The 56,826-nt window shown below is 71.2% G+C and carries 50 protein-coding genes and 2 pseudogenes (1 of these 52 only partly in view); 32 read left to right on the top strand and 20 right to left on the bottom strand.

The window, feature by feature from the left end; all coding sequences use genetic code 11:
• The 6 genes and pseudogenes from AB0D53_RS35200 to AB0D53_RS35225 form a co-directional block, all read left to right on the top strand.
• Positions 1–95: pseudogene (locus tag AB0D53_RS35200) on the top strand (lytic transglycosylase); the annotation flags it as partial.
• A gap of 101 nt (positions 96–196) precedes the next feature.
• Positions 197–622, top strand: a complete 426-nt coding sequence (locus AB0D53_RS35205) for a GNAT family N-acetyltransferase (protein ID WP_362453367.1) — start codon at positions 197–199, stop codon at positions 620–622.
• Between the two features lie 172 nt (positions 623–794).
• A complete protein-coding gene (locus AB0D53_RS35210) occupies positions 795–2,132 on the top strand; it encodes a hemolysin family protein (RefSeq protein WP_362453368.1) in 1,338 nt (445 codons plus the stop codon).
• Positions 2,129–3,148 (top strand): hemolysin family protein, encoded by a 1,020-nt coding sequence (locus tag AB0D53_RS35215; RefSeq protein WP_362453369.1) that lies wholly within the window; start codon positions 2,129–2,131, stop codon positions 3,146–3,148. The genes AB0D53_RS35210 and AB0D53_RS35215 overlap by 4 nt, the downstream gene beginning before the upstream one ends.
• Positions 3,149–3,240: 92 nt before the next feature.
• Positions 3,241–4,089, top strand: a complete 849-nt coding sequence (locus tag AB0D53_RS35220; protein WP_362453370.1) for an SGNH/GDSL hydrolase family protein — start codon at positions 3,241–3,243, stop codon at positions 4,087–4,089.
• Between the two features lie 350 nt (positions 4,090–4,439).
• Positions 4,440–5,228 (top strand): IclR family transcriptional regulator, encoded by a 789-nt coding sequence (locus AB0D53_RS35225; protein ID WP_362453371.1) that lies wholly within the window; start codon positions 4,440–4,442, stop codon positions 5,226–5,228.
• A 54-nt stretch (positions 5,229–5,282) separates the two neighbouring features.
• Here the strand turns inward: AB0D53_RS35225 and AB0D53_RS35230 are convergent, their stop codons facing one another.
• On the bottom strand, positions 5,283–7,583 hold the full coding sequence (locus AB0D53_RS35230; protein WP_362453373.1) for an FAD-dependent oxidoreductase: 2,301 nt from the start codon (positions 7,581–7,583) through the stop codon (positions 5,283–5,285).
• A 436-nt stretch (positions 7,584–8,019) separates the two neighbouring features.
• Between AB0D53_RS35230 and AB0D53_RS35235 the strand changes: the two genes are divergently transcribed.
• The 6 genes from AB0D53_RS35235 to mug all read left to right on the top strand — a co-directional run bounded on the left by AB0D53_RS35235 (position 8,020) and on the right by mug (position 15,141).
• Positions 8,020–8,949, top strand: coding sequence for a sugar ABC transporter permease (locus AB0D53_RS35235; protein WP_362453375.1), 930 nt, complete (start codon positions 8,020–8,022; stop codon positions 8,947–8,949).
• Complete coding sequence (locus AB0D53_RS35240; protein WP_362453377.1) at positions 8,946–9,866, top strand: carbohydrate ABC transporter permease; 921 nt, start codon at positions 8,946–8,948, stop codon at positions 9,864–9,866. Before AB0D53_RS35235 ends, AB0D53_RS35240 begins: the two co-directional genes overlap by 4 nt.
• A gap of 65 nt (positions 9,867–9,931) precedes the next feature.
• Positions 9,932–11,233, top strand: coding sequence for an extracellular solute-binding protein (locus AB0D53_RS35245; RefSeq protein ID WP_362453378.1), 1,302 nt, complete (start codon positions 9,932–9,934; stop codon positions 11,231–11,233).
• Positions 11,234–11,452: 219 nt separating this feature from the next.
• Positions 11,453–12,757, top strand: coding sequence for a BNR-4 repeat-containing protein (locus AB0D53_RS35250; RefSeq protein WP_362453379.1), 1,305 nt, complete (start codon positions 11,453–11,455; stop codon positions 12,755–12,757).
• Positions 12,758–13,115: 358 nt separating this feature from the next.
• The gene (purB, locus tag AB0D53_RS35255) at positions 13,116–14,558 is read left to right on the top strand and encodes an adenylosuccinate lyase (protein WP_329814755.1); all 1,443 of its coding nucleotides are present in this window, start codon (positions 13,116–13,118) and stop codon (positions 14,556–14,558) included.
• A gap of 19 nt (positions 14,559–14,577) precedes the next feature.
• Positions 14,578–15,141: a G/U mismatch-specific DNA glycosylase gene (mug, locus tag AB0D53_RS35260; RefSeq protein WP_362453380.1), complete on the top strand. Its 564-nt coding sequence runs from the start codon at positions 14,578–14,580 to the stop codon at positions 15,139–15,141.
• Positions 15,142–15,235: 94 nt separating this feature from the next.
• Here mug and AB0D53_RS35265 read toward each other — a convergent pair whose 3' ends face one another.
• The 3 genes from AB0D53_RS35265 to AB0D53_RS35275 form a co-directional block, all read right to left on the bottom strand.
• Complete coding sequence (locus tag AB0D53_RS35265) at positions 15,236–15,673, bottom strand: hypothetical protein (RefSeq protein ID WP_362453381.1); 438 nt, start codon at positions 15,671–15,673, stop codon at positions 15,236–15,238.
• Positions 15,674–15,769: 96 nt separating this feature from the next.
• A complete protein-coding gene (locus tag AB0D53_RS35270) occupies positions 15,770–16,507 on the bottom strand; it encodes an ABC transporter permease (RefSeq protein WP_362453383.1) in 738 nt (245 codons plus the stop codon).
• 2 nt (positions 16,508–16,509) lie between these two features.
• Positions 16,510–17,448, bottom strand: a complete 939-nt coding sequence (locus AB0D53_RS35275) for an ATP-binding cassette domain-containing protein (RefSeq protein ID WP_362453384.1) — start codon at positions 17,446–17,448, stop codon at positions 16,510–16,512.
• Between the two features lie 107 nt (positions 17,449–17,555).
• Here AB0D53_RS35275 and AB0D53_RS35280 point away from each other — a divergent pair, with 107 nt between their 5' ends.
• The 3 genes from AB0D53_RS35280 (at position 17,556) to AB0D53_RS35290 (ending at position 20,824) form a co-directional block, all read left to right on the top strand.
• Positions 17,556–18,749, top strand: coding sequence for a sensor histidine kinase (locus AB0D53_RS35280; RefSeq protein WP_362453385.1), 1,194 nt, complete (start codon positions 17,556–17,558; stop codon positions 18,747–18,749).
• A gap of 166 nt (positions 18,750–18,915) precedes the next feature.
• Complete coding sequence (locus tag AB0D53_RS35285) at positions 18,916–19,566, top strand: response regulator transcription factor (protein ID WP_362453386.1); 651 nt, start codon at positions 18,916–18,918, stop codon at positions 19,564–19,566.
• 100 nt (positions 19,567–19,666) lie between these two features.
• Positions 19,667–20,824: an ROK family transcriptional regulator gene (locus tag AB0D53_RS35290; protein WP_362453387.1), complete on the top strand. Its 1,158-nt coding sequence runs from the start codon at positions 19,667–19,669 to the stop codon at positions 20,822–20,824.
• Between the two features lie 49 nt (positions 20,825–20,873).
• Here AB0D53_RS35290 and AB0D53_RS35295 read toward each other — a convergent pair whose 3' ends face one another.
• A complete protein-coding gene (locus AB0D53_RS35295; protein WP_362453389.1) occupies positions 20,874–21,641 on the bottom strand; it encodes a GntR family transcriptional regulator in 768 nt (255 codons plus the stop codon).
• A 307-nt stretch (positions 21,642–21,948) separates the two neighbouring features.
• Entirely contained in the window at positions 21,949–22,842 is an 894-nt protein-coding gene (gene sigJ, locus AB0D53_RS35300) for an RNA polymerase sigma factor SigJ (protein WP_362453391.1), read from the bottom strand.
• Positions 22,843–22,996: 154 nt separating this feature from the next.
• Between sigJ and AB0D53_RS35305 the strand changes: the two genes are divergently transcribed.
• Positions 22,997–23,827, top strand: coding sequence for an alpha/beta fold hydrolase (locus tag AB0D53_RS35305; protein ID WP_362453392.1), 831 nt, complete (start codon positions 22,997–22,999; stop codon positions 23,825–23,827).
• 75 nt (positions 23,828–23,902) lie between these two features.
• Here the strand turns inward: AB0D53_RS35305 and AB0D53_RS35310 are convergent.
• Positions 23,903–24,751, bottom strand: a pseudogene (locus AB0D53_RS35310) (DMT family transporter); the annotation flags it as partial.
• A gap of 47 nt (positions 24,752–24,798) precedes the next feature.
• On the opposite strand from AB0D53_RS35310, the gene AB0D53_RS35315 reads away from it, so the two are divergent.
• The 5 genes from AB0D53_RS35315 to AB0D53_RS35335 all read left to right on the top strand — a co-directional run bounded on the left by AB0D53_RS35315 (position 24,799) and on the right by AB0D53_RS35335 (position 33,632).
• Entirely contained in the window at positions 24,799–26,292 is a 1,494-nt protein-coding gene (locus AB0D53_RS35315; protein ID WP_362453393.1) for a PLP-dependent aminotransferase family protein, read from the top strand.
• 92 nt (positions 26,293–26,384) lie between these two features.
• On the top strand, positions 26,385–27,965 hold the full coding sequence (locus AB0D53_RS35320; protein WP_362453394.1) for an alkaline phosphatase D family protein: 1,581 nt from the start codon (positions 26,385–26,387) through the stop codon (positions 27,963–27,965).
• Positions 27,966–28,037: 72 nt separating this feature from the next.
• Positions 28,038–29,411, top strand: coding sequence for an SWIM zinc finger family protein (locus AB0D53_RS35325; RefSeq protein ID WP_362453395.1), 1,374 nt, complete (start codon positions 28,038–28,040; stop codon positions 29,409–29,411).
• Positions 29,408–32,089: a DUF6493 family protein gene (locus AB0D53_RS35330; protein ID WP_362453396.1), complete on the top strand. Its 2,682-nt coding sequence runs from the start codon at positions 29,408–29,410 to the stop codon at positions 32,087–32,089. The genes AB0D53_RS35325 and AB0D53_RS35330 overlap by 4 nt, the downstream gene beginning before the upstream one ends.
• A 133-nt stretch (positions 32,090–32,222) precedes the next feature.
• Positions 32,223–33,632 (top strand): GNAT family N-acetyltransferase, encoded by a 1,410-nt coding sequence (locus AB0D53_RS35335; RefSeq protein ID WP_362453397.1) that lies wholly within the window; start codon positions 32,223–32,225, stop codon positions 33,630–33,632.
• Here AB0D53_RS35335 and AB0D53_RS35340 read toward each other — a convergent pair.
• Positions 33,600–34,823 (bottom strand): PLP-dependent transferase, encoded by a 1,224-nt coding sequence (locus AB0D53_RS35340; RefSeq protein ID WP_362453398.1) that lies wholly within the window; start codon positions 34,821–34,823, stop codon positions 33,600–33,602. The genes AB0D53_RS35335 and AB0D53_RS35340 overlap by 33 nt on opposite strands.
• 59 nt (positions 34,824–34,882) lie before the next feature.
• Here AB0D53_RS35340 and AB0D53_RS35345 point away from each other — a divergent pair, with 59 nt between their 5' ends.
• Together AB0D53_RS35345 and AB0D53_RS35350 are read left to right on the top strand one after the other, a co-directional pair.
• Positions 34,883–35,380 carry an Lrp/AsnC family transcriptional regulator gene (locus AB0D53_RS35345; RefSeq protein ID WP_329814738.1) on the top strand — a complete coding sequence of 166 codons (498 nt, stop codon included), beginning with the start codon at positions 34,883–34,885 and terminating at the stop codon, positions 35,378–35,380.
• 48 nt (positions 35,381–35,428) lie between these two features.
• Positions 35,429–37,114, top strand: coding sequence for a DUF885 domain-containing protein (locus AB0D53_RS35350; RefSeq protein WP_362453400.1), 1,686 nt, complete (start codon positions 35,429–35,431; stop codon positions 37,112–37,114).
• A 59-nt stretch (positions 37,115–37,173) separates the two neighbouring features.
• Here the strand turns inward: AB0D53_RS35350 and AB0D53_RS35355 are convergent, their stop codons facing one another.
• Positions 37,174–37,668: a rhodanese-like domain-containing protein gene (locus AB0D53_RS35355; protein ID WP_362453401.1), complete on the bottom strand. Its 495-nt coding sequence runs from the start codon at positions 37,666–37,668 to the stop codon at positions 37,174–37,176.
• A gap of 94 nt (positions 37,669–37,762) precedes the next feature.
• Here AB0D53_RS35355 and AB0D53_RS35360 point away from each other — a divergent pair, with 94 nt between their 5' ends.
• Positions 37,763–38,209 carry an Lrp/AsnC family transcriptional regulator gene (locus tag AB0D53_RS35360; protein ID WP_329200940.1) on the top strand — a complete coding sequence of 149 codons (447 nt, stop codon included), beginning with the start codon at positions 37,763–37,765 and terminating at the stop codon, positions 38,207–38,209.
• Between the two features lie 30 nt (positions 38,210–38,239).
• On the opposite strand, the gene AB0D53_RS35365 is transcribed toward AB0D53_RS35360, so the two are convergent.
• The 3 genes from AB0D53_RS35365 to AB0D53_RS35375 form a co-directional block, all read right to left on the bottom strand.
• Positions 38,240–41,311 (bottom strand): SMC family ATPase, encoded by a 3,072-nt coding sequence (locus AB0D53_RS35365; RefSeq protein WP_362453402.1) that lies wholly within the window; start codon positions 41,309–41,311, stop codon positions 38,240–38,242.
• Complete coding sequence (locus tag AB0D53_RS35370) at positions 41,308–42,474, bottom strand: exonuclease SbcCD subunit D (protein WP_362453403.1); 1,167 nt, start codon at positions 42,472–42,474, stop codon at positions 41,308–41,310. Before AB0D53_RS35370 ends, AB0D53_RS35365 begins: the two co-directional genes overlap by 4 nt.
• Before the next feature lie 181 nt (positions 42,475–42,655).
• Positions 42,656–43,282, bottom strand: coding sequence for a YigZ family protein (locus tag AB0D53_RS35375; RefSeq protein WP_362453405.1), 627 nt, complete (start codon positions 43,280–43,282; stop codon positions 42,656–42,658).
• Between the two features lie 58 nt (positions 43,283–43,340).
• Here AB0D53_RS35375 and AB0D53_RS35380 point away from each other — a divergent pair, with 58 nt between their 5' ends.
• Both AB0D53_RS35380 and AB0D53_RS35385 read left to right on the top strand, forming a co-directional pair.
• The gene (locus AB0D53_RS35380; protein WP_362453406.1) at positions 43,341–43,751 is read left to right on the top strand and encodes a CoA-binding protein; all 411 of its coding nucleotides are present in this window, start codon (positions 43,341–43,343) and stop codon (positions 43,749–43,751) included.
• A gap of 82 nt (positions 43,752–43,833) precedes the next feature.
• Entirely contained in the window at positions 43,834–44,685 is an 852-nt protein-coding gene (locus tag AB0D53_RS35385; protein WP_362453408.1) for an AAC(3) family N-acetyltransferase, read from the top strand.
• Positions 44,686–44,712: 27 nt separating this feature from the next.
• Here AB0D53_RS35385 and AB0D53_RS35390 read toward each other — a convergent pair whose 3' ends face one another.
• Positions 44,713–45,273: a YbaK/EbsC family protein gene (locus AB0D53_RS35390; RefSeq protein WP_362453409.1), complete on the bottom strand. Its 561-nt coding sequence runs from the start codon at positions 45,271–45,273 to the stop codon at positions 44,713–44,715.
• 44 nt (positions 45,274–45,317) lie between these two features.
• Entirely contained in the window at positions 45,318–45,890 is a 573-nt protein-coding gene (locus AB0D53_RS35395) for an XRE family transcriptional regulator (protein WP_362453411.1), read from the bottom strand.
• 93 nt (positions 45,891–45,983) lie between these two features.
• On the opposite strand from AB0D53_RS35395, the gene AB0D53_RS35400 reads away from it, so the two are divergent.
• Entirely contained in the window at positions 45,984–46,850 is an 867-nt protein-coding gene (locus tag AB0D53_RS35400) for a DMT family transporter (protein WP_362453412.1), read from the top strand.
• A gap of 8 nt (positions 46,851–46,858) precedes the next feature.
• Here AB0D53_RS35400 and AB0D53_RS35405 read toward each other — a convergent pair whose 3' ends face one another.
• A complete protein-coding gene (locus tag AB0D53_RS35405; RefSeq protein ID WP_362453413.1) occupies positions 46,859–47,614 on the bottom strand; it encodes an acyltransferase in 756 nt (251 codons plus the stop codon).
• A 190-nt stretch (positions 47,615–47,804) separates the two neighbouring features.
• On the opposite strand from AB0D53_RS35405, the gene AB0D53_RS35410 reads away from it, so the two are divergent.
• Positions 47,805–48,335, top strand: a complete 531-nt coding sequence (locus tag AB0D53_RS35410) for a gamma carbonic anhydrase family protein (protein WP_362453415.1) — start codon at positions 47,805–47,807, stop codon at positions 48,333–48,335.
• Positions 48,336–48,411: 76 nt separating this feature from the next.
• Here the strand turns inward: AB0D53_RS35410 and AB0D53_RS35415 are convergent, their stop codons facing one another.
• On the bottom strand, positions 48,412–49,059 hold the full coding sequence (locus AB0D53_RS35415; protein ID WP_362453416.1) for a DedA family protein: 648 nt from the start codon (positions 49,057–49,059) through the stop codon (positions 48,412–48,414).
• A gap of 159 nt (positions 49,060–49,218) precedes the next feature.
• Positions 49,219–49,656, bottom strand: a complete 438-nt coding sequence (locus AB0D53_RS35420) for a DUF4442 domain-containing protein (protein WP_362453460.1) — start codon at positions 49,654–49,656, stop codon at positions 49,219–49,221.
• Between the two features lie 153 nt (positions 49,657–49,809).
• On the opposite strand from AB0D53_RS35420, the gene AB0D53_RS35425 reads away from it, so the two are divergent.
• Together AB0D53_RS35425 and AB0D53_RS35430 are read left to right on the top strand one after the other, a co-directional pair.
• Entirely contained in the window at positions 49,810–50,862 is a 1,053-nt protein-coding gene (locus tag AB0D53_RS35425) for a hypothetical protein (RefSeq protein WP_362453417.1), read from the top strand.
• A gap of 62 nt (positions 50,863–50,924) precedes the next feature.
• Positions 50,925–52,223: an MFS transporter gene (locus AB0D53_RS35430; RefSeq protein ID WP_362453418.1), complete on the top strand. Its 1,299-nt coding sequence runs from the start codon at positions 50,925–50,927 to the stop codon at positions 52,221–52,223.
• Here AB0D53_RS35430 and AB0D53_RS35435 read toward each other — a convergent pair.
• From AB0D53_RS35435 to tuf, 3 genes are all read right to left on the bottom strand, one after another.
• Complete coding sequence (locus AB0D53_RS35435) at positions 52,185–53,030, bottom strand: fused MFS/spermidine synthase (protein ID WP_362453419.1); 846 nt, start codon at positions 53,028–53,030, stop codon at positions 52,185–52,187. The two genes, AB0D53_RS35430 and AB0D53_RS35435, sit on opposite strands and share 39 nt — an antisense overlap.
• A gap of 22 nt (positions 53,031–53,052) precedes the next feature.
• On the bottom strand, positions 53,053–53,898 hold the full coding sequence (locus AB0D53_RS35440) for a patatin-like phospholipase family protein (RefSeq protein ID WP_362453420.1): 846 nt from the start codon (positions 53,896–53,898) through the stop codon (positions 53,053–53,055).
• A gap of 73 nt (positions 53,899–53,971) precedes the next feature.
• Complete coding sequence (tuf, locus tag AB0D53_RS35445; RefSeq protein WP_362453421.1) at positions 53,972–55,159, bottom strand: elongation factor Tu; 1,188 nt, start codon at positions 55,157–55,159, stop codon at positions 53,972–53,974.
• A gap of 410 nt (positions 55,160–55,569) precedes the next feature.
• Here tuf and AB0D53_RS35450 point away from each other — a divergent pair, with 410 nt between their 5' ends.
• Entirely contained in the window at positions 55,570–56,283 is a 714-nt protein-coding gene (locus AB0D53_RS35450) for a TVP38/TMEM64 family protein (protein ID WP_362453422.1), read from the top strand.
• A 211-nt stretch (positions 56,284–56,494) separates the two neighbouring features.
• A protein-coding gene (locus tag AB0D53_RS35455; RefSeq protein WP_362453423.1) for an undecaprenyl-diphosphate phosphatase crosses the window boundary here: on the top strand, positions 56,495–56,826 show its 5' portion. Its footprint extends 541 nt past the window's final position; 332 of the gene's 873 nt are visible here — the first part of the coding sequence; it begins with the start codon at positions 56,495–56,497; the stop codon falls past the right edge of the window.

The raw sequence follows: 56,826 nt of genomic DNA on the forward strand, positions 1-56,826 counted from the left end.
ACGACCTCACCAACCCCGTCGCCAACATCACCGCCGCCGCCAACTACGCCGCCGACCGCTACGGCTCCATCGACAACGTCAACTCCGCCTACTGAGCCGCGGAGTCACCGAGTCACCGAGTCACCGAGTAACCGAGCAACTGTCCGGTGCCTGAAATCGTTCGCCGGACGGATCGGCGCTCTGCTTGGCTCACCCCATGAGTGATCTCCACATCCGCCGCGCCGCCCTCACCGACATCGACGCCGTACTGCGGTTCTGGCGCGAGGCCGCCGAGGGAACGAGCATCAGCGACGACCACGACGGGGTTGCCCGGCTCATCTCCCGGGACCCCGAGGCCCTGCTGCTGGCGGACCGCGACGGCAGCCTCGTGGGAAGCGTCATAGCCGGATTCGACGGCTGGCGGTGCTCCGCCTACCGGCTGGCCGTGCACCCCGACTGCCGCCGGCAAGGTATCGCCACCGCCCTGATGGAGGCGGCGGAACAACGATTCCTCGCCCTGGGCGGGCGACGGGTCGACGCCATGGTCCTGGAGGCCAACGAACGGGCCCATCACACATGGACCTCGGGCGGCTACCACCGCGAGGATCGCTGGCGGCGCTGGGTGAAGCCGCTCACCGGCTGAGGAAACCATCGGAAGATCGAGCGACTTTGCCGATCCTTTACTATGGGTGTCTCCTGTCCGAACCTTCCGAAAGGTGTGAGCGTCCGTCCATGGGCGAACCTCCGAGTAGTCGACATCGCCGGCACCGAGCGATCCTCCTGCCCCTGCCCGATCATGGGACGGAGGTGAACCGATGACCGAAGTGCTTCTGCTGCTCGTGGCAGTGCTGCTCTCGCTGGCCTGCGGCGCCTTCGTCGCGGCCGAGTTCTCTCTGACGACCGTCGAGCGCGGCCAGCTCGAACGGGCCGTCGAGCAGGGCGAGCGGGGCGCGGCGAGCGCCATGAAGGCCGTACGCAGCCTCACCTTCCAGCTCTCCGGTGCCCAGCTCGGCATCACCGTCACCAACCTGGTGGTCGGCATGCTCTCCGAACCGTCCATCGCGAAGCTGATCCGCGGACCGGTGGAGGCGGTGGGCCTTCCCCCGGGCGTGGCGTCCTCGGTGGCCCTGGTGCTGGGAACGGCGCTGTCCACCGTGTTCCTGATGATCGTCGGTGAACTCGTCCCGAAGAACTGGGCGATCTCCTCCCCGCTCGCCGTGGCGAAGGCCGTGGCCACCCCGCAGCGTGCCTTCACCGCCGTGTTCCGGCCTTTCATCAGTCACCTCAACAACACCGCCAACCGGATGGTGCGGCGCCTCGGCCTGGAACCGGCCGAGGAGCTGGCCTCCGCGCGCAGCCCGCAGGAGCTGGCCGCGCTGGCCCGGCACAGCGCGAAGGAAGGTGCGCTGGAGGCGGACACGGCGGAGCTGTTCGTCCGTACGCTGAACCTGGCCGAACTGACGGCGGAGAACGTGATGACCCCTCGGGTCCAGGTCACCGCGCTGGAGGCGCAGGCGACGGCCGAGGACGTCGCGAACGCCACCCGGGCGACGGGCCTGTCCCGCTTCCCCGTCTATCTCGGCAGCCTGGACACTGTCATCGGTGTGGCGCACATCAAGGACGTGCTGGCCATCCCCGCCGAGCAGCGGTCCCGTACACGCGTCTCGGAGATGCTGCGCGAACCCCTGCTCGTGCCGGAGACCCTCACGGTGGACCGGCTCCTGGACCGGTTGTCCGGCCGGCTCGCGATGGCGGTCGTCATCGACGAGTACGGCGGCACGGCAGGCGTCGTGACGCTGGAGGACATCGTCGAGGAGGTGGTCGGTGAGGTGCGCGACGAGCACGACCCGCACGAGACCGCGGACCTCGCACCGGCCGGTGAGGACACCGACGGACGGATCCTTTGGTCGGCCGACGGGGCCGCGCGCCTCGACCAGCTGAAGACGATCGGACTGCGGGTGCCGGACGGACCGTACGAGACGCTCGCGGGGCTCGTCGCCACCGAGGTGGGCCGGATCCCCGCCGTGGGTGACACGGTCGAGCTGGCGGGCTGGCGGATCGATGTCGTCGACGCGTCCGGACGCCGTGCCGCGCGGGCCCTGCTGCACGCGCCGCTGCCCGGTGACGACGAGCGGACGGGGGACGCACGATGATCGCCGTCCAGCTCTTCATCGGACTGATGACCCTGGTCGTCAATGCCTTCTTCGTCGGGGCGGAGTTCGCGCTGATCTCCGTACGCCGCAGCCAGATCGAACCCGAGGCCGAGGCCGGGAACAAGCGGGCCCGAAGCGTCGTCTGGGGCCTCGAACACGTATCGGCGCTGCTCGCGGCGGCGCAGCTCGGCATCACCCTGTGCACCCTGGTGCTCGGTATCGTCGCCGAGCCGGCCATCGCGCATCTGCTGGAGCCCGTCTTCGACATGGTGGGCGTGCCGCAGGGACTGATCCACCCGATCTCGTTCGTGATCGCGCTGTCCGTGGCGACGTATCTGCACATGCTCCTCGGCGAAATGGTGCCGAAGAACATCGCGCTGGCCGAGCCGGTGCGGGCCGCGCTGCTGCTCGGTCCGCCGCTGGTGGCCCTCGCGCGGGCGCTGCGTCCGGTGATCTTCACGATCAACGCCTTCGCCAACGCGCTGCTCAAGATCCTTCGGGTCGAGACGAAGAACGAGGTGACCGCCACGTTCTCCGACGACGAACTGGCCCGGCTGGTGACGGACGCGGGCGACGCCGGGCTGGTGGACGACCGCTCCGCCGAGCGGCTGCGCCACGCCCTCGAACTGGGCCGTCGCCCGGTGCGGGACGTGGTGATGCCGGTGGACCGGGTCACGTACGCCAGGATCGGAACCACACCGGAACAGCTGGAACGGCTCTCGTACGAGACCGGCTTCTCGCGTTTCCCCGTGATGGACGGCGAGGAGCGGATCCTGGGCTACCTCCATGTGAAGGACGCCCTGGATGCCACACCGCACGACGTGCCCTTCCCGGTGACGGCGATGCGCCCCATCGCCCGGGTCCGGGCCGACACACCGCTCGACGACGTCCTGACGGCGCTGCGGCGCAGCCGTACGCATCTGGCGGCGGTACTCGACGAGGAAGACCGGCTGGCCGGAATGGTCACCATGGAGGACGTGCTCCGCGAGCTGGTGGGGCGCCCGAAGGCACGCTGACACGGATGCGGGGGGCGCGGTACGGATCACCGGCCGCGCCCCGGACCCGGCCCCGGAAGGGGCCGGGTCCGCCGCGATACGATCGCATCGCCATGGAAATAAATGCCTCCTACAGCAGTCTTGTCGCGGTCGGCGACTCGTTCACCGAGGGAATGTCGGACCTGCTGCCCGACGGTTCGTACCGCGGCTGGGCCGATGTCCTCGCCGGACGGCTGGCCGCCCGTACGCCGGGATTCCGCTATGCGAACCTCGCCGTGCGGGGCAAGCTGATCGGCCAGATCGTCGACGAGCAGGTCGACGTGGCCGCCGCCATGAGGGCCGATGTCATCACGCTCGTCGGCGGACTCAACGACACACTGCGGCCCAAGTGCGACATGGGCATGGTCCGGGGGCGGCTCGAAGAGGCCGTGGAACGGCTCGCACCCTCGTGCGAGAAGCTCGTGCTGATGCGGAGCCCGGGGCGCAACGGCCCGGTGATGGAGCGCTTCCGTCCACGGATGGAGGAGCTGTTCTCCCTGATCGACGACCTGGCGGCCCGGCACGGTGCGGTGGTCGTCGACCTGTACGGAGCACCGGCCCTGGGCGATCCCCGGCTGTGGGACGTCGACCGGCTGCATCTGACGGCCGACGGTCACAGCAGGGTGGCCGAGGCGGTCTGGCAGACGCTGGGACTGCCTGCGCAGAACGACTGGCGCACACCGCTTCCGGCCGCCGTGCCGCCCAGGTGGGCGCGGCGGCGCATCGAGGACCTCCGCTTCGCCCGTGAGCACCTGATGCCGTGGATCGGACGCCGGCTGACAGGCCGCTCCTCCGGGGACGGACGGTCCGGTGCCCAGTACAGCGCCGAGCTGGGACAGGCGTTCTGGGTCACCCCCGAGGACGCCCGCAACCCCGGCCCCGTGGCGACGTGGCGCCGGGCCGACCCGGATCCGCTCCCGTAGCACCGCACCAACCGGACCGCGGCGCGCGAGACCTTCACCAGGGCCCCACTCGAACGCGCTCGCGCGTCTTTCAGGGTTCATCCCGCTTACGACAACGTTGCCGTCCGAGGAGTCCATGTCCCCGGGCGCCGGCGACGGAGCAGCGGCACGCACCGGCGACTTCGGTGAAAACCCCCACCCCGCCACACGCCTTCCTCCACGCGGATGTCGCCCCCGCGGGTGCCTCGAACAGCACGGCGGACGACCTGTATACGTTCCGGCCGCGAGCCGTCGGATTTCCAGAACAACCCTCAGATCGACGCGATATGCTGATGCAGATTGTGCAAGCCGTTTGCAAAATGAGGAGGGTCATGGCTACGCGGGCGACCGACGCCGGGACGAACCAGAGCGTCGAACGAGCGGTCTCGGTGCTGCGCGCACTCGACTCCGGCCGTCCGGAACTGCGCGTCTCCGACGTCGCCGAACTCACCGGACTGGGCTCCTCCACCACCTCCCGCCTCCTGTCCACCCTCGAGCGCCTCGACATGGTCGAACGCGACCCGGTCAGCAACCTCTACCGCCTCAGCCTCGGCATCCTCCCGCTCGCCGCCACCGCCACCAACCGCCACCCCGTCCACCGCGCCGCCCGCATGGTCCTCCAGGACCTCGCCACCCGCACCGGACTCGGGGCCAACGTCGCCATCCGCCGCGGTACCGAGCTGATGTTCCTGTGCAATTTCGAGGGGACCCGCACCCCCAAGTCGTACACGCAGGCCGGACACACCGCCCCGCTGCACGCCACCAGTATCGGCAAATGCCTCCTCACCGGCCTCACGCCCAAGGAGCGCCGCACACTGCTTCCCGAACCGCTCGTGGCGCACACCGACTACACGACCACCAGCCACGACCTCCTCGACAGCGAGATCGACACCGTCCGCCGCACCGGCTACGCCATCGAGGCCGAAGAACGCGCCCTGGGGCGCGCTTCGCTCGCCGCGCCCGTCCGCGACGCCTCGGGCGATGTCGTCGCCGCCATCTCCCTGTGGGGCCCCACCTCGCTCCTCGGCAACCGCGCCGAAGGCGAAGGGCAGCGCCATGCCCTCACCCGCGAGGTCATCGAAGCCGCCGACGCCATCAGCCAGGCCCTCGGCGCCCTCTGAATCGCGCACGCGAAGGGGCCCGGGTCGTTCGCCCCGGGCCCCTTCGCCGTGTGGTTACGCGCCGTACGCCTTGAACGCGATCACGTGCGCGTGCCGCGCCCCGTGCGTCGCGTCCACCACGAGCCGCAGCGCGTCGGTGCGCACGGGCCCGCCGTCCGCGCCCTCCAGCTCGTGCACGCGATGGCGGCGGCGGTTGCCCGTCACGGTCAGCAGCGTGCGCCAGGTGCCGTCGGGCTCGCGGCCCTGGATCCGGTAGTCGCGGACCAGCTCCGGCATGATCTCGAACGGCGTGCGGTGGCGGTGCAGGTTGTTGAGGTACTCGTCGACGTCGTCGTCGAACACCACCCGGGCCTCGGTGAGCCGCTGCTCCTGGTCCCAGTCCAGACGCAGCCACTGCTCGGCCCGGTCCGGGTCGGGCAGCGGCTCGGACGACCACATCTGCGGGCCCCCGTAGGCGCGCTGGAATCCGCCGACGGCCCGCTCGGGCAGGAACGCGGCGGTGTCCGGGGCCGCACGGAAGCCGAAGGTCCGGCGGCGCAGACCGCGGGCCTGCCACTCCAGGACCAGCTGGCCGTCCTCCTCCGGGATGTCGTGGTCGACGGCCGCGTCCCCTTCGACCCTGCTGCGCAGTGCGAGGACGCCGTCGGTGCGCTCGGGAACGAGGACCAGCGCCGCGCCCGGGCAGGCACGCACGATCAGTACGACGTTCTCCGGGGCGTCCGGACGGTGGTCCAGACGGGTTGTGACCCAGTGGGGGCCGCCGGCGGGCACGGTCACCGTGGTGGTGAGCACATGGTCGACGGGGACCGCGTTCTCGGGGCGGCCGGTGGTCCACAGTTCCACGGTGAGTTCGCCCGGCCCCTCGTCCGGGGCGCCGTGGACGAGCAGGTCGACCGTGTCGAGTGCCGGGTCCACCGGCAGCAGCAGCGCGAGGTCGCGGGTGAGCGGGTACGGCTCGCCGGGCGCGGCCTGCGTGGGCTCGGCGGCCAGCCGGCTCAGGTACGAGGAGGCACTGACGCGGGCCGTGCGCGCGAGGTTGCCGGGGTCGTCGTCGGACAGGCCGATGACCGAGGAGTCCTGCCGCAGCAGGGCGCGGCGCACCAGCTCGGGGTGGTTCGCGGCGAGTTCCCGGGGGCTGAGGCTCTCGGCGACGCACAGTGCGGCGGCCGTGCCCGCGGCCTCGCCGAGCGTGGCGCAGGTGGCCATGACGCGGGTGGCACCGAAGGCGATGTGGGTGGCGGATATGTTGCGCCCGGCGAACAGGAGGTTCGTGACGTTCACCGAGTACAGGGAGCGCAGCGGGATGTGGAAGATGCCGTCCGCGTAGCGCTGGCGGGCGCCGGGCTCGTCGGCGTACATGCCCTGCACCGGGTGGAGGTCGACGGACCAGCCGCCGAAGGCCACGCGGTCGGCGAACTGCCGCTGCTCGAGGATGTCCTGCTGGGTCAGCATGTGGTCGCCGAGGAAGCGACGGTACTCGCGCTTGCCGGGGAGGCTGCCGACCCATTCCAGGGTCAGGTTCTCGGCGTCCGGGAACTCGCCGGAGTTCTTGATGTGGTCCCAGATGCCCATGATCACGGCCTGGAGTTCGTCGCGGATGCGCTCGTTGTCGTGGACGGTGTCCAGCTCGCCGCCCCATTCGATCCACCAGTAGTCGCAGCCGTTGTCGCCGGTGCGCAGCACGCGGTTGCGCAGGATGGGCGTGGTGGTGAGGTCTCGGGCGCCGTCGGGGCGCACGAACTTCACCGGCCGGCCCGTGTCCTTGGTGTGGAAGAGGATCGTCGACCCGAGCAGCGCCTGGTCCGCGTCCTCGGGCGCCCAGGGTTCACCGAACTCCGAGCGTGCCTCGCGGCCGATGCGGTAGTGGGCACCGGCGAGGTGGCCGAGCAGGCCGTCGCCGGTGCAGTCGAGGAACTGTTGTGCGTGGAAGGTGATACGCCGCTCGGAGCCCATCATCCAGCCGGTGCAGGAGTGCACCTCGCGCGCGTCGTCCGGGCCGCTCGCGTCGACCTCCCGCACGTCGGTGTTGAGGTACAGGTCGATGCCCGGTTCGGCCCGGACGGCGTCGAGGACCACCTGGTCCCAGTAGTACGGGTTCCCCTCGGGGTTGCGGTACTGGTTCTCGGTGTACAGCTCGCCCATGATGCCGGTCTCGCGGGCCCAGCGGTGCACGCCGTGGGCCGTGGCGCCGCAGACCCAGACGCGGACCTCGCTGCTGGCGTTGCCGCCCAGTACGGGCCGGTTGTTCACCAGGGCGACGCGTCGGCCGAGCCGGGCAGCGGCGATGGCCGCACAGGTCCCCGCCAGGCCCCCGCCGATGACGGCGATGTCGTAATGGACCTCTTCTTCCCGCACGGAGCGGCCTCCTTGATGTGATGCTCGGATGCTCTCCGCCGCAGCGGAGCGGCCTTGAACGTACATCACATCCATATTGTGCAACCACTGTTCGGACAGTGGGATGTGTTGTAGGTTTCCAGCGCAGCCGACGACATCGCCGCCGTGGGTCATCAGCCAAGCTCATGGCATGTGCGGCGACTTCGCCGGTCTCGTACAGAACCGGCGATTCACCGCCCTGAAGGGTTGACGCCGTCGCACGATATGGAGAACGATCCCGCATGCTGCAACTTGCGTTCAACGGAGCATGCATGGCATTCACACAGGGCCTCGGTCGAAGCGGAGGACGGGGCGGCTCACCGCTCACGCCCGGCCGCGTCACATCCGCCTGTCTGCGCAAGGCCTCCCGTGCCACGCCCTGCACCACCGCTCCCGCCCCGTTCGAGAGGACACACCCATGAGTACGGCCGCACCTCCACAGAAGGCCGCTCCACGCCGTGAGCGGACCGGCGGACGGCTCTCCAACGGCGCGTTCGCACTGCTGCTCACCGCACCGGGGCTCGCCCTGTTCGCGACGATCATCATCTATCCGCTGGTGTCCGCCCTCTTCACCGGCTTCTTCAAGCAGGACCTGCGGCTGCCGGGCCGGGAGTTCGTCGGCCTGGAGAACTTCAGCTACTGGCTGGACGGCGAGTTCCTCACGATCCTCAAGCAGACGCTGATCTTCACCTTCGGGGCGACGCTCGTCCCGTTCGTGGTCGGCTTCGCGCTCGCGCTCGCGCTGAACTCGGGCCTGAGGGGCAGCGGCTTCCTGCGCGGACTGTTCCTCTTCCCGTGGGTGATCCCGGGCGTGGTGGTCTCCTTCCTGTGGATGTGGATCTTCAACTCGAACTACGGCGTGCTCAACGGCGTCCTCATGAAGGCCGGGATCATCGAGGAGTCCATCTCCTGGCTCGGCCAGCCCGGTACCGCCATGCTCGCGGTCATCGTCACCAAGACCTGGGCGAGCTTCCCCTGGATGATGGTGATGCTCCTGGCAGGTCTGCAGACCGTGCCGAAGGAACTGCACGAGGCGGCCTCGATGGACGGGGCGGGATCGATCCGGCGCTTCTTCGCCGTGACCTGGCCGCAGGTCCGCGGTGTCGCCTCCATCGTGCTGCTGCTGGAGTTCATCTGGAACTTCCAGCACTTCGACACCATCTACGTGCTCACCGGCGGCGGCCCGGCCGGCGCCACCGAGACCTTCGCGACCGCCGTGTACCAGACCGCCTTCAAGGGCTTCGACATCGGCCGGGCGACCGCGCTGGGCGGCCTGTGGATGCTGCTCCTGCTCATCCTCGTCGCCGTCTACCTCAGGATCACCGAGCGGAAGGGCGACGCCCGATGACCACCACGACCACCACCCCGCTGTCCCGCACCAGCCGGACGAGGCCGTCCGCCACATCCGCGAGGCACAGCAAGCGGCGCCGGATACGCAAGGACCTGCTGCGCTCGCGGATCGCCGCCTGGACCGCGATCCTGGTGATCGGCGCCTTCGGCATGCTGCCGGTCTACTGGCTCCTGGCCACCGCCCTGAGCAGCCCCGAGCAGACCTTCCAGTTCCCGCCGAAGCTCATACCCACCGACATCACCTTCAGCAACTTCACGGCCCTCGCCGAGAACGACCAGCTGGTCAAGTACCTGGTCAACTCCCTCGTCGTCGCCTCGATCACCGCCGTGCTGAGCGTGGTCGTCGCCACGTACATGGGCTACTCGTTCTCCAAGTTCCGCTATCGCGGACGACGCTCGCTGATGCACATGGTGCTGGCCTCCCAGATGTTCCCCCAGGCACTCCTGCTGGTGACGCTGTACGCCGTGTTCTCCAGCTTCGGCCTGCTGAACACGTACACCGCCCTGGTGCTGTCCTTCACGACGTTCACGATGCCGCTGTGCGTCTGGATGCTGAAGGGCATCTTCGACACCATCCCGGACGCCCTGCTGGAGGCCGCCTCCATCGACGGCGCGTCCCGGTGGCGGACGCTGCACTCCATCGTGGCGCCGCTGGCCGCTCCCGGAATGATCGCCGCCGGCCTGTTCGCCTTCGTCCGCGGCTGGAACGACTTCATCTTCGCCGTGACGCTGGCCGACAAGGAGAAGCAGACCCTGCCGCCCGGCCTGGTCTCCACCTACATCGGCGAGTTCCAGACCGCCTGGCCCGAGCTGATGGCCGCCTCGCTGGTGGTGTCCGCGCCGGTGGTCGTCGCCTTCATGTTCCTGCAGCGCTACCTCGTCGGCGGCATGACCGCCGGCTCGGTCAAGAGCTGAGCCCGCGGGATCCGCCCGCCCCCTTCCTACGCCCTCCCCTTCCACCCACTCCCCATGGAGACACCATGACCACCTCTGGCATCAGCCGGCGCGGCGCGCTGCGCATGTTCGGCATCGGCGCGCTCGGTGTGGCCGGCGCCGGCGCGCTCGGCGCCTGCGCACCGTCCGGCGCCGGCACCTCCTCCAACGGAGGCGACACGAAGTCCAAGAACTTCGACTTCACCTCCTGGTCGCTCAACGAGGAGGCCGCCAAGCCCTCGATCGAGAAGATCATCGCGGCGTGGGAGAAGGCCGAGGGTTCCAAGGTCCGCGCGGTCTCGTACCCGTACAACGAGTACCTGAGCCAGCTCACCCTCAAGCTCGGCGGCGGGGAGACGACCGGCGCGGTGCACCTCGACATCGCCTGGCTCGCCGCGGTGGCCCAGATGGGCAAGCTCGCCGATCTCAGTTCCGTGGCCCTCAAGGGCGGCTACACGAACGTGGCGCTGGACAGCGGCATGTACGACGGCAAGCAGTACGGCCTGCCGTGGAACACGGGCTCGATCGGTGTGATCGCCAACTCCAAGCTCCTGGAGAAGGCCGGCATCAAGAAGCACCCCACCACCATCGAGGAGTTCGAGGGCGCGCTGCGGGAGCTGAAGGGGCTCGGCGGCGGTGTCGTGCCCTACGCCGCGGCCACCAAGGTCGCGCAGCTCAAGGACATCTTCCCGTGGATGCAGACCTTCGGCTGCACGCTCCTGGAGGACAGCAAGGTGACCATCGGGGACGACGCCTCCATCGACGCGGTCACCTGGTACAAGAAGCTGCACGACGAGAAGCTGATCGCCGCGGACGTGGACCGCTTCGACGCGCGCGCCCTGTTCGGGCAGGGCAAGGCCGCCTTCTACGACGACGCCATCATCGGCAAGGGGGTGACCGCGGCGCAGTCCAAGGACAAGACGCTGGCCGACGCGATGCAGCCGATGAAGCGGCCGGTGCTGCGCTCCGGCGACACGCCTCAGGCGCTGCTGTGGGGTGGTGTGATCGCGATCGTCAAGGGCAAGGGTCAGGACGCGGCGACGGAGTTCGCGCTGCACACCACCTCCGACCGCGCCACCACCACCGAGTACTTCGCCTCCCGCGCGCTGCCGCCGTCCACCACGGCGGGCCTGGCCGACCCGAAGGTCGCACAGGACACCTTCACCGCCGAGTGGACCGAGAAGATCACCGACACGGCGACCGGCAGCCCGTTCTGGCAGTTCGCGCAGAACGCCCAGATCGAGGAAGCCGTGGCCAAGCAGGTCCAGGCCGTCCTGGTCGGCAAGTCGAAGCCGAAGGACGCGATGAAGAAGGCCGCCGAGGAGGTCACCGACCTCATCAGGCGCTGAGTCGGCGCGCGGCGCTCCGGGGCCCGGTGAAGGCAGAACGGCCTTCACCGGGCCCCTCGCCATGCCGCAAATGCCATCCCCCACACGTATCTCATATCCGCATTGCGCAATCTCTATTCACCATTTGGGATCTGCTGTAAGTTCCGGCGCAGCGGAGGAGGACCGGCCTGCGGGACCGCTCCCGTCCGCCTCACCATCACGCCCGCGAAGGAGTTCACCTTGCGACGTCCCACGGCACGCGCGTACGCCGCCTCGGCCGCGGCCCTGGCCGCCCTGCTCACGCCCGCCCCGGCCGCACAGGCCGACAGCACGGACCCCGCGGCAGCCGCGGCAACGGTGATCGAGAAGGTTCCGTACGCGATGGACTCGTCGAACCAGGCCGCCTGGTGGACACCTGTCGCCACGTACAAGGGCCGCGGTCAGTACACGTACTTCGCGTTCAACGAGCCCGGCTCGACGGCCGCCACGCACCGCCCGGCCATCGCGCGGCGCGACCCTGACGGTGTCTGGAGCCGTCTGCCGCTGCTGGACAAGAGCGGACAGCAGGCCGAGTTCGCCGACGACAACGGTCACAACCAGCCGTCCGTCGCGCGCGACGGCAGCGGCCGCCTGCATGTGTTCGCCTCCATGCACGCCGACGCCTGGCGCTACTTCCGCACCGAGGCCCCCGGCGGCGACGTCACGGACCACGCGGCCGAGCTGCCCGACCAGGGCGTGGGCATCACCTACCCGGTCGTGACCACCGCGCCCAACGGCGACCTGTACCTGGCCGCCCGTGTCGGCTCCGGCGCCGACCAGCGCCCCGGCAAGCTGTACCGCTGGGACAACGCCGCCTCGCGCTGGAGCGTGGTCGCCACTTTTGCCGGCGCGCTGAACCGCTCCGTGTACCCCGACGACCTGACCGTGGACGCCGCCGGGCGGGTGCACCTGCTGTACGAGTGGGCCAAGGCCCCGGCGACCGCGTTCCGGCACCAGCTCTCCTACCTGAGCTACGACCCGTCGACCGGCGCCTTCGCGGACAGCACGGGCGCGGCGCTCACCGTCCCGGTGACGCCGGGGACCTCGGACGTGATCCAGGACCTCACCGCGGGCGAGGAGTGGAGCATCGACAACGCCTACACGGGTCCGGCGGTGCAGAGCGCCAAACTCACCCTCGACGGCTCCACCCCGAAGGTCGCCTACCGCTACCGCTCGGCCGACAGCGGCGGCAACTTCCGCGTGTACTACGCCTACCCGAGCGGCACCGACTGGGTCAGCAAGACCGTGTACGCCGGTGGCCAGACCGCCGCGGCACTCGGTATCACCTGGGACGAGACGGACACCAAGCGGATCTACTACGTGACCGGCTCCGGTACCGACCGCGTGTTCGCCGCGACGCAGTCGGCGGACGGGACCTGGACCGCGCAGTCCGCCGCGCCGGGCGTGAGCGCGGACCGGCTCGCGGTGCGTCGGGACTCGGACGGAAACGATGTGCTGTACCTGCCGGACACCGCACACAACTCCCTCTACTACGGGATTCGCTGACTACTTCGGGATTCGCTGATCCCCTGCACCGTCCGCGCTTCCGGAGACGTGCCCCCGTGCCGTGAGTTCCCTTACCGCACGCTGCCCACTCCCGCACCACACGTACCGTCACGGGATCGTCGCTCCACGTACACGATGCCGGAGAGCCGCCGGACCGCAACGGTGCCCGCGCCGGACCGAACGGGTTTCGCCACAAGGCCCCGGCGGTGCCGGAACCACCGGCCGGGGGCCGTTCCGTCCCACGCGCGTCACACACGCCGCGCGTGGGGCGGCGACGGCCCAGGAGCCTCTGACCTGGACCTTATGGAGGTGGTGGACGCTCACGAACAGCTCAGGACGGCAGGTAAGCTCTGGACACGTGACTGCTGTGTCTGCGAAGCCTCGCATCCCCAATGTCCTGGCCGGCCGCTACGCCTCCACGGAGCTGGCCGTCCTCTGGTCCCCCGAGCAGAAGGTGAAGCTGGAACGCCAGCTGTGGCTGGCGGTGCTGCGCGCTCAGAAGGACCTCGGGATCGAGGTCCCGGACGCCGCGCTCGCCGACTACGAACGTGTCATCGACCAGGTGGACCTGGCCTCGATCGCCGAGCGCGAGAAGGTCACCCGGCATGACGTCAAGGCCCGGATCGAGGAGTTCAACGCCCTCGCCGGCCACGAGCAGGTCCACAAGGGCATGACGTCCCGGGACCTGACGGAGAACGTGGAGCAGCTTCAGATCCGGCTCTCCCTGGAGCTGATGCGCGACCGCACGGTGGCGGTCCTGGCCCGGCTCGGCAAGCTGTCGGGCGAGTACCGCGAGCTGGTCATGGCCGGCCGCTCCCACAACGTCGCCGCGCAGGCGACCACCCTCGGCAAGCGCTTCGCGACCGCGGCCGACGAGCTCCTGGTGGCGTACGGGCGACTCGAGGACCTGCTGGGCCGCTACCCGCTCCGCGGCATCAAGGGCCCCGTGGGCACCGCGCAGGACATGCTCGACCTGCTGGGCGGCGACGCCGGCAAGCTCGCCGACCTCGAACAGCGCATCGCCGCACACCTCGGGTTCGCCCAGGCCTTCACGTCGGTCGGCCAGGTCTACCCGCGCTCGCTCGACTACGACGTGGTGACCGCGCTGGTCCAGCTGGCCGCGGCACCCTCGTCGGTCGCCAAGACGATCCGTCTGATGGCCGGGCACGAGCTGGTGACCGAGGGCTTCAAGCCGGGCCAGGTCGGCTCGTCCGCGATGCCGCACAAGATGAACACCCGGTCCTGCGAGCGCGTCAACGGCCTGATGGTGATCCTGCGCGGCTACGCGTCGATGACCGGTGAGCTGGCGGGCGACCAGTGGAACGAGGGCGACGTGTCCTGCTCCGTGGTCCGCCGGGTGGCGCTCCCGGACGCCTTCTTCGCCTTCGACGGTCTGCTGGAGACCTTCCTGACGGTGCTCGACGAATTCGGCGCGTTCCCGGCCGTCGTCGCCCGTGAGCTGGACCGCTACCTCCCGTTCCTCGCCACGACCAAGGTGCTGATGGGCGCGGTGCGCGCCGGTGTCGGCCGTGAGGTCGCCCACGAGGCGATCAAGGAGAACGCCGTCGCCTCGGCCCTGGCCATGCGCGAGCAGGGCGCCGAGCGCAACGAGCTGCTCGACAAGCTGGCCGCGGACGACCGCATCCCGCTGGACCGCGCGCAGCTCGACGCGCTGATGGCCGACAAACTCTCCTTCACCGGGGCGGCGGGCGACCAGGTCACCGCACTGATCTCCCGTATCGAGGAGATCGCCAAGCAGCACCCCGAGGCCGCCGCGTACACGCCGGGCTCCATCCTCTGACGGCCTCGAACGCAGCCGTATGACGCCCGAAGAGCTCCAGGCCGCCCGCGACCGCACCGTTCCCGATGTGACCGCGGGCGGCCTGCGTGTGCTCTTCTGCGGAATCAACCCGAGCCTGATGACGGGGGCGACGGGACACCACTTCGCCCACCCCGGCAACCGGTTCTGGCCGGTACTCCACCGGTCCGGCTTCACCCCTCGGCAGTTGAGGCCGGCCGAACAGACCGAACTGCTGCGGTACGGCCTCGGCATCACCAACGTGGTCGCCCGTGCCACCGCCCGGGCGGACGAACTGTCCGCCGAGGAGTTCCGCGAGGGCGGACAGATCCTGGCAGCCAAGGTCGAGGACCTGCGGCCGCAGTGGCTGGCGGTCGTAGGCGTCACGGCGTACCGCACGGCCTTCGGCCGGCGAACAGCCCGCATCGGTCCGCAGGACCACACGATCGGCGCCACCCGCGTCTGGGCGCTGCCCAACCCCAGCGGCCTGAACGCCCACTGGACCACACAGACGATGGCTGAGGAGTACGGACGCCTTCTCGCCTGCGTCGACCACCACACGACCGCCCCCATCGACGTATCCTGACGCGGACCCCACCCCGCCACGCGCCGTCTGCGCCTGTGCCTGTGCCTGCACCCTGCACCTGCACCTGCACCTGCACCTGCACAGTCCGCTCATCTCACGGCGGATCGATCTCCGTCACCACCACATTCAGCTCGCATCCCGGCCCTTCCTCCTCCAGGTAGAGCCCGATGGCGATCCACCGGCCCTCGATCTTCCAGAGCTGGAGATACTCGCAGCCCGCGACCGACTCGGCCCATGCCTCCGATATCTCCTCACCCGCGATCATCCGCTCCTGTGCGCTCCACAGGCTGATCGTCTGTGGATCCCCCCAGCGACCGGCGAGCAGCGTCAGCAATGCGTCGTGCTCCGCGAGGCACTGGGCCCGGTGCTCCAGTCGCCGCACCTCGTCGTCGTCCCAGTGATCGACGTCCGCGTGCAGGGACGCGGTGTGATACCCGGGGCCGCTGACTCCCGAACCCGACCGGATGCGCTCCGTGGGAAAGTCCAGGGCACGCATCGCGTCGATAAGGCGGAGGTGATGTGCGGTGGTCATGCCGCCAGTAAACCGCCCGGCACTGACAACCGCCCCTCCCCATACGCTTTGAGGTGCTTTCAGCCGCCCCGCTCCGTATTCGGATCGGGCAGCGGGCTACGCGTCCCTGCTCCGGATCGCCCACCAGCCCGCCAGCAGCGCGGCCAGGGCCCAAGCCGCTGTCACCGCGAGTCCACCCCACGGTCCGAGGCTTCCTCCGGGGTTCTGGTGGAGCACCAACTGTCCTGCCCGGTCCGGCAGATACTGCGCGGCCCCACCCGCGACGTCACCGACCACGAAGGAAACTATGAGCACGAACGGGATGAGCAGGCTGAGCACGGCCACGGCGCTGCGCAGCAGCGCTGTCAGTCCGGCTGCGAACAAGGCCATCAGCGCCAGATAGATCCCGCCCCCGAACGCTGCCCGCAGGGCACCCGGCTCCCCCAGGCCGATCGCGTACTTGCCCATGAACAGCTGCCCCACGAGGAAGGCGCTGAAGCTGGTGACGAGACCGACGACGAGTGCCGACGCCCCTACCAGGGCGATCTTGACGGCGTAGAAGAGGTTGCGGCGCGGAACAGCGGCAAGCGATATCCGCAGAGCCCCGTTGAGGAACTCGGAGGAGAGCGCGGTCGCCCCGAAACTGATGGCAGCGATCTGGCCGAAGTTCAATGCGTAGAAGGCGTCGAAGACCGGCTCGGCATCGACATTGTCCGCCTCGGACTGGCCGATGGTGGAGAAGGCGAGCAAGGTGATGGCGAGGGTCACGACGAGGACCGCTGCCAGGGATCCCGCGACGGACCGGACCGATCTCATCTTGATCCACTCGGAACGCAGCACTGCGGTGGTCGACATGGTCAGGCCTCCAGATGGTTGGCGGATGCGGTCGAAGCCGATGCGAATTCAGCGGCGTCGGCGGTGAGGTCGAGGTAGGCCTGCTCCAACGTGACCTGCTCATCCGCGAGTTCGAGGACGGGAATGCCTTCGGCGGCGGCTACCGCACCGATCTCCGCGGCCTTTGCGCCCCCGACGGTCCAACAGCCGTCGTCACCCTGCGCGGGCTCATATCCCCTGCGGATCAGGACATCACGCAGCCGCGCGGACTCGGTCGTGCGGACCCGTGCGCGGGGCCTGCTGCGGGAATCCAGGAACTCCCGCATCGGCAGGTCTGCGAGGAGCCGGCCCCGGCCGAGAATCACGAGGTGATCGGCGAACGACGAGGTCTCATTCATCAGATGGCTGGAGACCAGGACCGTGCGGCCCTCGCGGGCGAGCCGCTTCATCAGCTCCCGGACCCAGATGATGCCTTCCGGATCGAGGCCGTTCGACGGCTCGTCCAGCATGACGACCTCCGGGTCGCCCAGCAGCGCGGCCGCTATGCCCAGTCGCTGTCGCATGCCCAGCGAGAAGGTCTTGATGCGGGCTCCGCCGACCGCGCCGAGGCCTGCCTCCTCCAGGACCTCCCCGACTCTGCGCGCACCGAGGCCGTTGCTGACCGCCAGGGCGAGCAGGTGGTCCCGTGCGGTGCGCGCGCCATGGGCGGCCTGGGCGTCCAGCAGGGCACCGACCCGGCGCAGCGGATCAACGAGCGTGGCGTAGTGCTGCCCGCCGATCGTGGCCGAGCCTCCGGTGGGCCGGTCGAGGCCGAGAACGAGTCGCATGGTGGTGGACTTGCCCGCGCCGTTGGGTCCGAGAAAACCGGTGACGCGCCCGGGTCGCACACTGAACGTGAGGTTGTCCACTGCACGGGTCGTGCCGAATTCCTTGGTGAGTTCATGGACGTCGATGCTGGTCATGCCCCAAGCCTCGCGGCCACGCCCGGCTTCTCGCCTCCCCCGCAGGCGGGGATCGTCTCCCTCTCCCGGGGGAGCCGCCGCGCCCACGCGGCTGACACGATGGCCGCATGCTCCGCCTCCTGCGTCCGCTCGCCGCGCCTGTCACCTACACCCGGTGGCTGCATCTCCTCGTCCCGGGTGCGGGCTACAGCGTGTGGATATTCATCTCGCCGGATTCCCCATGGGCGCCCATGCTCTTCGCCGTACCGGTCGGCCTGGTGCCCGGTATGCGGCTGGCCGAGGGGGTGCAGGCACAACTGCTGCTGACACCGCAACAGCGAGGCAGCGCCGATGCCGCCATCTCCGCGGCCAGGGGTGTCACTTGGGCCGATCGCTGGAGGACCGTGCTGTGGCTGGAGACACGAATGCTGCTCGCCGTTCCTGTGGGGTACGCGACGGTGTGGCTGTCGGCAACCGCGGTGGACCTCGTTCTCACCGCGTCCGGCAACGGCCCGAGCGATCAATGGCTGGTCCGAGGGGTGGATCCGCACTGGTGGTATGCCCTGTTCGCCCCCCTGCCCCTCCTGGCGCTTCTCGTCATCGTGGTGTTGAGCGGCCGGCTGATCACCCAGGCCGCCAAGCAGCTTCTCGGCCCCTCGCCGGTGCAGCGGCTGACCGCTCTGGAGGAGCGCACGGAGCAGTTGCTGGAGCGCAACCGCATCGCACGTGAGCTGCATGACTCGATCGGTCACGCTTTGACGGTCGCGGTCGTACAGGCGGGCGCGGCCCGGGCGGCATGCGACCCGGAGTTCACCGAACGGGCCCTGGCCGCGATCGAGGAGACGGGCCGGGATGCACTCGACGATCTTGAGCGCGTTCTGCGGGTGCTGCGCGAATCGGAGACGCCGGTGGGCCAGCGGCCGACACTCGTCGAAGCGGACCGGCTGCTCGACTCCGCGCGCGGTTCGGGCGCGAAGATCGATGCTGATGTGTCAGGTCCGCTGGAGCGGGTTCCTGGCGTGGTCTCCCGCGAGGGGTATCGCATCCTCCAGGAGTCCCTCACCAATGTGCTGCGCCATTCGGGCACGGTCCCCGTCCGTGTACGGATCACGGTCGCCGACGGCCGGCTGGAGCTGGAGGTGACCAATCCGCTCGGTGACCCGGCAGCCGGCTCGGCGGCTGTGCCGAGCGGCGGGAGCGGGCTGCGCGGCATCCGGGAGCGGGCAGCGCTGCTGGGCGGAAAGGCCGAGACCGGGCCTCACAAAGGGCAATGGCGCGTTCGCGCGAGGCTTCCGTTGGACGGCTTGCGGATTGCCCCGTAGTCCCTGGTGAGTCGGTGCACGGCCTCGGATGCGCCGCGGGGCGGGGCACATCGGCGTACCGGGTGCAGGCAGGTGTTCCGGAGTGCGACGAGGTGCCGCAGCTGCCGTCGTACGCCTGCCGGTCGTACACCGCCAAGGGGTTCATGGCAGCCCTTAAGGTGGCTCAATGCCGGTTAGCGTACTTCTGGTCGACGACGAACCTCTTGTCCGCGCGGGGTTGCGTGCGGTCCTCGAGGCTCAGCCCGATATCGAGGTGGTGGGCGAGGCGGGCGACGGCGCCGCCGTGATCCCGTTGCTGCATCAGCTGCGCCCCGATGTGGTGGCCATGGATGTCAGGATGCCGTTGATGGACGGCATCGAGGCCACTCGGGTGGTGCTGCGCACGGTGCCCGATCCGCCGAAGATCCTGGTGGTGACCACCTTCGAGAACGACGAGTACGTCTATGAGGCGCTGCGTGCCGGTGCGGACGGCTTTCTCCTCAAACGTGCCCGGCCTGCCGAGATCGTGCATGCGGTGCGTCTGATCGCCGAGGGCGAGTCACTGCTCTTCCCGGCGGCGGTCCGGCAGCTCGCCGCCGAGTACGGGACGAGCAAGGCGCGCGCGGTCATGGACCGGGCAGCGCTGACCGAGCGGGAGTCCGCGGTCCTGAGGCTGATGGCACGTGGCCTGTCGAACGCGGAGATCGCCGCCAAGCTCGTGGTCGGCGTCGAGACCGTGAAGACCCATGTCAGTGCCGTACTCGCCAAGTTGGGCGCGAGGGACCGCACTCAGGCGGTGATCGCGGCATACGAGTCCGGGTTCGTCGCTCCGGGCTGACTTTCCTGCCCGAAGAGCCCCCTCTGCGGCCCACGCTCGCCCCGCACCTGGGCAGCGAGTACCATCCGCCTGACATGCGCTAGAGGTGGGAGGACACACCGTGGGCCGGCTGACCGGTGGGGATCCGTCGCTGTTGCGACGCATCAATTCCGCGGTGGTGCTGCACGCCTTGCGTGGCGCCGACGCCCCTACCCTGACGGACCTGACCCGGATCACCGGGCTGTCCCGGCCGACGGTCGAGGGTGTCATGGAGGGACTCTTCGCGGCCGGCCTGGTCGTCGAGTCGGTGCCCGACGGAGGTCAGGCCCGACGCCAGGGGCGGCCGGCCCGCCGGTTCCGGTTCCGTGCCGAGGCCGGGCATCTGCTCGGTATCGAGATCGGCCCGCACCGTGTCTCCGCACTGCTGTCCGGGCTGGACGGCCGGATCATCGGCGCGGGCGCCCGCGAGGTGTCGGAGACCGCCGATGCCGACGACCGGCTCGACAAGGTCAGGGCGGTGGTGGCCGACCTCCTGCGGCGGACGGGAGTGGCCAGGAGCAGCCTGCGTGCGGTGGGGGCCGGCAGTCCCGGAATCGTGGAAGCAGACGGGACGGTACGGCTGGGAACCGCCCTGCCGGGCTGGACGGGCCTCGCGCTGGGTGAGCGGCTGCGGCGCTCCTTCCGCTGCCCCGTCCTGGTGGAGAACGACGCCAACGCCGCAGCGGTCGCGGAGCACTGGAAGGGCGCGGCCACCGAGTCCGACGACATCGTGTTCGTCCTGGCGGGGCTGAGTCCGGGCGCCGGTTCACTGATCGGCGGGCGGCTGCACCGGGGCTTCGGCGGTGCCGCGGGCGAGATCGGGGCACTGCATCTGCTCGGCCGCGAAGTGACTCCGGAGCGCCTTCTGTCCACGACCGGCACTCCGCTGGACCCGCTGGACGAGCCCGCGGTCGCCAATGTGTTCGCAAAGGCCCGGCAGGGCGATGCCCGGGCGCAGGCGGCGGTCGAACGGTTCATTCAGCGCCTGGTGCACGATGTCGCGGCGCTGGTGCTGGCACTGGACCCGGAGCTCGTGGTGGTGGGTGGCTGGGCCACCGGGCTGGACGATGTGCTGGATCCGCTCCGCCGCGAGCTGGCCCGCTACTGTCTTCGGCCGCCGCGGGTCACGCTGTCCCTGCTCGGCGAGGCGGCGGTGGCCACCGGCGCCCTGCGGCTGGCTCTCGACCACGTGGAGGAGCAGCTCTTCGCGGTGGAAGGAACGGTGACGGCCCGCCGCTGAGTGCGACGGGCCGTTCGTACGGGCGAGGAACCGGCGTGGCCGGCCGTACTCAGGAGGCCTGGCGCTCCTGCTCGTGGTGGCTGATCTCCAGGTCACCCGAGTCGCCGAAGGTGAGCCGGCATGTGTCGGCCCGGTACGTGGCGACGGAGAGCGCGGCGGTGCCGCCCTCCACGAGGTAGCGGGTGGTGACGACGAGCACGGGGGCGCCGGGAAGCCTGTCGAGCTCCTTGGCGTCGTCCACCCGTGCCGAGCCGAGCTCCACCGAGCGGTCCTGACCGTCGAGGCCGAGCCGGTGCAGTTCGCGCAGAACCGCACGGGCCCGGGCAGGCCCGGACGGGGCGTCGATCGCCGAAAGTTCGGGCACCGACGACGACGGTACGTACAGGAGTTCCGCCGCGACCGTCTGTCCGTGGGTCACCCGGATCCGGCGCACGATGTGCACCGGATCGTCGGCTTCCACGTCGAGCACGGCCACCACGGACGAGGGCGCGACCGCAGTCGTGCAGTCCACCGGCTGCCATGCCTCGACCGCGCCGCCGCCGGACCAGTCCCGCTGCGCCGTGGAGACGGCGACGCCGACGCGCGGCGGGGCGACGGTGGTCCCGACGCCGCGGCGACGCTGCAGCCTTCCCTCCAGTTCGAGCTGCTCCAGCGCCTGCCGGAGCGTGGCTCGGGCGACTCCGAAGCGGGCGGCGAGCTCGCGCTCGTTGGGAAGGATCTCCCCCACCGCAAAGTCCGAGTCGAGTGCCTCACTGAGCACGGTCTTGAGGTGCCAGTACTTCGGCTCCTGCACCGATTCCAGCTGCGTGGTCCCCACCCTGTCCTCCGCAATCACCCAGCGGCTATTCCGCGACGTTATTTATTAAAGGTTCCTGTCTTAACGTTGAGACCATAGGACGGTACACACCCTTGGTCAAGACCAATCCTCATTCGGTCACGCAGCGAAACGGGCGTCTGCCGCAGAGCGTTCACAGGACGTTCGTGATGCTGTGAGGCGAGCGCAGCACAAAGCCCCACGACCGGGTCGTGGGGCTCCGATGAGCGGACGGAGGCGAAGGCGGCGGCTCCGGGACGACCGGGGTCGCCGGCGCCGGTCGGGAGCGCGGTCGGGGACCAGGGGCCCGCTACTCCTCCGGGAGGCCGGTGAACCGAGTGAGCTTGTCAGGGTTCCGCACGACATAGACGCACTGGATGAGCCCGTCCTTGATGTCCAGCTGAACAACCGAGTCCGCCTTTCCGCCCTGGAAGAACAGCAGAGCGGGCCCGCCGTTGAGCTCCAGGAGCCGGAAGCCGAGCTTCCCGGCATGGTCGTGGGCGACCGCGAAGAGAAAGCGGCCGACCTTGCCGGCGCTCTCGATGACCCGCAGCGGCGCCCTGGACTTTCCCCCACTGTCCCCGACGAGCCGCACATCGGGCGCGAGCAGGGCCAGCAACTCCTCGATGTCGCCACCCGCCGCTGCGGCGAGGAACCGCTCGGTGAGATCACGGCGGTGGGCCGGATCCACGTCGTAGCGCGGTTTGCGCTCCTCCACGTGGTGCCGCGCACGTCCCGCCAACTGGCGGACCGCGGCCTCCGTCCGGTCGAGGGCGGCGGCGATCTCCGCGTACGGAAAGCCGAACGCCTCCCGCAACACGAAGACGGCTCGTTCCAGCGGCGACAGGGACTCCAGGACGACTAGCACGGCGACCGAAACGGATTCGGCCAGGACGGCCCGTTCCGCGGTGTCGGGCACCGCGGGCCCGAAATCGGTGACCACCGGCTCCGGCAGCCACGGCCCGACGTACGCCTCACGCCGCGACTGCGCCTGGCGCAACCGGTCGATGGCGAGGCGGGTGACGATCCGCACGAGGTAGGCGCGCGGCTCCCTCACCCCCTCACGGGGAGCGGAGGACCAGCGGAGCCAGGCTTCCTGCACCACGTCCTCGGCATCGGCGATCCGGCCCAGCATGCGGTAGGCAACGCCGGTGAGCACGGGGCGGTGGCTCTCGAAGACATCGGTCGCTGTGTCGGCTGTCACCCCTCCATCCCAGCCGACCCTTCGCACGCTGTCCAGCACGATTCACCTGCCCCTCTTGAACTGCGGGCTACTGAGCGGTAATTGTTATTGACGAGACGTCTAAGTCGCCTTCAGGCATGGCCCCTTCATGCCGGATCACCCGGGGAGCACCAGCATGGCCACCACGGTCTCGTTCAGCGTCGACTCACCTGAAGGGCCCCGGACCGCGTCCGTGGCGTATGAACGGACCGGCACCGGCGAGCCGCTGCTCCTGCTCCACGGCATCGGCCATCACCGTCAGGCCTGGGACCCGGTGTTGCCCGTGCTCGCCGTGGAGCGGGATGTGACAGCCATCGATCTCCCCGGCTTCGGCGTCTCGCCACAACTGCCCGACGGACTGCCGTACGACCTGCCGACGGTGGTCACGGTCCTGGCCGCGTTCTGCGAGGCGATCGGGCTGGACCGGCCGCATGTAGCGGGCAACTCTCTCGGTGGTCTGCTGGCGCTGGCGCTCGGCCGGGAGAAGCTCGTACGGTCGGTGACGGCACTCTCGCCCGCCGGGTTCTGGACCGAGAGCGAGCGGCGCTACGCGTTCGGGACGTTGCGCGCGATGCGGCAGGCCGCGCTGGCTGTGCCGGTCCCGCTGATCGAGCGGCTCTCGCTCAGCGCGGCCGGGCGCACGGCGCTGACCAGCACCATCTACGCCCGGCCCGGCCGGCGTTCAGCCGGTGCCGTCGTCGCGGAGACCATCGCCCTGCGGGAGGCGGCCGGTTTCCGTCAGACGCTCGCCGCCGGGCGGAGCACCGCGTTCACCGACGACGTGCCCGGGCTGCCGGTGACCGTCGCCTGGGGCAGCCGGGACCGGATCCTGCTGCGCCGGCAGGGCATCAGGGCCAAGCACACCATCCCCGACGCCCGGCTGGTCCGGCTGCCGGGCTGCGGGCATGTGCCGATGAACGACGATCCGGCGCTCGTGGCGCGCGTCATTCTCGACACCAGCCGCTGACACCGCACCCTTCACCGCGTCCTCGCCCGGGGCCGCTTCGTTCCGGGACAGGACGCCCGACCCGAGTGCGACGCCGAGTCCGACCAGGATGCTGCCGCCGGCCTGCGCGAGGCCGTACGAACCGGTGCCGACGAGCGGTGCGGTGAGCGCCGCGGAGACCGGGATCAGGCCGGAGAAGAGCGTGGCGCGCTCGGCGCCGATGCGCTGCATGCCCATGTACCAGCAGACGAAACCGATGACGGTGACCACGGCCGCCTGCCACAGCAGGGCGGCCGCCTCCGCCGGACCGGGCATCCGCAGAAACCCGCCGCCGTCGAGGACCACGCCGAGCCATGCCGACTCGACGGCGGCGACTGCGCAGACCGTGGCGGACAGCAGCGTCGGTCCGAGGGGCCGCAGCACCGGCACGGCGAGGACGGCGAAACCGACCTCGCCCGCCAGCGCACCGACCGAGCAGAGAATGCCCGCGAGGTCGGACCGGCCCCAGCCCTGGACGGTGAAGGCCCCGGCGGCGACGAGGGCGGCCGCGTACAGGACCGTGCGCGTGGGACGGCGACCGTCCATGAGCGGTACGAGTACGGCGACGACGATCGGGGCGCAGCCGACGAACACCCCTGGAACGGCGGGTTCCGCCGATCGTTCGGCACCGAGCACGGCAAGGTTGAAGCCGACCATGCCGATGGCTGCCAGCAGCGCGAGCCGGCCCCACTGGCGCGGGGTGAGGGCACGCAGCACGACGGCCGTCCGGGACCGCCCGTCACGGGCCAGCAGGGGGACGAGCAGAAGCGCCGCAAGGCCGTAGCGCAGCGCCTGGCCGCCCGCGTACGGATAGTCGCCCAGGACGCTGTTGGCGGTGAAGGAAGCACCCACGAGGATGCAGGCGAAGGCGGCGAGGAGCGCTCCGCGCAGAGAGCTGACGTTCATGGAACCGACGCTAGGCAGCCGGGCGGTCCGGTTTAAGGTCCACTTCCATGATGTCTTCGGGGACCAATCCGCAGTCGGGCCGTCCGGAGGGCGGCGGGTCCGGCTCCGCCGCCTGGGAGCTGCTGCTTCCGGTTGTCGAGGAGCCGGCCCGCCGGCGGGGTCGCGCCCTGCAGTCGGCCCTGCGCGAAGCCGTGCGGTCCGGCCGTCTCGTTCCCGGTACGCGGCTGCCGTCCAGCCGCGCGCTCGCCGTAGATCTGCGGGTGTCGCGGGGCCTGGTCACCGAGGCGTACGAGCAGCTCACGGCCGAGGGCTATCTGCGCAGCGGACGTGGTGCGGGTACCTGGGTGAGCGAAGCGGTTCGGGCGCCGGTGCCGGGGGCGCGCGATCTCGCTCCGCGCGCCGTCGGCGTACGCGTGGACTTCCGGCCGGGCACGCCCGATCTGTCGTTGTTCCCGCGCGGCGCCTGGGCCGCCGCCCACCGCTCGGTGCTCGGCCGGCTGCCGCACAGCGCGCTCGGCTATCCCGATCCGCGCGGGCTGCCCGTGTTGCGGGACGCCCTGGCCGGCCTGCTTTCCAGGCGCCGTGGGGTGGTCGCCGATCCGGAGCGCCTGGTGGTGTGCTCAGGCGTGGCGCAGGCGACGACGCTGCTCGGGTTCGTGCTGCACGGACGGGGCATGGGGACCGTCGGCGTCGAGGACCCCGGCAGCCCCGAACACTCCGCGCTGTTCGCATCCGCGGGAATCGCCACTGTCGGCCTGCCGATGGACGACGAAGGGCTGGCGGCCGGGCCTCTCGTACGCTCCGGCGTGCGCGCGGTCGTCACCACTCCGGCGCACCAGTTCCCCACCGGAATCGCCTACTCCGCCGACCGCCGCAGCCGGCTCCTGGACTGGGCGCGCGCCGTGGACGGGCTGATCGTGGAGGACGACTACGACGGTGACTTCCGCTACGACCGCGCGCCCGTCGGAGCACTGCAGGGACTCGACCCGGAGCACGTCGCGTACACCGGCTCGGTGAGCAAATCGCTGGCTCCCGGACTCCGGCTGGGCTGGCTCCTCGCGCCGGCGGCCATGACCGACGAGATCGTCGCCCGCAAGCGCACGATGGATCTGGGCAATCCGGCCATCGACCAGGCGGTCCTCGCCGACTTCATCACCCGGGGCGGTTACGACCGGCAGTTGCGCCGCTGTCAGCGCGCCTATCGCGAGCGCCGCGACACGCTCACGTCGATGCTGGCCGAGTCCTTTCCCGGAACCGAGGTGAGCGGGATCGCCGCAGGTCTCCACATCATCGCCACGCTGCCCGAACGGTACGGTCCGGAGCCGGTGTTCATGGCACGCGCGGCCGGGGCCGGAGTCGCCCTGCGGCCGCTCGGTGCCTGCGGCACCGTGCCGAGCGGCGACCGGGCGGTGCGCCTGGTCATCGGCTACGCGCATCTGACACCGCCCGACATCGAGCAGGGCGTACGGCTGCTTGCGGCGGCTCAACGGGACACGGACGGCCCGGATGACGGCGGGGGCCGGAGCCGGGTGTTCATCTGAGGTTGGTGCGCGCGCCGCCGGCGGGAACAAGGGTGGGGTCGGTCGACCAGCCACCCGTTCGTCCCGCTGACCCCTGCCCCGGAGGCGCCTCGATGTCGAACCGTCCGCGAATTCCGTCCCCCGACCGCCGCAGCGTCCTGCGCGGTTCGCTCGCCGTGTCGGCCGCGCTCACGCTCCCGGCAGTGGGTGCCGCGGCCCCCGCCTTCGCGCTCTCCGGCCGGCCGCGTGCGGCATGGGGCGTGCAGGTCGGCGATGTCACCTCGTCCTCCGCGCTGGTCTGGGTACGGTCGGACCGGCCGGCCCGGATGATCGTGGAGACATCGGCGACGGAATCCTTCCGGCGCGCCCGCACCTGGCACGGTCCGCTCGTCGGTTCCGGCACCGACTTCACGGGGACGACGCCGCTGTACGGGCTGCCGCCGGGCGAGCAGGTGCACTACCGGGTGACACTCGCCGATCCGCAGGACCCCCGCCGCACCGGGGAGCCGGTCCACGGGACGTTCCGGACGGCACCCGCGCGGTGCCGCGACGGGGTGCGCTTCCTGTGGTCCGGCGACATCGCGGGGCAGGGCTGGGGCATCAACCCGGACATCGGCGGCTATGCGGTGTACGACGAGATGCGCCGCCTCGATCCGGACTTCTTCCTGTGCAGCGGCGACAACATCTATGCGGACGGGGTGATCGAGCCGAGCGTGACCCTGCCCGACGGCCGGATCTGGCGCAATGTCACCACCGAGGAGAAGTCGAAGGTCGCCGAGACCCTCGCCGAGTACCGCGGGAACTTCCGCTACAACCTGCTCGATCACAACCTGCGTGAGTTCAACGCCCAGGTGCCTTCGATCGTTCAGTGGGACGACCACGAGGTGCGCAACAACTGGTATCCCGGGCAGATCCTCGACGACGCCCGGTACACCGAGAAGAACGTGGATGTGCTCGCGGCCCGTTCGATGCGGGCGTTCCGCGAGTACTTCCCGGTGTCCACCCTGCATGGCCGGTCCGGGGAGGGCCGGATGCACCGGGTGGTGCGACACGGTCCGCTGCTCGATGTGTTCGTCCTCGACATGCGGTCCTTCCGCAACGCCAACTCCCCCGGCCGGCAGGCCGACGACACGACGGGCATCCTCGGCGCGGAGCAGCTCGGGTGGCTCAAGCACGAGCTGTCGCGGTCCCGTGCGGTGTGGAAGGTGATCGCCGCGGACATGCCGTTGGGACTCGTGGTGACCGACGGCGCGACGGACTTCGAGGCGGTCGCGCAGGGCGATCCCGGGGCCCCGCTCGGCCGTGAGCTGCAGATCGCGGAACTGTTGCGGTTCATCAAGCACCGCCGGATCACCGGAACGGTCTGGCTGACGGCGGATGTGCACTACACATCGGCGCAGCACTACGAGCCCGGGCGTGCGGTGTTCAAGGACTTCGCGCCGTTCTGGGAGTTCGTGTCGGGGCCGCTGGCCGCAGGTCAGTTCCAGGCGAACGAGCTCGACGCGACGTTCGGCCCCGACCGGGTCTTCGTGCGGGCGCCCGACCGGGCGAACGTGTCGCCGATGGAGTCGCCGCAGTACTTCGGGGAGGTCGACATCGACGGCGACAGCGGCGAGTTGACCGTGCGGCTGCGGGCGCAGGGCGGGTCCGTACTGTTCAGCAAGGTGCTGCAGCCGGGGCGCGTCGGGCAGTGAGGACGCCCGGCGATCGGCCCCCGGGCGGTGACCGGGGGCCGATTGTCAGTGGTGGGATCTACGGTTTTTTCCATGACCCGATCCGTTCAGGCATTGGCCTACTCACGCCCGTCCGCCCTGGGTTCCTCGCAGACGGGGCAGCTCCTCGGCCTGGAGACCTCCGGCGGCCTCACTCCGCGGGGCGTTGAGTCGCATCCCCGGTTCTTCTCCGGTTTTCTCACCTCGCCGAGGATCGCCGCCCGAGGTCTGCTGGCCGTGGCCGACGTGGCGTCCGCGCGCTATTACCGTACGGCTCCGCCTTCGTCCCTCGACCCGGTGGTGACGGGCAACGGCGACCGATTGCGCTTCGAGTCGTTCTCCGGCTGTTGCGGTGTGTACGCGCGCCTCGATGTGCTCCAGGAAGGTCTGGACGGTGCGCGTACGGACCACGGCACCACGAATGTGGATGTCAACAATCCGCTGCGGGAGGCGCTCTCGCGGATAGCGGGCGACGATCCGCTGCACCTGCGGGTCGGCCCGGACGAGCTCGCGGTCACCACGATGGACGGTCCGGTCGTGGAGAAGAAGGTGCCCCTGCCCGACCGCTGGCTGCGCGGCTTCGCGGAGGCTCAGGTGGTGTCCGCGGGTTTCGATCTGCGGGCCGAGCTGCCCGCGGCCGAGGCCGTCCGGTTCCTGCGTTCGCTGCCGCGTTCGTCCGGGAATGCCTCGCGGGGCGCCCAGTGGGTGATCCCGGCGGGGAAGGCTCTCCGTCCGACGACGCGTCCGGTGGCGGGTGCGGTGTGTCTGCCGGGTCCCGAGCGGCTGGTGGTGCTGCAGCGGGTGCTGCGCCATGCCACCTCGCTGCGGGTGTACGGGCCGGTGGCCGACGGGGCGGCGACCGCGAGCGCCTGGGAGGTGGTTCTGCCGGGAATGCGCCTCACCCTGACGCTCTCGCCCGAAGCCTCGCGCGGCTTCTCCGGTGAGGGTGCTGTGCTCGACGCGCTGGCCACCGACGACGCCGCGGCCGACGCCGAGCTGGTGTCCGTGCTGCTGGCCTGGGAGCCGCGGATCGACCTCGCCGATCTGGCGGAGCAGTCGGGTCTCACGGTGGAGCGGGTACGGGCGGCGCTCACCCGGCTGGGGACGGCGGGCCGGGTCGGTTACGACCTCGCCGACGCCTCGTACTTCCACCGCGAGCTGCCGTACGACGCCGACCGGGCCGAGCGGCACAATCCGCGTCTGGTGGCGGCCCGGCAGCTGGCCGGTTCGGGCGCGGTCGTGCTCGACGGAGACACGGCTGCCGTGGCCTCGGGGGAACGCCGCTATCAAGTGAGGGAGAGGGACGGAATGCTCAGCTGTACCTGTCAGTGGTGGGCGGACTACCGCGGGAGGCGGGGCCCGTGCAAGCACGCCCTGGCCGTCCGCATGGTCCGTCGCGGTGCGCCGGTCGCCGGGGGTGCGGCATGAAGGAGCTGATCACCGCCGTCCGCGAAGCGCGCACCAGGGACGTGCCGGCCCTGCTGTCCGAGCTGGACCGGGCGGGACGCAGGTCGGCGCTGGCGGAGCTGAAGGCGCTGCGCAAGGAGGCGCGGAGCTGGCCCTGGGAGAAGCAGGACGGGATCCGCAAGGCCCTGCTGGTCGCGGGCGCCGGCTGTCACACGGGAGCCGCCGGCTGCGCCGCCTGGATCGGCGGCCGGGATCTGCAGGTCTGGTCACGGCCTCCCTACTCGATGCTTCTCGATGTCCTCTCGGACCGTGACCGCGAGTGGCTCGGTGACGTCGCGCACCGGCTGGCGGACCGTCCCGCGACGGCGGAGACCCTCTATGAGCTGATCACCCAACTGGTGAAGGCCTCGCAGTGCGCCGTGCCCACCACGGACGGCTTCGTACGGGGCTGGGCCGAGGCGCTCTCTGCCTCGCAGTGGCAGCAGAACCGACGACCGCTGGCCGACGCCCTGCGGACGGACCCGTATCTCACCGCTCTCGTGCCGCGGCTCTTCGAGGTCGCGGAACTGCCCTCGTCGACGCTCTGGTTCGACGAACCGGACGACCCGAGCCGATGGCATGTGGCACTCGCCCTCCTCGCGGACGAGGGTCTGCTGGAGCGGGCTTCACTCGTCGACGCCTGTGCGGCCCGGCTGATCCGTGGCGGAAGACCCGGCGAACTGCGGTTCTTCCTGGCCCTGTTGCGTCAGCTCGTGCTCACCCGTGAGGAGGAGGCGGAGCGGGTGGCGGACTGGACCGCCATGGCGGCGGACGGGATCTCCACCGTGGCCGGCCACGCCCAGGAGGTGCTCGCCCGGCTGGACGAGCACGGCGAGCTGTCCGTGCGGGCCCTGGTGGATGTCTCGGGTTCTCTGCTGTTCCGCCCGGAGAAGAAGCTCGTCCGCGCCCAACTGGTGCTGATCGGCAAGAAACTGCGCCGCGACCCGTCGGCGGCCGGGGAACTCCTGCCCGTCGTCGCCGAGGCGTTCGGGCACGCCGACATCGACGTCCAGGAGCGGGCCCTCAAGCTCGTCGCACGCCATCTGCCTTCCGTCGACGCGTCCGCGCGGGAGGATACCGCCCTGTCCGCACCGCTGTTGGGCCCGGCGCTCCGTACCGCGGCGGCCGCGGTGTTCGGTGATCTGATGGGCGGCCCGTCGGCGGCGGAGCCGTACGTGGAGATCCTGCCCCCGGCCCCCGTCCCACGACGTGTCGAACCGGCGCCTGCGACGACGGCCGAGCTCGTCGAGGAGCTGGTGGCCCTGGCGAGAACGACATCATGGGATTCCACCGCTTTCGAGCGGGCTCTGGACGGGCTGGTCCGCCAGGCCCGCACCGACCGTCCCGCGTTGACCGAGGCGTTGCGGGGCGCACTGGCCGGCATCTGGTGGCTCCTCGACGAACCGCAGTCGAGGGTCGAGCAGCGGCTCCGCTCGGAGGCGGGAATCACCCTGGTCCTGGCCGTGCTGCTCGGCCGGGTGCCGATGAAGTCGGTGCAGGAGGGGCGTGCGGCCTGGGCCGGCAGCAGCGTCTGCGTCCACGCCGCGCTCAAGGGAGTGATGAAGGCCCGGCTGTGGGAAGCCGCCGACGCCGTCCTGACCGGCAGCGCACCATTCCTGCTGGCTCTCCCGACCTGGCACACCGGCTCGATCGACGCTGCCGTCCTGGTGGAGCGGCTGCGCATGTACCAGCAGCTCGGAGCCCGGCCCGGGGAGGCCGACTTCGCGCAGGCCCTGCTGCGTGTGCGGCGTGGCGGTCAGGAGGCCGCAGCCGCGGCCGGGGCAGCCGCCGGGCTCGGCACCCCGGAGGGCGACCGGCTGGCCGCCTGGCTGCGGATCGACCGGCCACTCGCCACCGTCCGCCGGTTCGACCTGGACAGACAGGAGTCCACCGCCCGCGGCTGGGTGGCGCGCCGGCCGGCCGACTGGACGCTGCGCGCCCTGATGGCGAGCGAGGGGAACCCGCTCATCCGGCAGGAGTTCCCGCGCTCCTTCCACTGGCTGGGCAGCGCGCATACTCCGCGCCACCGCACCTGCGATCACTGGAACGACCACTCCGACTCCTGGACCGCCACCCTGCCCGAGGACAGCGAGACGCTGGCCGCATGGCTGCTGCCGGCCATCGCGACATGTGTCACCGATGAGATGAAGGAGGCGGCACAGCCGCTTCCCGGGCTCGTCGAACTGGACGGTCCGGCCGGCGAGGCCATCCATCTGGCCGTGGGGTACGCACTGGGCGCCCGGTATCCGGAGGACCGGCTGTCGGGGGTGGATGCCCTTCTGACGCTCGCCTCCCAGCAGCGGCTGGACACGACCTTGCTCGGCGAGCAGTTGGCGGTCCTTCTCGGTCACAGGCTGGTGAAGCTCAACCGCCTCGCCGACTCCGCCCGTACCGCGGCTGCCACGGGCGCGCACCGGACGGTCCTTTCCGTACTGACCCCCGTTCTGCCGGGGCTCCTGGCCGACAGGAAGGCACCGGCGCGTGGACTGAGCGACCTGCTCTCCGTGACCGCCGAGTGCGCGGAGCACTGCGGTGCGGTGAGTGGTGCCGAGCCGATACCCGGGCTCGCCGACGTGGCCGCGCGGGGCGGTACGTCGCAGCTGGTGCGTCAGGCCGCACGCTTGAGCGCCGCCTGGGAGCAGGGCTCGGGACGGACGTGACGACCCATCTCGACCAGACATGCCAAATCGACCGAAAGCGAGAGACAAGGGATCAGATCCACTGGATCCACACTTAACCCATCAGTCACAGAGCGTTCGCGATCAGGCAACAACGCTCGGTCAGAGTGAATCCATGACTGATGTGACATCCGCGAGGACTGCCCGCCGCTCCCACCACTGGCGGCGGGACGTGACGGAGCTGGCCGCGCTGTTCACCGCGGTCGCGGTGGCCGACGCGATCGCGAACCTGATCGGGCACCAGCCGGACGGGCCGTATCTGCTGATCGCCTCGGCCGTCGCTCTGGCGGTCACGGCCGGGTTCCACACCTGGTGGGCGCGGCGGCACAGCCACGCCCCGCCGCCGACCGGCGCCGGCCTCCTCACCGAGGGCGACGACGACAGCAGCCACACCGACGCGCCCCGGGTCCGGGCCTCCGACCCGGCCGCCGAGGGCACGGCGCTGTGGCGGATGCGGACCACGGTGCGGGACGCCCCCGGCAGCCTGGCGGTGCTGTGCGGCGCCCTCGCCCGGCTCCGGGTCGACATCCTCACGCTGCAGACGCACCCACTGGCGCACGGCACGGTCGACGAGTTCCTGCTGCGCGCACCCGCGTCGCTCCCGGCCCAGCAGCTGAGCCGGGCGACCTCGGCCGCCGGGGGCAGCTCGACCTGGATCGAGCGGGCCGACACGCACGATCTGGTCGACGCCCCGACGCGCGTCCTCGGCCTCGCGACCCGCACCGCCCTGGACGCGGCCGAACTCCCCCTCGCCCTGCGGCAGCTGCTCGGCCGTTGCACCATCCACTCGCTGCCCGCCGTCACGGTCACCGGCCGCGAGACTGGGGCGACCGCCCCTGTCGAAGGAGTGCTGGAGGAGACGGTGATGCGGCTGCGTGACCCGTCCGGGGGTGCCATCACGATCGAACGGCCCTATCTTCCGTTCACACCGACCGAGTTCGCCCGGGCCCGCGCCCTGGTGGAGCTCGACGCCCGGCTCGGCCCCCGCGTCCCGCGCAGCGAGCATGTGCTCACGCTGCCCGAGGGCAACGAGATCACGGTGCGCCGCGCGGACCAGGGCGACCTGCGCGCAGCGCGCGCGATGCACGACCGCTGCTCCGAGCAGACGCTGCGGCTGCGGTATCACGGACCGGTCCACGACGCCGACCGCTATCTGGACCACCTGCTGAGTCCCCGCTTCGGCCGCACACTCGCCGTACAGACGGCCTCGGGCCGGCTGGTCGCGCTCGGCCACCTCCTCTGGGACGGCGACGAGACCGAGGTCGCCCTCCTCGTCGAGGACGAGTGGCAGCGCCGCGGCATCGGCTCGGAGCTCCTCGGCCGCCTGGTGGCACTCGCCATCGAGGCGGGCTGCGAGAACGTCTACGCCGTCACCCGGCCGTCCAACACCGGCATGGTCGCGGCCATGCGCGCCCTGTCCCTGCCGCTGGACTACCAGATCGAGGAGGGCACCCTGGTCATCACCGCCCGGCTGGACGCGACGCCGGTCCGCTCACTGCCCCCGTACGAGCAGGCGGGCCGCTGACTCCCCGGACGCGGAGGATTCCCGTCCGGCCTCCTGCGAGCTCAGCGCCTGGCACAGATCGGCCCACAGGTCCTCGACGTCCTCCAGACCGACCGACATGCGCAGCAGCCGGTCCCCGACGCCGGAGGAACGCCGGTCCCCCTCGGCCACGATGCGGTGGCTGATGGAGGCCGGATGCTGGATCAGGGTGTCCACACTGCCGAGGCTCACCGCGGGCGTGATGAGCCGCACGGACGAGATCACCCGGTGCGGATCCCCGTACACCTCGAACGAGACCATCGCTCCGCCCGCCTTCGGGTAGTGGACCCTGGCGACGCGGGGATCGGCGGTCAGTCTGCGGGACAGCTCGGCGGCGCTCGCGGACGCCGCCCGTACCCGTACCGGAAGCGTGGCCAGACCGCGCAGCAGCAGATATCCGGCCATCGGGTGCAGCACCCCGCCGGTGGCGAAACGTACCTGTCGCAGGCGGGCCGCGAACTCCTCGTCGCAGGCGACGACCCCGCCCATCACGTCGCCGTGCCCGCCCAGGTACTTGGTGGCGCTGTGCAGGACGATCCGGGCGCCGTGTTCGACGGGCCGCTGGAGCACCGGGGTGGCGAAGGTGTTGTCGACGAGCAGCGGCACGGAGCCGCAGGAGTGCGCGACGGCACGGATGTCGACCTCGGCGAGTGTCGGGTTGGCGGGCGTCTCCACCATCACCAGACCGGTGTCCGGACGGATCGCCTCCGCGATGCCCGCCGGATCGGTCCAGGTCACCTCCGTGCCCAGCAGCCCGGCGCCGAGCAGATGGTCGCTGCAGCCGTAGAGCGGCCGGACGGCGACCACATGACGCAGCCCCATGCTCGCGCGGGCCAGCAGCACGGCGGTGAGCGCCGCCATACCGCTGGCGAACGACACCGCGCTCTCGGTCCCTTCGAGCCGGGCGAGGGCGGTCTCGAACCGGGCCGTCGTCGGGTTGTCCAGCCGCGAGTAGACCGGCGGCCCTTCGAGCCTGGCGCCGGTGGCGGCGAAGGTGTCGATCCGCTCCGCCTCGCCCCTGGAGTCGTACGAGGGGTAGGTGGTGGACAGATCGATCGGCGGGGCGTGCAGTCCGAGGGCCGCGAGATCGTCGCGGCCCGCGTGCACGGCTTCGGTGGCCAGCGCCCTGGACCGGGTTGTCGTCGAGGGTGCCCTCAAGGATTCGGTATCCATGCCATCACTCTGAACAAGCACCGGATCCAGGGGGCCATCTCCCGTGCTACGTTCGAAAGATGGCCGAATCCGTCACTCTTGATCCGGTGGATCTGCACATTCTGCGGCTGTTGCAGAACGATGCCCGGACCACCTACCGCGAGCTGGCCGCCGAGGTCGGCGTCGCACCGTCCACCTGTCTGGACCGGGTCACCAGGCTGCGCCGGTCAGGCGTCATTCTCGGCCACCAGCTGCGCCTGGACCCGGCCCGGCTCGGCCGGGGCCTGGAGGCACTGCTCTCCGTGCAGGTCCGGCCGCACCGCAGAGAACTCATCGGCCCGTTCGTCGAACGCATCAGGACCTTGCCGGAGTCCCGCGCGCTGTTCCATCTGACCGGCCCCGACGACTATCTGGTGCATGTCGCGGTCACGGGCACGGCCGATCTGCAACGCCTGGTACTGGACGAATTCACCTCGCGCCGCGAGGTGGCACGGGTCGAGACCAGGCTGATATTCCAGCAGTGGGAGTGCGGTCCGTTGCTGCCGCCGTCCGCAGAATCGGCGGAGTCAGGCCACTGAGACCGAATGATGATGACGCGGAGGCCTCCGCCGTACAAGGATGTCCGTATGTCACACACTTCCAGTAGCGCGCTGCCCCGCCAGGTCGCCGACGCCTATGTCGACGCATTCATCGAACTCGACCCGGTCGCCGGCACCTACCTCGGTGTCGCGGAGAGCTCGCGCCGCCTTCCCGACTTCTCCCCCGCCGGCCAGGAAGCTCTTGCCGAGCTGGCCCGCACCACCCTGTCGAAGCTCGATGCCTCCGAGCAGCTGCCCGGCGCGGACAGCGATGCCGAGCGCCGCTGCGGCCGGCTTCTGCGCGAGCGCCTCATGGCGGAACTCGCCGTTCACGAGGCGGACGAGGGACTGCGCAGGATCTCCAATCTGTTCTCCCCGGTACACAATGTCCGCGACGTGTTCACGGTGACACCGACCGAGACCGACGAGGACTGGGCCGCGATCGTGGACCGGCTGCGCGCGGTTCCCGCCTCGCTGGAGGGCTACCGCGAGTCGCTCGCGCTCGGCCTGGAGCGCAAGCTGTACGGCGGTCCTCGCGCCACCGCCACCGTCGTGGGCCAGCTCGACGAGTGGGCGGGCAACGGCGGTCCGGGCTTCTTCGAGGAGTTCGCGGCAGCCGGACCCGCACAGCTCCGTACCGAACTGGACGAGGGCGCCCGGCTGGCCACGGAGGCGGTCGTCGCGCTTCGCGACTGGATGCGCGATGTGTACGCCCCCGCGATCGAGGGCGCCCCGGACACGGTGGGCCGCGAGCGGTACGCCCGCTGGGTGCGCTACTTCAACGGCACCGATCTGGACCTCGACGACGCGTACGCGTACGGCTGGTCCGAGTACCACCGGCTGCTCGCCGAGATGCGGACCGAGGCCGAGAAGGTGCTGCCCGGCGCCGGACCCTGGGAGGCGCTGGCCCATCTCGATGTGCACGGCAAGCACATCGAGGGGGTCGACGAGGTCCAGGCCTGGCTGCAGAGCCTGATGGACGAGGCGATCGAGGCGCTCGACGGCACGCACTTCGAACTCGCCGAGCGCGTGCGGAAGGTGGAGTCGCGCATCGCCCCGCCCGGCGGCGCCGCGGCCCCGTACTACACGGGCCCCTCCGAGGACTTCTCCCGTCCCGGCCGGACCTGGCTGCCCACGATGGGCGAGACCCGCTTCCCGGTGTACGACCTGGTGTCCACCTGGTACCACGAGGGTGTGCCCGGTCACCATCTGCAGATCGCTCAGTGGACGCACGTGACGGACAGCCTGTCCCGCTACCAGGCGTCGATCGGCGGGGTCAGCGCCAACTGCGAGGGCTGGGCGCTCTACGCGGAGCGGCTCATGGACGAGCTGGGCTTCCTGCCGGACGCGGAGCGCCGCCTCGGCTATCTGGACGCGCAGATGATGCGGGCCTGCCGGGTGATCGTGGACATCGGCATGCACGCGGAGATGGAGATCCCGGCGGACTCCCCGTTCCACCCCGGCGAGCGGTGGACGCCCGAGCTCGCCCAGGAGTTCTTCGGCAACCACAGCGGCCGTCCCGCCGACTTCGTGGAGAGCGAGCTGACGCGCTATCTCTCGATGCCGGGACAGGCAATCGGCTACAAGCTGGGCGAGCGCGCCTGGCTGCTGGGCCGGGAGAACGCCCGCAAGGCGCACGGTGACGCGTTCGACGCCAAGGCGTGGCACATGGCCGCCCTGTCGCAGGGTCCGCTCGGACTCGACGATCTCGTCGAGGAGCTGTCCAAGCTCTGACGCGGTCCTGCGGCGGCCGGGCCCGGTCCACACGACGGGCCCGGACGGCGTCGGGGCGGTCAGCAGCCGCAGTCCTCGGCGCCGGCCGGTGCGGTGAGCGGGTCGGCATCGCGCCGCTCGTGCCCCTCCCAGGTCTGGTAACCGAAGCCCTCGCGCGCCCAGTACTCGAAGCCGCCGAGCATCTCCTTGACCCGATAGCCGAGTCGGGCGAGGGCGAGCGCGGCACGGGTGGCACCGTTGCAGCCGGGGCCCCAGCAGTACGTGACCACCGGAACCGCCGGGTCCAGAAGGTTTTGGGCCTGTTCGGCGATGAGCGCGGTCGGCAGGTGGACCGCGCCGGGGATGTGTCCCTGGTTCCACGACTCGGTGGAGCGCGAGTCCAGCAGCACGAAGCCCGGATCGCCCCCGGCCGCGAACGCGGCGGCGACATCGGAGACGTCCGCGTGGAAGGCGAGCGAGGCTCCGAAGTGGGCGGCGGCCGCTTCCGGGGAAGCCGGCGGGACCCGGAGGACGGGATGACCGGCGGTGGCAGTGGCGAGGGGATGCGATGTCATGTCCGGAAATCTACGGCCGGTGATCCACTGTCCGGAAGATGAGATCCCCGGCACAAGGCTTGATCCGCCAGGGATTTCCCTGTTGCCTTCCGTCATGACCGACTATTCCCCGGACGCCACCGACTGGCGCATTCTCGATGTCCTGCAACGCGAGGGGCGTGCGTCGTTCGCCGAGCTGGCGCGTGCGGTGGCGATGTCCCCGAGCGCCGTGACCGAGCGGGTGCGCAGGCTGGAGGAGGCCGGGGTGATCAGCGGTTATGCCGCCGTGGTCGACCCGGAGCGGCTCGGGCTGCCGATCCTCGCCCTGGTACGGCTGCGTTACCCGAACGGCCATTACAAGCCGTTCCACGATCTGCTCGACACGACTCCGGAGATCGTGGAGGCCCACCATGTCACCGGTGACGACTGCTTCGTGCTGAAGGTCACCGCCCGCTCGATGAGGCACCTGGAGGAGGTCTCGGGCAGGATCGGCGCACTGGGTTCGGTGACCACGAGCGTCGTCTACTCCTCGCCGCTCCCCCGCCGCGCCATCAGCCGCTGACCCGGGCCTCCCGTTCGGATCACGCCGGGCTCATCCGGCCGAAAGTCCCTGGTCGGCGGCGCGGTGCCGTACCGCCGAACCCTGCCGCTCCTTCACCACTTCGAGCTGTGCGGGGATGCGGCGGCGCAGGTCGCCGACGTGGCTGACGATGCCGACGCTGCGGTCCCGCTCGCGCAACGAGTCCAGTACGTCGAGCACCTCGTCGAGTGTCTGGTCGTCCAGACTGCCGAAGCCCTCGTCGATGAAGAGGGTGTCCAGCCGGACACCGCCCGCTTCGTCGGTGACGACATCGGCGAGGCCGAGTGCGAGGGCGAGCGAGGCGAAGAACGTCTCGCCGCCCGAAAGGGTCGCCGTGTCGCGCTCGCGGCCGGTCCAGGCATCGACGACATGCAGTCCGAGGCCCGATCTGCGGCCTCCGGTGCGGGCGTCGGAGTGGACCAGCGTGTAGCGGCCGGACGACATGCGCTGGAGCCGGGCGGTGGCAGCTGCGGCGACCTGTTCGAGCCGGGCGGCGAGCACGTACGACTCCAGCCGCATCTTGCGTTCGTTGTCCGCGGACGTACCCGCGGTGAGTCCGGCCAGGCGGGCCACCCGGTCGTACTCCTCGCGCAACGGCCCGAGTCGGCGCACCTCGTCCGCTGCGCCGCGCGAGAGCCTGCCGAGTTCGACGCAGCGTTCGCGCGCGGCGGAGAGCGCCGCGGAGGCGTCCCGCAGCAGGTGCTCGGCCGTGTCGTACGCGGACCGCGCGGCCTCCACCGCGGCCTGCGGGCGGTCGGCGGCGGCCCTGGTCCCCGTCTCCGCCAGGCGGTCGGCCACCGCCGCCGCCTCCGACTGCCAGGCGTCGACGAGCCGCTGGAGTTCGCGCTGCGCGGCGTCGTCGAGGAGGCTCTCGGCGGCGGCCCGAGGGGTGTCGAACCCGGCCCGGAACGCGGCGTCCGCGAGCCGGTCGTCGGCCTCCTTGCGGCGCTGTGCGGCCGTCTCCTCGGCCCGTACCGCCTCGGCGGCCTCGGCGAGCAGGGCGACCCGGCGTTCCAGCAGCGCGGCGTGTTCGGCCACGCTGCCGAAATCGCCTCGCGCGGTCGCCAGTTCGGCTTCCAGCGCCGCCTGTTCACGGTCCAGGCCCTCGCGCAGGGAGGTGCGGGCGGCGGCCCGGCGTTCGGCGAGCTGCCGGCCGTCGAGGCGTTCGGTCTGTTCCCGCTCGGCGGCCGCGAGGGCCTCGCGCGCGGTGTGCATGCCCGCCGCGGTGCGATGGGCCTCGGTGTGCAGACCCGTCAACCGGTCGACGAGCGCGCCGAGTTCGGCGACCGTCGGGTCGGCGTCGGGCCCGGCCGTGTCGGCCCCGTCCCCGTCCCTCGGCTGCGGCACCGCCGACTGCGCGGCCGCCCGGGCCGCCGCGTGCTGCTCGTGCACCACTCCGAGCTCCCGGTCCGCCCGGGTACGCGCCTCCTCGGCGCGGCGGTGGGCGTCGAGGGCACGGTCCTCGACGGCCTTGTCGACATGTCCGTCGGCCGGACGGGCCGGATCGGGGTGGTCGGGCGAGCCGCACACCTTGCAGTCCTCGCCGTCCACCAGCTCCGCCGCCAGCTCCGCCGCGATGTCACGCAGCCGTCGTTCGCGGAGCTCCAGCCACGACTCATGGGCCGTGGCCGCGTGTTCCCGGGCCGTGGCCAGCCGCTCCGCGGCGGCCGACACCTGCGCGGCGAGCGCGTCGCGACGGCGGGCCGCGTCCAGCCGCGCACGGGCGGGCTCCAGCCGGCCGGCGAGCTGCTCGGCGCGGGTGGCGGCCTCCTGGGCCGCCTCGATGCGTGCCCGCAGGCCGTCACGGGCGGGCTCCCAGCCGGCCAGCCAGGCTTCCGCTTCGCGGATCAGCTCGTCGTCGGCCCTGGCCTGGCGCTCCAGTCCGGTCCGCTCGTCGTCGATCCGGGCGCTGCGCCGCTCGGCACGCTTCGCGGCGTCGAGCCCGCCGAGTTCCTGGCGCAGGCGCCGCTCCAGCTCCGCGAGCTGTTCGGCACCGGCGTCGGCGAGGGTGCCGGGCAGCACGCCGCGGGCGCGGTCACGGGTCCGGCAGGCCGTGTCGTACGCGCGCTCGGCCGCCTCTCGCAGCTCCAGCGCGGGCGCGACGAGGTCCGCCTTGCGGGCCCGTGCGAGGCGTTCGTGGTGCCGGTCGCGGTCGGGGCGGCGGGCTTCGAGTGCGGTGGCGCGGCGCCGCGTCTCCTCGTAGCGCTGCTGGAGTGCGGCGAGTTCGCGTTCGCTGTCGAGGGTCAGGCGGGCGGCCGACTGCCGGGCTTCGGCCATGTCGAGGACACAGGCGGCGATGTCGAGCCGTTCGCGGGCGCCGCTGCGGGCCGTCGCGGCCCATTCGAGCACGCTCTCGGCGAGCCCCGGATCGCCGGGCTGGAGGTCGGGGAGCGGCATTTCGCGCGCGGCGGGTCCGGCGGCCTGGGCGATCCGCTGGGCCGCCGCGAGGACGCGCTCGTCGCCTGCCCTGACCCTGGTTTCGGCAGTGCGGCGCAGTTCGGCCAGGCGCTCCTCGACGGCGGCGAAGCGGTGGGTGTCGAAGAGCCTGCCGAGAAGTCTGCCGCGGGCCTCGGCGTCGGCGCGCAGGAAGCGTGCGAAGTCGCCCTGCGGCAGGAGCACCACTTGGCAGAACTGTTCCCGGCTCATCCCGATGAGCTGGGTGATCTCCTCGCCGATCTCCTGGTGCGAGCGACTGAGCGCCCGCCAGCCGTCGTCGGGGCCGTACTCGCGCAGCCGGCTCTGGGCCTTCTCCGTCGTGAAGCCGCTGCCCTTCTTCTTGGGGCGGGGCTGCGCGGGGCTCCGGGTGATTTCCAGGCGCCGGCCGCCGACGGTCAGTTCCAGCGTGATCTCGGTGGCGAGGTCCACCGGGGCGTGGTCGCTGCGCAGGGAGGTGCCGGGGCTCTGGCGGGCGCCGGGCACCGCACCGTAGAGGCCGTAGCAGACCGCGTCGAGGACCGAGGTCTTCCCGGCGCCGGTGGGTCCGTGCAGCAGGAAGAGCCCGGTCGAGGAGAGGGCGTCGAAGTCGATCTCCTGGGTGGTGCCGAACGGTCCGAAGGCGGTGAGGGTGAGCCGGTGGAGTCTCAACGGTTCACCTCGCGCACGCCGTCGTCCACCCGGACGTGCTCGAAGGCGCCGCGCAGCACCGTTCGTTCCTGTTCGTCGGCCGCGGAGCCGCCGCGCACATGGGCCACGAAGTCCTCGGCGATCTGCTGGTCGTCGCGCCCCTTGAGGCGCTGTGCGTAGGAGGCGAGCGGGTCGTCGGGGGCCCGGTCGGGTTCGAATACGAGGCTGAGCGCGTGCGGGAAGCGTTCCAGGAGCCGGGCCATCGGCTCGGCCGGGCGCACCGGGTCGGTGAGGGTGGCCTCGATCCAGGACTCCTGGTGGCGCTCCAGCCCGGGGTCCTCGACGAGCTCGTCGAGGCGGCCGCGGAGCCTGGCGAGGGGGCGTGGCACCGGGCAGTCGAGGCGTTCGGCGGTGACCGTGCCCGAGGCGTCGAGGTCGATCAGCCACATCGTCTTGCGGTGGCCGGCCTCGGAGAAGGAGTACGCGAGCGGCGAGCCGGAGTAGCGGACGCGTCCGGTGACGCTCTGGCAGCCGTGCAGATGGCCGAGGGCGACGTAGTCGACGCCGTCGAAGACTCCGGCGGGCACGGCGGCCACCCCGCCGACGGTGATGTCGCGCTCGCTGTCGCTGGGCTCGCCGCCTGCGACAAAGGCGTGGGCGAGCACCACGGACCGGGTGCTGTGCGGGCGGCCCGCCAGGTCCGCGCGTACCCGCTCCATGGCCGCCGTGAGTACCGCTTCGTGCCCGGTGCGCTCCGCCTTGAAGACGTCCTTCACCAGGGCCGGTTCCAGGTAGGGCAGCCCGTAGAGGGCCACGTCGCCGTGCGCGTCCCGCAGGACGACGGGGGTGGCGCAGTCGGCGGGGTCGGTGCGCAGATGGATTCCGGCCCGCCCGATCAGCCCCGCGCCGACGCCCAGCCTGCGTGCCGAGTCGTGGTTGCCGGAGATCATCACGGTGGGCACACCGACGGCGGCGAGCCGGTGCAGCGCGTCGTCGAAGAGCTCGACGGCGGACAGTGGCGGAACGGCTCTGTCGTACACATCACCCGCGACGAGGACCACGTCCACCTCGTGCTCGCGCACCGTGGCCACCAGGTGGTCCAGGTAGGCGGCCTGGGCTTCGAGCAGGGAGACCCGGTGGAACGAGCGCCCCAGGTGCCAGTCCGATGTGTGCAGAATTCTCAAGACCCGGCTCCGACCCGCATTGTTCGCTTCCTCCGCCCCGAGTGGTGAGCCCCTCTTTTCCCACCCCTCACAGTGTCCCATCACCGCCGGCCACGTCCGGGCCTTCGCCGTCGCGGTCCTTGCCCGGTACGGCGGAGCGATGGCGGCGCGCGTCTCGGAGCGCCTGGTGACACAGATCCGGTCAGGCGTCCCCGTACGCCTCGCCGCCCAGCTCCAGCCCGGCCTCACCGGCCGTCGCGTCGGCCAGCCAGCCGCGGAAGGACTCGACGTCGGCGTCCGGCAGTCCGATCTCGATGACGACGGCCTCCGCGTAACGGACCTCGCGCACGGTGCGGCCGGTGGCCCGCAGGTCGTTCTCCAGCTTGCCGGCGCGCTGGTGGCCGACGGTGATCGTGGCGAGGCGGAAGCGCCGGCGGGTGACGGTGCCGAGTTCGTCGAGGGCCTCGCCGACCACTCCCCCGTAGGCCCTGATCAGTCCGCCGGCACCGAGCTTGACGCCGCCGTAGTAGCGGGTGACGACGGCGACGACGTAGCGCATCTCACGGCGCGTCAGCATCTGCAGCATGGGTACGCCCGCGGTCCCGCCGGGTTCCCCGTCGTCGCTCGCCCTCTGTACGGAGGCGTCGGCACCGATCACATAGGCGAAGCAGTTGTGGGTGGCGGTCGGGTGTTCCCTGCGGACGCGTGCGACGAAGTCCTGCGCCTCCTCCTCGGTGGCGGCGGGGGCGAGCGCGCAGATGAAGCGCGACCGGTTGATCTCGGTCTCGTGCACGCCCGCTCGGGAGACTGTCCGGTACTGCTCCTGCATCCGGCCAGCCTATGCCCCGTACGGGAATGGTCCGGGGCCGCCGTCCGTTGTCCGGATCATGTACGCAGACGAAGAGACGATCCACCGGATTCTCCGGGACAGCGGTGACACCTGGGCCGTGGTGGGCCTGTCCGGCAACCGCTCGCGGGCGGCCTACGGCGTCGCCGAGGTGCTTCAGCGCTTCGGCAAGCGGGTGGTCCCGGTGCATCCGAAGGCGGAGCGGGTGCACGGCGAGGACGGCTACGCATCGCTGGCCGACATTCCGTTCCCGGTGGATGTGGTGGACGTCTTCGTCAACAGTGAGCTGGCGGGCGCGGTGGCCGACGAGGCGGTCGCGGCGGGGGCCAGGGCCGTCTGGTTCCAGCTCGGCGTGGTCGACACGGAGGCCTACGGCCGCACGCGTGCGGCGGGGCTGGACATGGTCATGGACCGCTGCCCCGCCATCGAGATCCCGGCACTGAAGCGCTAGCAGGGCTCACGGGCGTACCCACGTCCTTCGTCCGGATGTGCGTGGTGTCGCGCCCGGCATCCGGCTGGGAGAATGGCGGGCTGTGACTACTACGACTGCGCCGTCCGTCACCCACAGCCGGAGCGGGCTGGCCGGGCAGCTGTCCGAGCTCGGTGTGGAGCCCGGCGGTGTCCTCCTGGTGCACGCCTCGATGCGGGCGGTGGGCCGGGTGACCGGTGGGGTCAGGGCGATGGCCGGTGCGTTGCGGGACGCTCTCGGGGCAGGGGGCACGCTCGTCGCCCCCGCTTTCACCCCGGAGAACTCCGACACCTCTGCGCACTACCTCGACCGGGTGCGTGGCCTCGACGACCGGACCCGGAAGGCGGTGCGGGACAGCATGCCGCCCTTCGACCCGGCGACCTCGGCCGCACCGTCGATGGGCAGCCTCGCGGAGGCGGTCCGGCTGGGCGAGGGAGCGGTGCGCAGCGACCATCCGCAGACGTCCTTCGCCGCGCTCGGCCCGCTGGCCCGGAAGCTGCTGTCGGGTCACCGCTCCGACTGCCACCTCGGCGAGGACTCGCCCTTGGCCCGCCTCTACGAGCTGCGGGCCCAGGTGCTTCTGCTCGGCACCGGATTCGACACCTGCACCGCGTTCCACCTCGGGGAGTACCGGGTGCCGGCCCCGCCCCGCCGGAGTTACCGCTGCGTGGTGACGGCCGGGGGCCGGCGCCGGTGGTGGGAGTACGAGGACGTCGCCCTGGACGACAGCGACTTCGCGGCCCTGGGCGCGGACTTCGCCGGTGCGCACGATGCCGCGGCCGTGCGCTCCGGCCCGGTCGGCTCGTCGACGAGCCGCCTCTTCCGTATCACCGACGCCGTCGACCACGCCACGCGCTGGCTGGCCTCCCACCGGGCCGTGCCACCGGTGCGGGCCCTCTGTCACTCGCCGCGCTGACGGCACCCGCGACGGGCGGCCGCCTTCTCAGCTCCTGATCCCGAGCCCCTCGACGATCACCGCACCCGGCAGTGCCGCCAGCGCCTTGCCCGGGACGATCAGCTTGCCCCGGCGGCTGCCGCTGCCGACCAGGACCCAGTCCTCGTCGACGACCGCGGGGTCGATCAGCAGCGGCCAGGCGGCGGGCAGACCGACGGGGGTGATGCCGCCGTACTCCATGCCCGTCTCGCCGACCGCCGTCTCCATCGGGGCGAAGGACGCCTTGCGGGCGCCCAGCTGCTTGCGGACCGCGCCGTTCACGTCGACGCGTGAGTGGGACAGGACGAGGCAGGCCGCCAGCGTCACCTCGCCGCCGCGCTTGCCCGCCACCACGACGCAGTTGGCCGAGCTGTCGAGCAGCTCCGCGCCGTGGTGCTCGACGAAGACCGCGGTGTCGGCGATGGCCGGGTCGGTGTCGACGTGAATGATCTGCTCGGCGGGGAAGCCTCCCCAGCCCGCGGACACCGCCGCGGCGACGGGTGCGGTGAGCAGGTCGAGGCGGTCGGCCGCCGGACCGGCGTCGTCGAAGGAGCCGAGGGGAGCGCGCATGCGCACCACGCTAACAGCGCCTCCGGGGACCCCGGCCGACCGTCTCACCGTACGGGCGGGATGGAGACGGCCATCGTGACTTCGGTTGGTTCGGAGCCTTCGTTGCGGTACGCGTGCGGGTGGTGCGCCTCGAACGAGGCGGAGCCACCGGCCGGTACGGCGTACGGGGTGCCGTCGACGACCAGGGTGAGCTCGCCCGCGGTGACGTGGAGCAGTTCGACGGTGCCCTCGGGGTGCGGGTCGGAGGCGCTGCTGTCGCCGGGCATCAGGCACCAGGTCCAGAGTTCGAGCGGCCCCCTCGCCTCCGTGCCGACGTGCAGAGTGGTGGAGCTGCCCGCTTCGGTGGACCACATGCGCACCGCCTGGCTCTCGGGCACCAGCCGGACCGGTGAACCCTGCTCGTAGTCGAGCAGGGTGGTGATGCTGACACCCAGCGCGTCGGCGAGCTTGACCGTGGTGCCGACGCTCGGGTTGGTGCGGGCCTGTTCGATCTGGATGATCATGCCGCGGCTGACCCCGGCACGGGCGGCGAGCACATCCAGGGTGAAGCCGCGTTCCCCTCGCCAACGCTTGAGATTGCGTGCCAGCGACTGAGTGAGCTGATCGAGGTCAGACACATTCCGTCCAATATTTTGGATGACAGGGTCAAAAATACTGCACTACGGTGTGGTGCACCCAACCGTTCACCGCACTGTACTGCGAGGCATGCAATGACAGCACTGTTCGCACTGGCCACCAGCCTGCTCTGGGGACTGGCCGACTTCGGCGGTGGACTGCTCACCCGGCGCATACCCGCGCTGACCGTGGTCGTCCTCTCGCAGGCCGCCGCGGCCGCGGTGCTGGGCGTCGTCGTGATCGCGAGCGGCGGCTGGAGCGAGGCGGGCCCGCAGCTGTGGTTCGCGGTGGCGGCGGGCGTCGTCGGACCGGTCGCGATGCTGAGCTTCTACAAGGCCCTGGCGCTCGGCCCGATGGGGGTCGTCTCACCGCTCGGGTCGCTGGGCGTCGCCGTGCCGGTGAGCGTCGGCATCGTCGTCGGCGAGCGGCCCGGGCTGCTGCAGTTCGCGGGGGTCGGCATCGCCGTGACGGGCGTCGTGCTGGCGGGCGGTCCGCAGCTGCGCGGGGCGCCGGTGCAGCGCCGGGCCGTGCTGCTGACCCTGGTGGCCGCGTTCGGCTTCGGTTCGGTGATGTCCCTGATCGCGGAGGCGTCCACGACGGTGACCGGACTGTTCCTGGCCCTCTTCGTCCAGCGCCTCACCAATCTCGTGGTGGGCGGCGCGGCCCTGTACGCGTCGGTGCGGCGCGGGTCCCGGGCACTGCCCGAGGAGGGCGGATCCGCCGCGGTGCCGGCCGCGCTGCCCGCCCTGGCACTCATCGGACTCGCGGATGTCGCGGCCAACGGCACCTACTCGGTCGCCGCACAGCATGGGCCGGTGACGGTGGCCGCCGTCCTCGCCTCGCTCTATCCGGTGGTCACGGCGCTGGCCGCACGGGGCGCACTGAAGGAACGGCTGCGCGGGGTGCAGGCCGCCGGGGCCGGTCTCGCCCTGGTGGGCACGGTGCTGCTGGCGACAGGATGAGGCCGGGGTCAGTCGGCGGACGGGCCCGCCGTCTCGCCCGGCTCCGCGAGGGCGAGCAGCTGCTCGGGGGTGACGCCGTCAGGAATCGGCACCGGCGCGGGGGTGCGCAGCGGCGGCTGCCAGCCGTTCTCGGCGTCCCAGCTGCGTACGACGCGGGCGGGGGCACCGGCCACCACCGCGTGGTCGGGGACCTCGCCCCGTACCACCGCCCCCGCGGCGACCACCACGTTGCGGCCGAGCGTGGCCCCCGGGAGGATCACCGCCCCGGTGCCGATCCAGCAGCCGGGCCCGATGGCGACGGGCTCCATGCGGGGCCACTGCCGGCCGACCGGCTCGTGCGGATCGTCGTAGCTGTGGTTCGTCGACGTGATGTAGACGTACGGCCCGCAGTACGTGTCCGGGCCGATGGTCACCGTGGTGTCGGCGACCACATGGCTGCCGCGTCCGAGGACCACCCCGTCCCCCAGGGTCAGGATCGGATCGGGGCCGAGGTCCAGGTCGGGCATGAGCCCGGCCGTCAGCGTGACCTGCTCACCGATCACGCAGTGCGAGCCGAGCTCGATCCACGGCTCCCCGAAGACCGTGCCCTGCGGGAAGGCCAGCCGGGTGCCCGCACCGATCCGGCGGAATCGCAGCGCGCCCGGGCGGTCAGCGGTGACCGCGCCCGTCTCCTGCACCCAGCGCCAGCCGCGATGGACGGCCCGGGACAGGGCACGCCGCCGCCAGGCGGCAAGGGAAGAGAACGTGTTCCTGTTCGTCGGCACTCGCTCACGGTAGTCGGCGGCGTCCGGACCGATCACCGGGGCGACCTGTGATGTTCACCCCACTCGGCCGCGGTCCGCCGGCCGTCGCATACCGTTTCTCCTGCGCGACCGACGCGACCGGACAGCCGCGGCCGGCCGCCGGGGCCGGACAGCCTCGGACGCACGACACCTGAGCACGGAGGAACGGGCGATGGCAGAGCAGGCGTTGATCACGGGAATGGGCGGCAAGGAGCCGGACATCGACGCGGATGCCTTCACGGCACCGACCTCGGTCGTGATCGGTGAGATCACGATGGCCGCGGGCTCCAGCCTCTGGTACCACGCCGTGCTGCGCGCCGACTGCGGCCCGATCGTCATCGGGGCCGACAGCAACATCCAGGACAACTGCAGCGTCCATGTCGACCCCGGCTTCCCCGTCACGGTCGGCGAGCGCGTCTCGGTCGGGCACAACGCCGTCCTCCACGGCTGCACCATCGAGGACGACGTCCTCGTCGGCATGGGGTCCACCGTCCTCAACGGCGCCCGCATCGGCGCCGGTTCACTGATCGCGGCGCAGGCACTGGTTCCGCAGGGAATGCAGGTGCCGCCGGGCTCGCTGGTCGCCGGTGTCCCCGCCAAGGTCAAGCGGCGGCTGACCGAGGAGGAGCTCGAAGGCATCAAGTTCAACGCGGTGGGCTACGTGGAGCTGGCCAAGGCGCACCGCCAGGCCCACGAGGGCTGAGCAGGAGGGCCGGGAGCGGGCGCCCGGCGGCTCGCCGGGCCCCGCCGTACTGTCGCCCGGCCAGGTCCGTGCCCGGTCAGTCCGCGGCCGGTACCGTCGCCGAGGTGACCGACATCCGCTCCGCCGCCTTCTTGGCCCGGTTCTTCACGATCAGCATCGAGGTGATGCCGATCAGCACCGCGGCCACGAGGCCGAGATAGGAGAACCGCTTGAGCCACGCCTCGGCGACGACCCCGACCGAGTAGATGACGGCCGTGGTGCCGCCCGCCCAGACGATGCCGCCGAGCACATTGGCGATCAGGAACTTCCAGTACGGCATGTGCAGTACGCCCGCCAGCGGACCGGCGAAGATCCTCAGCAGCGCAACGAAGCGGCCGAAGAACACCGCCCACATGCCCCACTTCTGGAACGAGCGCTCCGCCATCGCGATCTGGCTCTCGCCGAAGTGCTTGGGGAACTTCCCGCCCAGCCAGGCCAGCATCGGCCGGCCGCCCTTGCGGCCGATGGCGTATCCGATCGAGTCGCCGATGACCGCGCCCGCCGAGGCGCAGGCGCCGAGGACCCACGGGTTGATTCCGTCGTGCCCGGCGGCCAGGAGCGCCGCGCTGACCAGGACGATCTCGCCCGGCAGCGGAATGCCGAGGCTCTCCAGCCCGATGACCACGCCCACCAGGGCGTAGACGCTGACCGCGGGGATGGTCTCCAGCCATTCCTGGATGTGCAACGCCGATCCTCCCGTAACCGAATGTCCGTTGCCCGCCGGGCAACTCCTCGGCGCACGGCGGGAAGCCTACCTGCCCCGCGGGCCGCCCGGACAGGACGAAGAGCCGCCACACGCCCTGCCGTTGGGGCGTGTGGCGGCTCTCCGCGGAACCGGCCGGGATCAGGCGTTGGGGCGCAGCGTCCAGACGACCGTCATCTCACCGGTCACCGCACCGTCGGCGCGCCGGATCTCGATGACCACCGGGAACTCCGGCCGTCGGCCCGCGTCGAGTTCGGCGACGACCTCGGCCACCGGGCGGCCGAGGGTCGCGGTCGCGGTGACGACGCCCTTGGCCAGCTTCTTGTAGCCGATCTCCGCCTTCACCGCCAGCGGCACGGCGCGCGACATCTGGTCGCCGAAGGCGGCGATGACGATCGCCCCGCTCGCCGACTCCGCCAGCGTGAACATCGCTCCGGCGTGCGGTCCGCCGATGTGGTTGTGGTAGTCGGCCTGGTCCGGCAGGCGGACCACCGCGCGCTCGGCGGTCGTCTCCAGGAATTCGAGGTTGAGGGTCCGTGCCATCGGGACCGTCGCGACGAGCATCTCGCCGACGGTCATCTGTTCAGCGCTCATGCCCCGATGTTACTTACGAGTAGGACTCTTTGGCCATCCCGGGGAACCCCCGGCGTCCCTCCCCGATCACATCCTTCACCGTCCGCACACGGGGGCGGGCGTAGCAGACCGGCCACCGCCCCTCTATCGTTACTCGCCATGTGGCCAGGACAGCAGCCGCCCGGGGGCGAGCAAAACCCGCAGGACCAGAATCAGAACCCGTATCAGCAGCCGGGGTACCAGCAGCCGAATCCCTATCAGCAGCCGGGATATCAGCAGCAGGGACAGCCGGGGCATCCGCAGCAGGGACAGCAGCCCGGCTATGCGCAGCCGAACCCGTACCAGCAGCAGACGGTGCCGCAGTACGCGGTGCCCGGCCCGCCCGGTCCGCCGCAGCCCGGCGACAACAACAAGAAGAAGACCACCGCCGTCGCGATCGTCGCGGCCACCGCTGTCGTCGTGGCCGCCGTGGTGACCGGTGTCGTCGTGATGAACAAGGACGACAAGGGCAAGGACGTCGCCGACGACAAGCAGTCCTCGGCGCCCGCCAAGCCGACCGGGTCGGCCTCCGACGGGACGAACCCGCGCAGCGACGACGGGGACCCCAAGCCCCTCATCCCCGGCTGGAAGGTCGTCACCAACCCCAAGTGGGGCACCCAGTTCGACGTGCCCGGCGACTGGGAGGTCGGGACGCCCGGCACGTTCTCGTACTTCGAGGACGACAAGAAGGGTGACGGCTCGCCCCTCATCGGCTTCTCCGCGCCGTCGTTCTACCAGAAGCAGTGGTGCGTGGACGACTCCGACAAGGACGGCGTCAAGGAGGACATGAGCCTCGCGAGCGCCGGCACCAGGGGCGCCCAGGGCGCCACCGACGCCGCCAAGAACGCCCACAGCGAGGCCGGCACCTGGGCGTGGGCCGCCTACGCGCAGCACATGCCGCAGAGCACCATCAAGTTCACCGAGGCCAAGCAGTACACCACCAAGTCGGGTCTGACCGGCCAGGTCGTCACCGCCACCGCCCCGAACGTCACGAAGCGGAAGAAGTGCGACAGCGACGGCAAGGCCATCGCCTTCACCTTCAAGAACAAGAAGGGTGAGTTCGCGTCCTGGGTCCTGTACGGAGCCGACTCCGTCAAGGACGAACTGCCGGACACGACGATCCAGAAGATCCTCAGCACCGTGCGACTGGTGGACGTCGTCAAGTCCGACTGACCCCTTCCCCTCCCCCGGAAAACAGTTGGCACGGCGAGGGGGGCGGAGGCGATAGTCCCTTGGTGACTGTCGCCTCCGCCCCCGTGTCCCGCCCGCTGCGTCCCGGCCGCAACTACCGTCTGCTGACCGCCGCCGCGATCATCACGGGCCTGGGTACCCATGGCGCGCTGATCGCGGCGGCGTTCGCCGTTCTGAAGGCCGGCGGCGACGGCGGCGACGTCGGTCTGGTGGCCGCGGCCAGGACCGCGCCCCTGGTGCTCTTCCTGCTGGTGGGCGGCGCGATCGCGGACCGGCTGCCGCGCCATCGGGTGATGGTCGCGGCGAACACCCTCAACTGCCTTTCGCAGGCCGCGTTCGCCTGGCTGGTCCTGGCCGGTGATCCGCAACTGTGGCAGATGATGCTGCTCACCGCCCTGTGCGGCACCGGACAGGCGTTCTTCAACCCGGCGGCCGAGGGCATGCTGATGTCCAGCGTCGACCGTGAGCAGGCGAGCCGTGCCTTCGCGCTGTTCCGGATGGCCATGCAGGGCGCGTCGATCGGCGGTGCGGCGCTCGGCGGCGCCATGATCGCGGCGATGGACCCGGGCTGGGTGCTGGCCGTCGATGCCGCGGCCTTCGCGGTGGCGGGTGCGCTCCGCGCGTTCCTGGACGTCAGCCACATTCCCCCGCGTGCGCCGGGCGGCGGTCTGCTCGCCGATATGCGGGACGGCTGGCAGGAGTTCGTCGGACGCCCCTGGCTGTGGAGCATCGTGGCGCAGTTCTCGGTCGTGGTCGCCGCGGTGGGCGCGGCGGAGTCGGTGTACGGCCCATTGGTCGCCCGGGACGAGCTCGGCGGCGCCCGCCCCTGGGGCTTCGCGCTCGCCGCGTTCGGGGCCGGCACCTTGGGCGGGGCGATGCTGATGACGCGCTGGAAGCCCCGGCGGCTGCTGCTGGCCGGAACGCTCTGCGTCTTCCCGCTGGCGCTGCCGGCGGCGGGCCTCGCGGTGCCGTTGCCGGTGGGCGCGCTCTGTCTGGTGATGTTCGTCAGCGGGGTGGCCATCGAGGTGTTCGGGGTCTCGTGGATGACGGCCATGCATCAGGAGATCCCGGAGGAGAAGCTGTCCCGGGTCTCGGCGTACGACTGGTTCGGCTCGGTGGCGATGATGCCGCTGGCCACCGCGCTCGCCGGTCCGGTGGAGTCGCTGGTCGGGCGGAGCGCGGCCCTGTGGGGCTGCGCGGCGCTGATCGTGCTGGTCACCGGGGCCGTGCTGTTCGTGCCGGAGGTGCGCGGCCTGACCCGGACCCCCGCCACCACCGAGGTGGCGAAGGACCGGGGACCGGCCTCAGCCGATGCTGAAGGCGCCGTCGGGCGGCTCGGGTGAGGCCACCGCCGCACCGTCCCCGACCGGCTCGGCGGCGCCGGCGAGCCGGTCCAGCGCGGCACCGTGCTCGACCCTGGCGGGGAAGGCGTCGGCGGCGCAGCGGCGGGTCAGTGTCGCGGTGTCGATGCGGCTCGGGGAGGCGACGAGAACGAGGTTGCCGAAGCGTCGGCCGCGCAGCACCGCGGGTTCGCCGATCAGTGCGAGTTCCTCGAAGACGGCCGCGAAGGTGGCCAGTTGGGAGCGGAGGAAGCCGAAGGGCGCACCGTCCGCGAGATTGGCGGCGTAGATTCCGCCCTCCCGCAGCGACCGGCGGGCAGCCTGCGCGTACTCGACGGTGGTGAGGTGGGCGGGGACCCGCGAGCCGCCGAAGACGTCCGCGATCAGGACGTCGAGGGAGCCGGGCGCGGTCTGTTCCAGCCGGCTGCGGGCGTCCGCGCCGTGCACGGTGATCCCGCTGCCGTCGGGGAGCGGCAGCTGCTCGGCGACCAGTTCGAGGAGCCCGAGGTCGGCCTCGGCGACGTCCTGGCGGGAGCCGGGCCTGGCCGCGGCGACATAGCGCGGCAGGGTGAGCGCGCCGCCGCCGAGGTGGAGTACGTCCAGCGGTGCGCCCGGTGCCGCCGCGCAGTCGATGACATGGGCGAGCCGTCGCGCGTACTCGAATTCGAGATGGTCCGGCGCGTCGAGGTCGACGTAGGACTGGGGCGCGCCGTCGACGGTGAGCAGCCAGGCCCTGTTCCGGTCCACATCGGGGAGAAGTCTGGCGGTGCCCTGGTCCACGTCCCGGATGACCGGTATCGAGTCGTTCACTCCCCCATTGTGGGGTGCCGGATCAGCTGCTCAGGACCGCGGCCACGGCTTCGGAGTGTGCCGTCGACTGGGCGAGCCCGGCGCGGGCGGCCGCGGCGCGGCGGCTCGGGTCGAGGGGGTTGCGGCCGAAGGCCTTCTTCGCGTCCGCGTCCGGAGTGATGAGCTCGACCCGGGCCCCGTTCGCGGCGAGCGCCGCGGCCTGCGAACCCGGCGAGGCGATGGCCTTGTTGCCGCCGGCCGACGGGGCGATGACGACGACGCGTCCGTACCCGGCGGCGAGCTGGGCGTTGGCCGTGGAGTGCACCCCGCCGTCGATCCAGGACCGCCCGTCGATGCGGGCGACGGGCCATACGGCGGGGACCGCGGAGCTCGCGGTGACGGCGTCGGCGAGGGACACCCCGCCGTCCTTGTCGAAGGTGTGGAGTTCGCCGGTCGTGGCGTCGACGGCGGTGACGATCAGGGGGCGCCCCGGCCACTCGGGCGACAGCAGCCGGCCCTCGATCGCCGCGCGCCGTTCCTCCGCGGTGACACCGAGTGGGGCGTCCTGCGCGATCCTGCCCAGCTTCCGGCCGTACGCCTCGGGGGTGCGGGCGGACAGCACGGCCCCCGCGTAGCGCAGCAGGGTGAGCATGCCGAGCTTGCCGCCCGTGATGTCCCGCGGATCGGCGAGCTGGAGTTCGTAGAGTTCGGGAAGGCCGAGCAGTCCGGAGGCCAGCTGTGCGCCGACCATCGCTCCCGCGGAGCTGCCGATGATCAGATCCGCTGTGGAGAGGTCCGCGCCCGACTTCGCGAGCCCGTGCAGGATTCCGGTCGCCCAGGCGCCGCCGGTGACACCGCCGGACCCCAGTACCAGTGCTGTGTCTGTCATGCCGTCAGTCTTGCGCACGGCTCCGGGCCCGCCCCCGTGGGGTACGGGAGGCGGGCCCTTGGAACGTCTCCGTTCAGAGGACGCCGGTGACGGTGCCGGCGCCGACCGTGCGGCCGCCCTCGCGGATCGCGAAGCCGAGTCCGGTCTCCAGCGGGACGTCACGTCCCAGCTCGACGGTGAGGTCGACCGTGTCGCCCGGACGCGCCACCGCCACCTCACCGAGGTCGACGTCGCCGACGACGTCCGCGGTGCGGATGTAGAACTGCGGCCGGTAGCCGGTGGTGACCGGGGTGGTCCGGCCGCCCTCCTTCGCCGACAGGACGTACACCTGGGCGGTGAAGCGCCGGCTCGGCGTCACGCTGCCCGGCGCCGCGACCACATGGCCGCGGCGGACCCGGTCGCGCTCCACTCCGCGCAGCAGCAGGGCCACGTTGTCACCGGCCTCCGCGGACTCCATCGGCTTCCCGAAGGTCTCCAGCCCGGTGACGACGGTCTCGATGTGCGGGTCCGGGCCCAGCACCGACACCCGGTCGCCGGTACGGACGGTGCCGCGCTCGACGGCTCCGGTGACGACGGTGCCCCGGCCGGTGATGGTCAGGACGTTCTCCACCGACAGCAGGAACGGCGCGTCGGTGTAGCGGACCGGCATCGGTACGTACGTGTCGACGGCGTCCAGCAGCGCCTCGACGGCCGCGGTCCAGCGCGGGTCGCCCTCCAGCGCCTTCAGGCCCGAGACCCGCACGACGGGCACGGAGTCACCTCCGTAGCCGTGCGCGGACAGCAGCTCGCGGACCTCCAGCTCGACCAGGTCGGTCAGCACCGCGTCCTCGCCGTCGTCGACGGCGTCCGCCTTGTTGAGGGCGACGACGATGTGGTCGACACCCACCTGGCGGGCGAGCAGCACGTGCTCGGCGGTCTGCGGCATGATCCCGTCGAGCGCGGAGACCACCAGGATCGCGCCGTCGAGCTGGGCGGCGCCGGTGACCATGTTCTTGATGTAGTCGGCGTGCCCGGGCATGTCGACATGCGCGTAGTGGCGGGTGTCGGTCTCGTACTCGACGTGCGCGATGTTGATGGTGATGCCGCGCTGCGTCTCCTCCGGGGCCCGGTCGATCCGGTCGAACGGGACGAACGTACCCGTCCCGCGCTCGCTGAGGACCTTGGTGATGGCGGCGGTCAGGGTGGTCTTCCCGTGGTCGACGTGGCCCATGGTGCCGATGTTGAGGTGCGGCTTGGTGCGCACGTATGCCGTCTTGGGCATGGTTCATTCCTTGGAGTTCGAAGCTGAGAGAGAAGACCCCAGGGCCCGGCCGACCCTCCCCTTGCGGGGTCCGCCGGACTGTCGGGGGAGGGTCAGCTTCGGGCGCCGCCGATGGGCGCCGTGGCAGCGGTGAACGCTGCTGCGAAGAGTGCTGCGACGAGGAGGCTCACGGCAGCCTTCGGCGCGTCCGCGACTGCGGACGGCGCTGCGGGGAAGGCGTACCGGAACATGGGTCCGATCATGTCGGACGGACATGGCCGCGTCGAATGGTTTTCGGCGGGTACCCCGGCCCCGCAAGGGAGTTCGGCCCGCGTCGGCCACCGGAGCGGGCGCGGGGCACGGCCTCGGCCGTCCGGCTGCCGCCACGCACGTTACGGCGATCGGACACCGGCGTCGGCTACTCTCCCCGCATGCTCGACCCCGTCCCCGCCGCCCGGCCCGCCACCGGCCTCGCCGTGCGCTGCACGAGGGCGCTGCTCTCGCCCTGGTCCCGGTTCTCGCTGCTCGTGGCCGTCCTGCTGGGCGCCGCGGCGGCGATGCTTCTCCTCGAACCTCAGCGGCTGCTCGCCACCGGCTGGCCCGGCCCGCTGAGCGGTGGCGCCGTCGCGGTGACCCTGTTCGGTGTCGCGTACGGCGTGTGCACCGTGGCTTTCGTTCCGCGGCCGCTGCTCAATCTCGCCGCCGGCGCACTCTTCGGTACGCAGGCGGGACTGGCCGCCGCGCTGGCGGGGACGGTCCTCGGCGCGGGCATCTCGTTCGGGCTGGGCCGGGTGCTGGGCCAGGACGCGCTCCGTACCCTGCTGCGCGGGCGTTGGCTGAAGGCCGCGGACGGCCAGTTGAGCAGGCACGGGTTCCGTTCGATGCTGGCGCTGCGGCTGTTCCCGGGCGTGCCGTTCGCGGCGGCCAACTACTGCGCGGCGGTGTCGCGGATGGGGTATCGGCCGTTCCTGGTGGCGACCGGGCTCGGCTCGATCCCCAACACCGCGGCGTATGTCGTCGCGGGCAGCGAGGCCTCGTCGCCGACATCTCCGGCGTTCCTCGCCGCGATGGGCTTCATCGTGCTGACGGGGCTCGGCGCCGCCGTCGTCGCCTGGCGCAAGCGCCACCGCGTGACCTCCGGGTGAGCCGGTGCGCACGGCGCTCCGCACCGGGGCGGCGGGCGGCCCGGGGGTACGCGTAACGCTGTTCATCTGAGGGCGGTACCCTGCCCGCGACCGACCGAAGATATCCGGGCCCGTGACGGGTCTGCCCTCAATCGACCGCAATGCGCACGCTGCCGACGGCCCTCGCTGCCGTCGGCCGATGCACGAGCACCCCCGGGATGGCCAAAGCCCCATGAGCTGGTTCGAATCGTTCGTCCTGGGCCTCGTTCAGGGACTGACCGAGTTCCTGCCGATTTCCTCCAGCGCGCATCTGCGGCTCACCGCCGCGTTCGCCGGCTGGCACGACCCGGGTGCGGCATTCACCGCCATCACCCAGATCGGCACGGAGGCGGCAGTCCTCATCTACTTCCGCAAGGACATCGTCCGGATCGTCTCGGCCTGGTTCCGTTCGCTGACCGACCGGTCGATGCGTGGCGACCACGACGCCCAGATGGGCTGGCTGGTCATCGTGGGCTCCATCCCCATCGGCGTGCTCGGTGTGACGCTGAAGGACCAGGTCGAGGG

The organism is Streptomyces sp. NPDC048295 (assembly GCF_040652135.1).
In the GTDB taxonomy this organism is placed as follows: Bacteria; Actinomycetota; Actinomycetes; order Streptomycetales; family Streptomycetaceae; genus Streptomyces.

What these genes read in the sequence shown, in the direction of transcription:
- AB0D53_RS35315 (WP_362453393.1), top strand. Translation starts at nt 24,799, where the DNA reads ATGATGTCTTCGGGGACCAATCCGCAGTCGGGCCGTCCGGAGGGCGGC.
- AB0D53_RS35360 (WP_329200940.1), top strand. Translation starts at nt 37,763, where the DNA reads ATGACCGACTATTCCCCGGACGCCACCGACTGGCGCATTCTCGATGTC.
- AB0D53_RS35355 (WP_362453401.1), bottom strand. Translation starts at nt 37,668, where the DNA reads ATGACATCGCATCCCCTCGCCACTGCCACCGCCGGTCATCCCGTCCTC.
- AB0D53_RS35420 (WP_362453460.1), bottom strand. Translation starts at nt 49,656, where the DNA reads ATGACCGTCGGCGAGATGCTCGTCGCGACGGTCCCGATGGCACGGACC.
- AB0D53_RS35345 (WP_329814738.1), top strand. Translation starts at nt 34,883, where the DNA reads ATGGCCGAATCCGTCACTCTTGATCCGGTGGATCTGCACATTCTGCGG.
- tuf (WP_362453421.1), bottom strand. Translation starts at nt 55,159, where the DNA reads ATGCCCAAGACGGCATACGTGCGCACCAAGCCGCACCTCAACATCGGC.
- AB0D53_RS35265 (WP_362453381.1), bottom strand. Translation starts at nt 15,673, where the DNA reads ATGACCACCGCACATCACCTCCGCCTTATCGACGCGATGCGTGCCCTG.
- AB0D53_RS35275 (WP_362453384.1), bottom strand. Translation starts at nt 17,448, where the DNA reads ATGACCAGCATCGACGTCCATGAACTCACCAAGGAATTCGGCACGACC.
- AB0D53_RS35215 (WP_362453369.1), top strand. Translation starts at nt 2,129, where the DNA reads ATGATCGCCGTCCAGCTCTTCATCGGACTGATGACCCTGGTCGTCAAT.
- AB0D53_RS35280 (WP_362453385.1), top strand. Translation starts at nt 17,556, where the DNA reads ATGCTCCGCCTCCTGCGTCCGCTCGCCGCGCCTGTCACCTACACCCGG.
- AB0D53_RS35340 (WP_362453398.1), bottom strand. Translation starts at nt 34,823, where the DNA reads ATGGATACCGAATCCTTGAGGGCACCCTCGACGACAACCCGGTCCAGG.
- AB0D53_RS35330 (WP_362453396.1), top strand. Translation starts at nt 29,408, where the DNA reads ATGAAGGAGCTGATCACCGCCGTCCGCGAAGCGCGCACCAGGGACGTG.
- AB0D53_RS35305 (WP_362453392.1), top strand. Translation starts at nt 22,997, where the DNA reads ATGGCCACCACGGTCTCGTTCAGCGTCGACTCACCTGAAGGGCCCCGG.
- mug (WP_362453380.1), top strand. Translation starts at nt 14,578, where the DNA reads ATGACGCCCGAAGAGCTCCAGGCCGCCCGCGACCGCACCGTTCCCGAT.
- AB0D53_RS35225 (WP_362453371.1), top strand. Translation starts at nt 4,440, where the DNA reads ATGGCTACGCGGGCGACCGACGCCGGGACGAACCAGAGCGTCGAACGA.
- AB0D53_RS35390 (WP_362453409.1), bottom strand. Translation starts at nt 45,273, where the DNA reads ATGCGCGCTCCCCTCGGCTCCTTCGACGACGCCGGTCCGGCGGCCGAC.
- AB0D53_RS35320 (WP_362453394.1), top strand. Translation starts at nt 26,385, where the DNA reads ATGTCGAACCGTCCGCGAATTCCGTCCCCCGACCGCCGCAGCGTCCTG.
- AB0D53_RS35425 (WP_362453417.1), top strand. Translation starts at nt 49,810, where the DNA reads ATGTGGCCAGGACAGCAGCCGCCCGGGGGCGAGCAAAACCCGCAGGAC.
- AB0D53_RS35400 (WP_362453412.1), top strand. Translation starts at nt 45,984, where the DNA reads ATGACAGCACTGTTCGCACTGGCCACCAGCCTGCTCTGGGGACTGGCC.
- AB0D53_RS35375 (WP_362453405.1), bottom strand. Translation starts at nt 43,282, where the DNA reads ATGCAGGAGCAGTACCGGACAGTCTCCCGAGCGGGCGTGCACGAGACC.
- AB0D53_RS35350 (WP_362453400.1), top strand. Translation starts at nt 35,429, where the DNA reads ATGTCACACACTTCCAGTAGCGCGCTGCCCCGCCAGGTCGCCGACGCC.
- AB0D53_RS35220 (WP_362453370.1), top strand. Translation starts at nt 3,241, where the DNA reads ATGGAAATAAATGCCTCCTACAGCAGTCTTGTCGCGGTCGGCGACTCG.
- AB0D53_RS35335 (WP_362453397.1), top strand. Translation starts at nt 32,223, where the DNA reads ATGACTGATGTGACATCCGCGAGGACTGCCCGCCGCTCCCACCACTGG.
- AB0D53_RS35410 (WP_362453415.1), top strand. Translation starts at nt 47,805, where the DNA reads ATGGCAGAGCAGGCGTTGATCACGGGAATGGGCGGCAAGGAGCCGGAC.
- AB0D53_RS35285 (WP_362453386.1), top strand. Translation starts at nt 18,916, where the DNA reads ATGCCGGTTAGCGTACTTCTGGTCGACGACGAACCTCTTGTCCGCGCG.
- AB0D53_RS35380 (WP_362453406.1), top strand. Translation starts at nt 43,341, where the DNA reads ATGTACGCAGACGAAGAGACGATCCACCGGATTCTCCGGGACAGCGGT.
- AB0D53_RS35240 (WP_362453377.1), top strand. Translation starts at nt 8,946, where the DNA reads ATGACCACCACGACCACCACCCCGCTGTCCCGCACCAGCCGGACGAGG.
- AB0D53_RS35235 (WP_362453375.1), top strand. Translation starts at nt 8,020, where the DNA reads ATGAGTACGGCCGCACCTCCACAGAAGGCCGCTCCACGCCGTGAGCGG.
- AB0D53_RS35210 (WP_362453368.1), top strand. Translation starts at nt 795, where the DNA reads ATGACCGAAGTGCTTCTGCTGCTCGTGGCAGTGCTGCTCTCGCTGGCC.
- AB0D53_RS35325 (WP_362453395.1), top strand. Translation starts at nt 28,038, where the DNA reads ATGACCCGATCCGTTCAGGCATTGGCCTACTCACGCCCGTCCGCCCTG.
- AB0D53_RS35270 (WP_362453383.1), bottom strand. Translation starts at nt 16,507, where the DNA reads ATGTCGACCACCGCAGTGCTGCGTTCCGAGTGGATCAAGATGAGATCG.
- AB0D53_RS35245 (WP_362453378.1), top strand. Translation starts at nt 9,932, where the DNA reads ATGACCACCTCTGGCATCAGCCGGCGCGGCGCGCTGCGCATGTTCGGC.
- AB0D53_RS35440 (WP_362453420.1), bottom strand. Translation starts at nt 53,898, where the DNA reads ATGACAGACACAGCACTGGTACTGGGGTCCGGCGGTGTCACCGGCGGC.
- AB0D53_RS35205 (WP_362453367.1), top strand. Translation starts at nt 197, where the DNA reads ATGAGTGATCTCCACATCCGCCGCGCCGCCCTCACCGACATCGACGCC.
- AB0D53_RS35450 (WP_362453422.1), top strand. Translation starts at nt 55,570, where the DNA reads ATGCTCGACCCCGTCCCCGCCGCCCGGCCCGCCACCGGCCTCGCCGTG.